The organism is Paraburkholderia sp. FW306-02-B, assembly GCF_058782725.1.
Genome location: NZ_JBYSXZ010000001.1, coordinates 3,839,517 through 3,895,677, shown reverse-complemented (window position 1 = coordinate 3,895,677; position 56,161 = coordinate 3,839,517). Strand labels below are relative to the sequence as shown.

Here is a 56,161-nt window from a genome sequence, read left to right as displayed (position 1 = left end):
GACGCCGCTTCTGCCGACCATCGTGCAGCAGCAAGGGATTAACGTCACCAAGTCGAGCAGCAGCTTCCTGCTCGTGCTGGCGTTCAATTCCGAAGACGGCAGCATGAACAAGATCGACCTCGCGAACTACGTCGCGTCGAACGTCAAGGACCCGATCAGCCGTCTCGACGGCGTGGGTACCGTGACGCTGTTCGGCACGCAGTACGCGATGCGGATCTGGCTCGATGCGTCGAAGCTGACTAAGTTCAATCTGACGCCGGTCGATGTCCAGACTGCGTTGCAGGCGCAGAACGTTCAGGTGGCAGGCGGTTCGCTCGGCGGCACGCCTTCGGTGCCGGGCCAGATGCTGCAGGCAACGATTACCGAGGCGACCCTGCTGAATACGCCTGAGCAGTTCGGCAACGTGCTGCTTAAGGTGAACACGGACGGCTCGCAGGTGCGCATCAAGGACGTCGCGCACATCGAGCTGGGCGGCGAAAATTACAACTTCGACACGAAATACAACGGCAAGCCGACCGCCGGTCTTGGCATCCAGCTCGCGACGGGCGCCAACGCGCTGCAGACCGCGAAGAACGTGAAGACGAAGATCGACGATCTGTCGAAGTACTTCCCGCACGGCCTCGTCGTGAAGTACCCGTATGACACGACGCCGTTCGTGCGCCTGTCGATCGAAGACGTGGTGAAGACGCTGCTCGAAGGTATCGTGCTCGTGTTCCTCGTGATGTACCTGTTCCTGCAGAACCTCCGGGCAACGTTGATTCCGACGATCGCGGTGCCGGTGGTGCTGCTGGGTACGTTCGCGATCATGAGCGCGGTGGGCTTCTCGATCAACGTGCTGTCGATGTTCGGGCTCGTGCTCGCGATCGGTCTGCTGGTGGACGATGCGATCGTGGTGGTGGAAAACGTCGAGCGGGTGATGGCCGAGGAGGGATTGTCGCCACGCGACGCCACCCGCAAGGCGATGGAGCAGATCACCGGCGCACTGGTCGGCGTGGCGCTCGTGCTGTCGGCGGTGTTCGTGCCGGTCGCGTTCTCAAGCGGTTCAGTGGGCGCGATCTACCGGCAGTTCTCGCTGACGATCGTGGCGGCGATGGTGTTGTCGGTGCTGGTGGCGTTGATTCTCACGCCGGCGCTGTGCGCGACGATTCTCAAGCCGATCCCGAAGGGCCATCACGAAGTGAAGAAGGGCTTCTTCGGCTGGTTCAACCGGACCTTCGAATCGAGCCGCGACAAGTATCACAGCGGCGTGCACCACGTGATCAAGCGCTCGGGCCGCTGGCTCATCATCTACCTGGTGGTGATCGTCGCGGTCGGTCTGCTGTTCGTCCGTCTGCCGAAGTCGTTCCTGCCGGATGAAGACCAGGGGATCATGTTCGTGCTGGTGCAAACGCCGGCCGGCTCGACCCAGGAGCGTACGGCGCGTGCCCTCAAGGACGTGTCGGACTACGTGCTGAACCAGGAAAAGGACATCGTCGAATCGGCGTTTACGGTGAACGGTTTCAGCTTCGCGGGCCGCGGCCAGAATGCCGGTCTCGTATTCGTGAAGCTGAAGGGCTACGCTGAGCGCCAGCACGCGAACCAGAAGGTGCAGGCTTTGATCGGCCGGATGTTCATGCACTTCTCGTCGTACAAGGATGCGCTGGTGTATCCGGTGAATCCGCCGTCCATTCCGGAACTGGGTACGGCATCGGGTTTCGACTTCGAGTTGCAGGATCGTAGCGGTCTGGGCCACGCGAAGCTGATGGAAGCGCGCAACATGCTGCTCGGCATGGCCGCGAAGGATCCGACGCTTGCCCAGGTGCGTCCGAACGGCCTGAACGATACGCCGCAATTCAAGATCTCGATCGATCATGAAAAGGCGTCGGCGCTGGGCGTGTCGCTGTCGGCGATCGACCAGACGTTCTCGATCGCGTGGGCCTCGGTCTACGTGAACAACTTCCTCGATACCGATGGCCGGATCAAGAAGGTGTACGTGCAGGGCGACGCGCCGTTCCGGATGAATCCAGAAGATCTGAACTACTGGTACGTGCGTAACACGGCGGGCGGGATGACACCGCTCAACTCGTTCGCGTCGGGCAACTGGACCTACGGTTCGCCGAAACTCGAACGCTACAACGGTATTTCCGCTGTCGAAATCCAGGGTGCAGCGGCGCCAGGCAAGAGTACCGGCCAGGCGATGGGGGCCATGGAAGCGATTGCGGCGAAACTGCCGGCGGGTATCGGCTATGAATGGACGGGCCTGTCGTTGCAGGAACGCCAGTCGGGTTCGCAGGCGCCGATCCTGTACGGCATCTCGATCCTCGTCGTGTTTCTGTGTCTCGCGGCGCTGTATGAAAGCTGGTCGATCCCGTTCTCGGTGATCATGGTGGTGCCGCTCGGCGTGCTGGGCGCACTGCTTGCCGCTACGCTGCGCGGGCTCGAGAACGACGTGTTCTTCCAGGTGGGGCTGTTGACCACGGTGGGTCTGTCGGCGAAGAACGCGATTCTGATCGTGGAATTTGCCCGCGAGCTGCAGCAGAGTGAAGGCATGGGGCCGATCGAGGCCGCGCTGGAAGCAGCGCGTCTGCGGTTGCGCCCGATTCTGATGACCTCGCTCGCGTTCATTCTCGGCGTGATGCCGCTCGCGATCAGTAACGGTGCGGGCTCGGCCAGCCAGCACGCGATCGGTACCGGCGTGATCGGCGGGATGTTGACGGCGACCTTCCTCGCGATTTTCATGATCCCGATGTTCTTCGTCGTGATTCGCGCGAAGTTCGGCGGCGAGAAGGAAGACCCGGATGCAGCGCTCGAACACTACAACCAGCACCATCCGCACGATCCGCAAGGTGGCGCGTCGGACGGTAACGGCTCGGGCAAGGACGGACATTGAGATGCAAAAACACTCTTTGATTGCAGTGGCGGTCGCGTTCCTCGCCGCGGGTTGCACGATGGCGCCGAAGTACGAGCGCCCGGCCGCACCCGTGTCGGGCGCCTTCCCGGCCGGCGGCGTGTACGAAACGCAGCCGGGTGCGACCCAGCCTGGCACGACGGGGCAACCGGGTGCATCGAGCGCCGCGCGCAGCGCGAATGGTCAGGCCGCCGCCGATATCGGCTGGCGCGATTTCTTCGTCGACGCGCGTTTGCAGCGGCTGATCGAAATCGCGCTGAAGAACAACCGCGATCTGCGCGTGTCGGTGCTGAATATTCAGGCGTCGCAGGCGCAGTATCAGATCGCCCGCGCGGCGCTATTCCCGACGCTCAACGCTGCGGCGTCGCAAACCAAACAGCGCACGCCGAAAGATCTGACCGCGACTGGCCTGACGATCTCCAACACCTACTCGGTCGGTCTGAACGCCTCGTGGGAAATCGACTTCTTCGGGCGGATTCAGAGCCTGAAGGACCAGGCGTTGGCTCAGTACCTGGCTACCGCCCAGGCGCGCAAGGCAGCGGAAATCTCGCTGGTGTCGCAGGTGGCGAATCAGTACCTGACGGTGCTCGAACTCGACGATCTGCTGAAAGTCACACAGGGCACGCTGAAGACCGCGCAGGAGTCGTACCGGATCACCAAGCTGCAATTCGAGACCGGCACCGGTTCGGAACTCGATCTGCGGCAGGCGCAAACGGTGGTCGAGCAGGCTAACGCGAACCTGCAGTCGCAGGCGCGTCTGCGGGCTCAAGCTGAGAACGCGCTGGTGCTGCTGATCGGTGAGCCGCTGCCGGCCGATCTGCCGCCGGGTACGACGCTGGACAACCAGAATCTCCTCACGGATATTCCGGCGGGCTTGCCGTCCGATCTGCTGACGCGTCGGCCGGACATCGCCGAGGCCGAGGAGAATCTGCTCGCGGCCAACGCGAACATCGGCGCGGCACGTGCGGCGTTCTTCCCGAAGGTCTCGCTGACCGGCAGTTTCGGCACGCTGAGCCCCACGCTCGGCGGTCTGTTCAAGCCGGGGTCGGCGGCGTGGAGCTTCGCGCCGTCGATCACGCTGCCGATTTTCGAGGGCGGTCAGAACAAGGCCAATCTCGATCTCGCCCACGTGCAGAAGAACATCCAGATCGCGACGTACGAAAAGGCGATCCAGACGGCCTTCCGCGAAGTGGCGGACGGACTGGCGGCACGCGGCACGTACGATCAGCAGATTCAGGCGCTCGAGCGCAATACCTTTGCCGAACAGCGCCGGCTGGATCTGTCGAATCTGCGCTACACGAACGGCGTCGACAGCTATCTGTCGGTGCTGACCGCGCAGACCGATCTGTATTCGTCGCAGCAGTTGCTGGTTACCGCGCGGATGCAGCGTCTGCAGAACCTGGTCACGCTGTATCAGGCTCTGGGCGGCGGCTGGATCGAGCGGAACGGCGAGCAGCCGCGTCCGGCCGATGCGCCGGTCGATTACGGCGCGGCAAGTGCGCCGGTGGCGGCTTCGGCAGCGACGGCGGGCTAAGGCTCGTAGCAGCGAGCGCGTGCGGCGGGTTCCTGTTTCAGGGAGCCCGTCTCACGCAGCCGGCAATGAAAAAACGCCACGGCATGCCGTGGCGTTTTTTTATCCGCAGCGCCTGCGCGGCGCTCGCTAGCGTGTGACGCTCAATGCACGTCCGCTGCCCGCGCCATCTCGTCACGTTGCGGTTCATTGCCGCCGCGCCCGTCGAAATCGTGCCCTGCCCTGCGAATTTCACACTGCGCTTTCTTCTCGCTTTTGACGCCGTTGAAGATCAGGTTCAGCACTACCGCCGACACCGACGCCAGCAAGATCCCGCTATGCAGGAGCGGCGACAGGGTAGGCGGCAGCTTCGAGAAGAATTGCGGCGACACCACCGGCACCAGACCCAGACCGATACTCACCGCGACGATGAACAGGTTGTGGTGGTTCTTCACGAAGTCGACCTTCGACAGTACCTTGATGCCGTTCGCCGCGACCATCCCGAACATCACGATGCCCGCACCGCCGAGCACGAAGGCCGGCACCGACGCCACCACTTGCGCCATCTTCGGAAACAGGCCCAGCAGCACCAGGATCACGCCGCCCATCGCGCAAACGAAGCGGCTCTTTACGCCCGTCACGCCGATCAGGCCGACGTTCTGCGAGAACGAGGTATGCGGGAACGAGTTGAAGATGCCGCCGATCAGCGTGCCCAGACCGTCGACGCGCAGGCCGCGCACCAGCGTCTTCTGATCGACCGGACGATCGACCATGTCGCCGACCGCGAGGAACATGCCGGTCGATTCGATGAAGGTGACGAACATCACGGTGACCATCGTCGCGATCGAGAGCGGATCGAAATGCGGCAGGCCGAAGTGGAACGGCATCACGAAGCCGACCCACGGTGCATGCGTAACACCTTCCATGTTGACGTGGCCGAGCGCCAGCGCGATCACGAAGCCCGCCACGATGCCGAGCAGCACGGAAATGTTGGCGATAAAGCCTTTGGCGAACTTGTTGATGAGCAGAATCAGCATCAGCACGAGCAGTGACAGGCCCAGATACACCGGATTGCCGTAGTCAGGATTGCCGACGCCGCCGGCTGCCCAGTTGATGCCCACCTCCATCAACGACAGACCGATCACCGAGATCACCACGCCGACCACGACCGGCGGGAAGAAGCGCAACAACTTGCCGATCGCCGGTGCGAGGATGATGCCCACCACCCCGGCCGCGATCGTCGAGCCGAAGATGTCGAGAATGCCGAGTGACGGATTGGTGCCGATCGCGACCATCGGACCGACGGCGGCGAACGTGCAACCCATGATGACCGGCAGACGGATGCCGAAGATCCACAGACCGAGCGTCTGAATCAGCGTGGCGATGCCGCAGGAAAACAGATCGGCGCTGATCAGGAACGCGATCTGGTCTTTCGGCAGCTTGAGCGCCGCGCCGATGATCAGCGGCACCGCAACTGCGCCTGCGTACATCACCAAAACGTGCTGAATGCCGAGCGTGAGCAACTGGCCCGCGGGCAGCCGCTCGTCGCACGGGTGAACCGTGTTCGATTGCATTTTGTCTCTCTCCACCATCTCGTTTTGGGATGGCTCCAAGGTATGCGGAACGAAAAAGTGCAACAAGACCACTGGGGCCTATTCCGGCATTCCCGGTGATGATATGCGCGAGGGTCGGTTGAAAGCCAAAAGAAATGCGCGCACCGCGCAAAACGGCGGCAAGCCCTATGCAGCGGCGACGCATGGCGCCGCGCGGCGCGGCCCGACTTCAGGTGATATGTGTGAGAATCAATGAGGTGTATCTCGCTGGGCGCATAGTGCTGTTTTCGTGTGGCTCGCGGCGTGGCGGGGTTAACCCGCGAATTACGGTTTTCCGCGTGAGTTTGAACGCGTTTCCGAAGCGGGCACGCGATGATGGACAATGCACCGTTCCCGGCACCTTCTGCGTGCTTATTCCCATGCCTGACCTGACGTTTTTTCGCCCATGAGTTTTCTTGGCATCGACCTCGGCACCGGCTCTCTCAAAGTAGCAATCGTCGACGAAAACGGCCGCGAGCAAGCGGCGGCGAGCGTCGCTTATGCGCTCGATACACCGCATCCCGGTTGGGCGGAAACGTCGGTGCAAACCTGGTGGCGCGCGCTCTGCGAAGCGGCGGCGCGTTTGCCCGCCGATTTGCGTCGCGACGTTCAGGCGATCGGCTTCTCCGGACAGATGCACGGCGTCGTGTTAATCGACGCCGATGGCGAAGCGGTGCGCCCCGCGATGCTCTGGCCCGACACGCGTGCCTTGACGTTGCTCGATCTATGGCCTGAGCCGCAAGCCAATCCTGTTGCGCCCGGCATGGCCGGTCCGTTGCTGCGCTGGATCGTGCAGCATGAGCCGCAGTCCGCGCAAAAGACGCGTTGGGCGCTGCAACCTAAGGACTGGTTGCGCGTCGCCTTGGGCGGCGTGGTCGCGACCGATCCGTCCGATGCCTGCGCGACCGCGCTTGCCGATCCCGCAGGCGTATGGGATCGCGCGTTGCTCGACCGGCTCGAGCTGCCGCATGAATGGTTTGCGCCGTTGGCGCCCGCGTATGCGGCGGGCGGCATGTTGTCGGAGCAGGCCGCGCAAACGCTCGGTCTGCGCGCCGGCATCGTGCTCGCGACCGGCGCCGCCGATACGCCATGCGCGGCGCTCGGCAGCGGCCTCGCTCGCGACGGCGACGCGCTGCTCACCACCGGCACCGGCGGACAGATCGTCGTGCTTGCCGAACACACGCCGGCCGCGGTGCGAGGCCTGCATCGTTATCGCGCGGCGAGCGATCACTGGTATCAGATGGCGGCGATGCAAAACGTTGGCGTCGCGCTTGAACGTGTGCGGGGCTGGCTGTCGTATGAGTGGGCCGATGCTTATCGGGAAGCATTCGGTGATGCGTCCGGTGATGCATTCGGCGGCACCGAAGCCGCCGCAGCGGGCCTTACGTTTCTCCCGTACCTCACCGGCGAGCGCACGCCCTGGCTCAATCCGGCCGCGCGTGGAGGCTGGCTCGGCCTCGCACTCGATCACACGCGCGGCACGATGATGCGCGCGGCTTTCGAAGGCGTGGCGTTCTCGTTGCGCGCCGGGCTCGATGCGATTCGCCAGAGTGGCGCGACGGTCGCCACATTGAAGCTCGCCGGCGGCGGTTCCGTGGATGCGCGCTGGCGGCAGTTGCTTGCAGACGCGCTCGACGTCGAGCTGCATGCGGTCGATTGTCCCAACGCGGCGCCGCGTGGCGCGGCGATCCTCGGCGGCCTCGCGAGCGGCCACTGGCATGCGGGCGATCTGGCGGCGTTGGCGCCGGGCGCAACGCGTGTCGCCGGTCCGCAAGGCGATGCAGCGCTCGCCGGGCGTTACGCGCGCTTTCTCGATCTCTATGGCCGCGTCGAAACCTGGTTTGGCGAAGACAAGGCCCAGTAACCGGGCCGATGTCACGTTCAGACAATGCCGCGACGCACTTTGCAATACCATGACGACTTTCGCGCGCTAAGTTATTCGTGGGGACGCGCTGCCGCGCGCCAGCCACACCATCGGTGCGTCGCGCGGTACACGAGATAACTGCCGCAGCCGAACCGCGACACCGGCGCGCCGCGAGAAATTTCGCCGCGACGCGCCACGCATTCACAGACTCATAGGAGCATTCACGATGAAGACCAAAGCAGCAATCGCATGGAAAGCCGGCGCCCCGTTGACGATCGAGGAAGTGGATCTGGAAGGGCCGCGCGCCGGTGAAGTGCTGATTGAAGTGAAGGCGACGGGCATCTGCCACACCGACTACTACACGCTGTCGGGCGCGGACCCGGAGGGCATCTTCCCGGCGATTCTCGGCCACGAAGGTGCCGGCGTGATCGTCGATGTCGGCCCGGGTGTCGGCACGCTGAAGAAGGGCGATCACGTGATTCCACTCTACACGCCGGAATGCCGCCAGTGCAAGTTCTGCCTGTCGCGCAAGACCAATCTCTGCCAGGCGATCCGCTCGACGCAGGGCAAGGGTCTGATGCCCGATGCCACGTCGCGTTTCTCGCTCGACGGCAAGCCGCTGTTTCACTACATGGGCACGTCCACGTTTTCGAACTACATCGTCGTGCCGGAAATCGCGGTGGCGAAGGTGCGTGAAGACGCACCGTTCGACAAGATCTGCTACATCGGCTGCGGCGTGACGACGGGCGTCGGCGCGGTCGTGTATTCGGCGAAAGTGGAAGCGGGCGCGAACGTGGTGGTGTTCGGTCTCGGCGGCATCGGCCTGAACGTGATCCAGGGCGCCAAAATGGTAGGGGCTGACAGGATCATCGGCGTCGATCTCAACCCGGGCCGGGTTGAGCTGGCGAAGAAGTTCGGCATGACGCACTTCATCAACCCGAACGAAGTCGAAAACGTGGTCGATCACATCGTGCAACTCACCGATGGCGGCGCCGACTATTCGTTCGAATGCATCGGCAACACGAAGGTGATGCGCCAGGCGCTGGAATGCACGCACAAGGGTTGGGGGCAGTCGTTCATCATCGGCGTGGCGGCAGCGGGCGAAGAAATCAGCACGCGTCCGTTCCAGCTGGTGACCGGTCGCGAGTGGAAGGGCTCCGCGTTCGGCGGCGCGCGTGGCCGCACCGACGTGCCGAAGATCGTCGACTGGTACATGGAAGGCAAGATCAACATCGACGACCTGATCACGCACCGTCTGCCGCTCGAACGGATCAACGAAGGCTTCGATCTGATGAAGAAGGGCGAGTCGATCCGCTCGGTCGTGCTGTACTAATAATTCTGAACTGAGCGAGGAGCATCGCGATGCTTGAGCTATTGTCGTCGCACGCCTGCCACGGCGGCGAGCAGCGCATCTACCGGCACGACTCGCAGACCATTGGTCTGTCGATGCGCTTCTCGGTGTATCTGCCGCCGCAGGCATTGCAGGCCAACGCGAACGTGCCCGCGCTGTTCTATCTCGCAGGCCTGACTTGCACCGAAGAGACCTTTCCGATCAAGGCCGGCGCGCAGCGCTTTGCCGCGCAATACGGCATTGCTCTGATCGCGCCGGACACGAGTCCGCGCGGTGCGGGCGTGCCGGGCGAAAGCGCGGCGTGGGACTTCGGCGTGGGCGCGGGTTTCTACGTCGATGCGACGCGAGAGCCGTGGTCGAAGCACTATCGGATGTACTCGTACGTGCGCGACGAGCTGCGCGAAACGGTGCTCGCCAATCTGCCGGTGGACGGCGCGCGCCTCGGCATTTTCGGGCATTCGATGGGTGGTCATGGCGCGCTGGTGCTGGCGCTGCGCAACCCGGAGATTTACCGCTCGGTGTCGGCGTTCGCGCCGATTGCCGCGCCTTCACGGTGCCCTTGGGGCAAGAAGGCGTTCGGCGGTTATCTGGGTGAAGACCGTGAGATGTGGAAGCAGTACGACGCGAGCGAGCTGGTCGCGCAGGCGTCGCATAAGTTCGCGGCAGGGATTCTGGTCGATCAGGGACTGGCGGATCAGTTTCTCGCCGAGCAGTTGAACCCGGACGTGTTCGAAGCTGCTTGCAAGGCCGCAGGACAGGCGCTGACGCTACGCCGCCACGCGGGCTACGACCACGGGTACTACTTCATCTCGACTTTCATCGAAGCTCACATCGCGCATCACGCGAAGGTGCTGCTCGATTGAAATAGCGCGGAGTGATGCGACGGCATGCAAGCGTGCCGTCGCCACCGCAGCGAGCGCGGCTCAGTGCCGCTCAATGCCGCCTCAGCAAACTCCCGCCATACACCAGCGCCGACAGCACGGTGATCCAGAAGCTCGTCGGCCAGTCGGTATAGAACGCCAGCGTCAGACCCAGCCACGCCTGCAACAGCGCGAACACGGCTGCGAGCACGAGACCGGTCGAGAGCCGTGTCGTCATGTTCTGCGCAGCGGCGGCCGGGCCGACCATCAGCGTGAACACCAGCAACACGCCGACGATCTGCGTACATGCCGCTACCGCCAGCGCCGCGATCGCCAGAAACAGCACGGACACCAGACGCAGCGACACACCCTTGGCTTCGGCCAATTCCGGCTGCAACGAAGCGAACAGCAACGGCCGCATGATCGCCGCGAGCGCCAGCAAACTGACGACGCCCAGACCCGCGAGCACGCCGAGCGTCGACGCATTCACGCCGAGCACATTACCGAACAGCAGCGCGGTGACTTGCGTCGCGTACGCGGTGAAGAAGTGCAGGAACAGCAAACCGAAGCCGAGCGACAGCGACAGGATCACGCCGATCGCCACGTCGCGTCCGGCAAGCCGCTCGCCGAGCGCGCCCATGCCGACACCCGCGGCCAGCGTGAAGCCGATCATTCCCCAGATCGGCGAGATGCCGATCAGCACCGCACCGGTCGCGCCCGTGAAGCCGACATGCGATAGCGCGTGACCCGCGAAGGTCTGTCCACGCATCACCAGAAAATAGCCGACCACTCCCGACAGCACCGCGACGATCCCCGACGCCGCGAACGCGTTCACCATGAAATCGTATTCAAACATCGTGCGTGTGTCCGTCGCGTGAGTCGTGCGTGTGTGAGTGGTTGTGCGCGTGGCTATGGCCACCGTTTTCGTCGTGTTCGTGCTCGTGATCGTGCTTTTCGACTTCGACGTCGCCCGACATCACGAAGATGCGGCCGTTCACGCGCATCACGTCGATCGGCGAACCGTACAGACGCGACAGCACGGGTTTGGTAATCACTTCATCGACGGTGCCGAGCGCGGCGACACCGCTGCCCAGATACAGCACGCGATCGAGCGAATTCAGCAGCGGATTCAGTTCATGCGCCGAGAACAGCACGGCGATGCCGAGTTCGTGCTGCACGCGCCGCACCAGTTCGACCACGCTCTTCTGATGATGCGGATCGAGACTGATCAACGGTTCGTCGAGCAGCAGCAGCTTGGGATTGCCGAGCAGGCATTGCGCCAGCAGCAGACGCTGACGCTCGCCCCCCGACAGTTCCGACAATGGCCGCGCGGCCAGCGCACGGCCGCCGACCAGCTCCAGCACCCGCTCGACATCCGCGCGGGTTTTGCTGTCCGCGTGCGGCACGCCCCAGCGGTGGCCGTCGGCGGCCATCGCGACGAAATCGCGGCCGCGCACGCGCCGGCCTGCCAGTGCGCTACGCGTCTGCGGCATATAGCCGATCGACGCATTGCCGCGCTCGACCGGCTGCCCCAGCACGCGAATCGCGCCGCTGACCGCCGGTACGAGACCGAGCACGGCGCGCATCAGCGTCGTTTTGCCCGCGCCGTTCGGCCCGAGCACGCCGATGAATTCGCCCTGGTTGACCACGAAGCCCGTGTCGCGCAGGATCGTGCGGCCACCGAGTTCCAGCGTCACGTGCTCGAGTTCGAGCACGGGCGCGTTGCCTCGCGCGTTGGCGGGCGCGCTTGTGGGTGCATTCGCTGGCGCGCTGCGGCCAGTCACATTCATGGCGTTTTTCCTTTGCTGGCTGAGGCGCCCTGGCTGGCTCCGCTTGCATCGCCCGCGGCCAGCGCCGTGGAGAGCGCGTCGAGCTGCGTCAGCATCCACGTCTGATAGGTCTTGCCGGCCGGTTCGGTTTCGGTGACGCTCATGGTCGGCACCTTCGATTGCTGCGCGAGCTTCAACATGCGTTTGGTCAGGGCCTCGGTTGCCTGGCTGTTATAGATCAGAACGCGCACGCGCTTTTCGCGCAGATCGCGTTCGAACGCGGCGATATCGGCCGCGCTTGCTTCGGTGTTGTTCATCGTCGCCAGCTGGAAGCGCAGGTTGCGCATCGTCAGGCCCACCGCGTCCGACATGTAGCCGAACACCGGCTCGGTCGCCGTCACCGGCACGCCCGCGTAGCGGCCATGCAGTTCGGCGACCTTGGCGTCGATCGGTTTGAGCGAATCGAGAAACTTCGCGAGGTTCGCATCGTACGCCGACTTGTGCGCCGGGTCAGCCGCGACGAGCGCTGCGCTCACCGCGCGGGCCACCGCGGGCATGGTCGACGGTTCGTACCACAGGTGCGGATTATCGCCGCTCTTCTTGCCGACGAGTTCGGCGGCGACGATCGTAGTGCGCTTCGCGTTCTTCGCGGCGGCGAGCAGCCTGGCCATCCACGGATCGTAATCGGCGCCGTTGTAGACCACAAGGCTCGCGCGCTGCAACGCGCGCGCCGTCTTCGGGCTGGCTTCGAACAGATGCGGGTCCTGATCGGGGTTGCTGAGGATGCTCGTCACGTCGACCCGGTCGCCGCCCAGTTGCTGCACCACGTCGCCGTAGAAGTTTTCCGCCGCGACCACCGGGATTTTCGCGTCGGCGGCAAACGCGCCATGGCCGAGCGCGAACGCCGCGGCGCCCACGGCCACGTACTTCGACAGCTTCAGCGCACGGCGCGCCGCGTTCCACATCGAGTCGATTTTTTTCATCGTTGTTCTCTGTTGCGTGAGAGTTGAATGAACCACAAACGTTAGGAATGGCGGGCGCCCGCGTTCATCGCGACGCGCTGGCGGGCTTGGCGGCGTGGGCGCATACCGCGCACAGGCCGCTCAGTTCGACCACCTGGCGGTGCACTTCAAAGCCGTGCGCCGGCGCGCTATGCGACAGCTGTTCGGCGAGTTCGCCGCCGGGAATCTCGACGGTCGCACCGCACCGGTCGCAGATCAGAAACTGGCTGCGATGCGGTACGCCGACTTCGCAGCAGGCAAAAAACGCATTCTTCGATTCGATCCGATGAACGAAGCCGTGCTCCAGCAGGAAGTCCAGCGCGCGGTAGACGGTGGTGGGCGGCACGCGACCGCGCTGCGGTTCGAGCGCATCCAGCAGTTCATAGGCGCCGACCGGCCGGTCGCTGGCGATGATCGCGGCGTACACCTGGCGGCGCAGCGGCGTGAGCGCGAGGCCGTGCAGGGCGGCGTGCGCTTCGGCATGCGCAAGCCGCACGGCGGAGTGTTCTGCAATCGTGGTAGCCATCAGCGCGGACCTCCTGACGAACGGACAAGGCTTCGAAGTGAAGCAAGATCGAAATGATATAACATATCTTGAGTTTTTGTCAGCGCGTCGAGCAGAAAGCGGATCGGCCGTTCGCGGTTTCCCGTACGAGTGCGAATCGTGCCGGAGACGAGGCGCTGAACGCCTGCCGCGCTGCACCATCGAAATCTGCTCGCGCGGCTTGACATGACCCGGTGCGTATCCGATCATTCGATCACAAGCAGAGCAATTGTTCGCGCAATGAGCGTTCGCTCGCTGCGCCTCAAGAAGCAAAACGAACCGGAGACAAGCGGTGGCGGCACGATTGCAAGACAAGGTGGCCATTCTTACGGGCGCGGCAAGCGGAATCGGTGAAGCCGTGGCCCGGCGATATCTGGATGAAGGCGCGCGCGTCGTGCTGGTCGACGTGAAGCCGGCCGACAGTTTTGGCGAAGCGCTGCTCGCCGGCCACGCCGACCGGGTCCTCACCGTCAGCGCTGATGTGACGCGTCGCGACGATATCGAACGCATTGTCGCGAGTACGCTCGCGCGCTTCGGCCAGATCGACATCCTGTTCAACAATGCGGCGCTGTTCGATATGCGCCCGATCCTCGACGAATCCTGGGACGTGTTCGACCGCCTCTTCGCGGTCAACGTGAAGGGCATGTTCTTCCTGATGCAAGCCGTCGCCCGGAAGATGGTCGAGCAGGGCCGTGGCGGCAAGATCATCAATATGTCGTCGCAAGCCGGACGGCGCGGCGAGGCGCTGGTGTCGCACTACTGCGCGACCAAAGCAGCCGTGCTCAGCTATACGCAATCTGCGGCGCTGGCGCTCGCGCCGCACAAGATCAATGTGAACGGCATCGCGCCGGGTGTCGTCGATACGCCGATGTGGAATGAGGTCGACGCGCTCTTCGCCCGCTATGAAAACCGGCCGCTCGGCGAGAAGAAGCGCCTTGTCGGTGAAGCGGTGCCGCTCGGCCGCATGGGCGTGCCGGACGATCTGACCGGCGCCGCGCTGTTTCTCGCGTCGGCGGACGCCGACTACATCACCGCGCAAACGCTGAATGTCGACGGCGGCAACTGGATGAGTTGAACGCGGCTCATCATCGAACCAACCTGGAACAAATCCCGGAACAAACCGCAGGACACACCGCAGAACACACGCAGCATCACATAACGTACGAGAAAGGAGACAAGACATGAAACCAGCTCTCAAATCCGCCCTGAAGGCGGTTAGTGCCGGCGCTGTCGCATGCGCCGCGTTGAACGCCTCGGCGGGCACGGTGACGATCGCGACGTTGAACAATCCGGACATGATCGAACTGAAGAAGCTGTCGCCCGCTTTCGAGCAGGCGAATCCGGACATCAAGCTGAACTGGGTGATTCTCGAAGAGAACGTGCTGCGTCAGCGCGCCACCACCGACATCACCACCGGCAGCGGCCAGTTCGACGTGATGACGATCGGCGCGTACGAAACGCCGCAATGGGGCAAGCGCGGCTGGCTCGCGCCGCTCACCGGCCTGCCCGCCGATTACGATCTGAACGACGTCGTGAAGACGGCCCGCGACGGCCTCTCCACCGGTGGCCAGTTGTACGCGCTGCCGTTCTACGTCGAAAGCTCGATGACGTACTACCGCAAAGACCTGTTCGCGGCGAAGGGCCTGAAGATGCCCGATCAGCCGACCTATGAGCAGATCGCGCAATTCGCCGACAAACTCACCGACAAAGCCAACGGCATGTACGGCATCTGCCTGCGCGGCAAGGCGGGCTGGGGCGAAAACATGGCGTATGGCACGACGGTGGTGAACACCTTCGGCGGGCGCTGGTTCGACGAGAAATGGAATGCGCAGCTCACGTCGCCGGAATGGAAGAAGGCGATCACGTTCTACGTCGATCTGCTGAAAAGAGACGGCCCTCCAGGAGCGAGCTCGAACGGCTTCAACGAGAACCTCACGCTGATGTCGTCGGGCAAATGCGCGATGTGGATCGACGCGACGGTGGCGGCCGGCATGCTCTATAACAAGCAGCAATCGCAGATCGCGGACAAGGTCGGTTTCGCCGCCGCGCCGATTGCGGTCACGCCGAAGGGTTCGCACTGGTTGTGGGCGTGGGCGCTGGCGATTCCGAAGTCGTCGAAGCAGCCGGACGCGGCGAAGAAGTTCATCACGTGGGCGACCTCGAAGCAGTACATCGAACTGGTGGCGAAGGACGAGGGCTGGGCTTCAGTGCCGCCGGGAACGCGTCAATCGACGTACGCGCGTCCTGAGTACAAGCAGGCTGCACCGTTCGGCGATTTCGTGCTGAAGGCGATCGAAACGGCCGACCCGGATCATCCGACGCTGAAGCCCGTGCCGTACACCGGTGTGCAGTTCGTCGGCATTCCTGAGTTCCAGTCGTTCGGCACGGTGGTCGGTCAGAGCATCTCCGGCGCGATTGCCGGACAGATGACGGTCGATCAGGCGCTGGCAGCCGGTCAGGCAACCGCCGACCGCGCGGTAAAACAGGCCGGGTATCAGAAGTAAGCCGCGCTGTAGGCAACCCAGTAACGTGAAACGCGCCGGCTGACGCCCGTCAGCCGGCTCACGCAGCACAGCGAGCCGTCCCGCTGGCCCGCGCATTACCGAACAGGTGGTCAATCATGCGTCCTCTGCGCCTGCCTCTCATGCATGCCCATCCCCAGACAGAAAAAGAACGCGAAGTCAGCAAGGCCAATTCCGCCCGCTGGCTAGTTTCGCCGTCCGTCGGCGTACTGGTGCTGTGGATGGCGATTCCGCTCGCGATGACGATCTGGTTTTCGTTCTCGCGCTACAACCTGTTGAATCCGGATCTCAAAGGCTTCGCCGGTTTCGACAATTACATATATCTCGCCAGCGACCCGTCGTTCGGGCCGTCGATCGGGCACACGCTCGAACTGATTATCTCGGTGCTGGTGATCACGGTGGTCGGCGGCGTGCTGATGGCGATCCTGTTCGACCGCAAGTTCTACGGTCAAGGCGTCGCGCGGTTGCTCGCGATCGCGCCGTTCTTCGTGATGCCGACTGTGAGCGCGCTGATCTGGAAGAACATGATCCTGCATCCGGTGTACGGCCTGGTAGCGAGCGGCATGCGCGCGATGGGCATGCAGCCGATCGACTGGTTCGCCGACTATCCGCTTACCGCTGTGATCATGATCGTCGCGTGGCAGTGGCTGCCGTTCGCGTTCCTGATTCTGTTCACCGCGATCCAGTCGCTCGATCAGGAGCAGAAGGAAGCGGCGCGCATCGACGGCGCGGGTCCGTTCTCGATGTTCTTCTACATCACGCTGCCGCACCTGAGACGGGCGATCGCGGTGGTGGTGATGATGGAAACGATTTTCCTGCTGTCGATCTTCGCCGAAATCTATACGACCACGGGCGGCGGTCCGGGCACCGCGACCACCAATCTGTCGTACCTGATCTATTCGTTGGGCCTGCAACAGTTCGACGTCGGTCTGGCGTCCGCGGGCGGCATTCTTGCTGTCGTGCTGGCCAACATCGTGTCGTTCTTCCTCGTGCGGATGCTCGCGAAGAACCTGAAAGGGGAGTACGAAAAATGAGCCACGTTGCCTCTACACCGGCGTCGAGCGCGGCGCCCGCTACTGCCATTACCGTGCCGGCCAAGTCGCCGTTCGACGCGATTCGCCGCGGCATTCCGGGCGTGATCGCCTGGCTGGTCGCGCTGCTCCTGTTCTTCCCGATCTTCTGGATGACGATCACCGCGTTCAAGACCGAGCAGCAGGCCTATTCGTCTTCACTGTTCTTCATCCCGACGCTCGATAGTTTTCGCGAGGTGTTCGCGCGCAGCAATTACTTTTCGTTCGCGTGGAATTCGGTGCTGATCTCGGCGGGCGTCACGGTGTTGTGCCTGATTCTCGCCGTGCCGGCCGCGTACGCGATGGCGTTCTTTCCGACGCGCCGCACGCAGAAAGTGCTGCTGTGGATGCTGTCGACCAAGATGATGCCGTCGGTCGGCGTGCTGGTGCCGATCTATCTGCTGTGGAAAAACAGCGGGCTGCTCGATACGGTGTCGGGTCTCGTGATCGTCTACACGCTGATCAATTTGCCGATTGCGGTGTGGATGTCGTTCACGTACTTCGCCGAAATTCCGCGCGACATTCTCGAAGCGGGGCGTATCGACGGCGCCGCGACCTGGCAGGAAATCGTCTATCTGCTGATGCCGATGTCGCTGCCGGGGCTCGCATCCACTGCGCTCCTGCTGGTGATCCTGTCGTGGAACGAAGCGTTCTGGAGCATCAACCTGTCGAGTTCGCACGCCGCGCCGCTGACCGTGTTCATCGCGTCGTATTCGAGTCCTGAGGGTCTGTTCTGGGCCAAGCTGTCCGCGGCTTCGCTGCTGGCGGTCGCGCCGATCCTGATCGTCGGCTGGTTGTCGCAGAAGCAACTGGTGCGTGGCCTCACCTTCGGGGCGGTCAAATGACGGCAGGCACGAGTGCAAGCACGAATGTAGGTCAGTTCGCGCTGATCTGCGATTGCGACGGCGTGCTGATCGACAGCGAAGCCGTGGCGGCGCACATGCTGGTGCACGAACTGGAAGCGCGCTGGCCCGATACCGACGTCGAGCCGGTGGTGCTGCCGCTGCTCGGTTTGCGCATCGAGAAGGTGCTGCAAGGCACGGCGACGCAACTCGGCAAAAGCCTGTCCGCCGACGATATCGATGCGATCCGGCGGGCCGTGGAAGCGGCGGCGATGCAGGCGCACACGGTCGAGGGCATCGAGGCCGCTCTGGCGCAGGTGCCGTTGACCAAAGGGTGCGCGAGCAACAGCTTCCGGCCGTATGTGGAGTCGGTGCTGGCGCGCACCGGCCTTGTCAGGTTTTTCGGCAATCGCATTTTTTGCGCCGACGCGGTGCCGAATCCGAAACCCGCGCCCGACGTTTATCTGGCCGCGGCGCGAGGTCTCGGTTTGGCGCCCTCGGCATGCCTCGTGGTCGAAGACAGCGTCACAGGTGTGACGGCCGCGACCGCTGCGGGCATGACGGTGCTGGGCTTCATCGGCGGCGGTCATGCGAGCGATGCGCAGATCGACGCGTTGCACGCGGCCGGCGCGCGCCATGTATTCGACGACATGCAGCAGTTGCCGGAACTGGTCGCGCAATGGACGCTGAGCGTGGCAGCGGCCACGCCCTGAGCGCGGTCAAAACCGCAGCATATCCAACGAATCCAAGCAGCTAGAGCAACGGAAACGCAACACACAGCATTACACGGAGACACATCATGGCAAGCCTGACTCTGCGCAATATCGCGAAGCGCTACGACGACAACGAAGTGATGCGCGACATTAACCTCGACATCGCTGACGGCGAGTTCGTCGTGTTCGTGGGCCCGAGCGGTTGCGGTAAATCGACGCTGATGCGGATGATCGCCGGCCTCGAAGACATCAGCGGCGGCGATCTGACCATCGACGGCGTGCGTGTGAACGACATTCCGCCCGCCAAGCGTGGCATCGCGATGGTGTTCCAGTCGTACGCGCTGTATCCGCACATGACGCTGTACGACAACATGGCGTTCGGCCTGAAACTCGCGGGCACCAGGAAGCCCGAGATCGACGTGGCGGTGCGCAACGCGGCGAAGATTCTGCACATCGACCATCTGCTCGATCGCAAACCGAAGCAGCTTTCGGGCGGTCAGCGTCAGCGCGTCGCGATCGGCCGCGCGATTACCCGCAAGCCGAAGGTGTTCCTGTTCGACGAACCGCTGTCGAACCTCGACGCCGCGCTGCGCGTGAAGATGCGCCTCGAATTCGCGCGTCTGCACGACGAATTGAAGACGACCATGATCTACGTGACGCACGATCAGGTCGAGGCGATGACGCTGGCCGACAAGATCGTCGTGCTGTCGGCGGGGAACGTCGAGCAGGTCGGCAGCCCGACGATGCTCTATCACGCGCCGGCCAACCGTTTCGTCGCGGGCTTCATCGGCTCGCCGAAAATGAACTTCATGGAAGGTGTGGTGCAGTCGGTGTCGCGCGACGGCGTCACGGTGCTCTATGACACCGGCGAGACGCAGCGCGTCGCGGTGGAACCGTCCACCGTCAAGCAGGGCGACAAGGTGACGGTGGGGATTCGTCCGGAGCATCTGCATGTCGGCACGACTGAAGACGGCGTCTCGGCCCGCACGATGGCAGTCGAGTCGCTCGGCGACGCCGCCTATCTGTACGCGGAATCGAGCGTCGCGCCGGATGGGTTGATTGCGCGGATTCCGCCGCTCGATCGCCAGTCGAAAGGCGCGACGCAGAAACTCGGCGCGACGCCGGAGCACTGCCATCTGTTCGACAGCGAAGGCAAAGCATTCCAGCGCAAGATTGTCGAAGTACTGGCCGCGTGACGATCAGGAAAGCGGCGGACGCGCCGCTTTCTTTTTATTCACGCACGAGGATCGTGGAAGTCCGGCTCGGCACCGCGTTCAGGCGTCGAGCGCCGCCCGTGCGCACAGTTCGTCCGTCACGAGTCCCGACAGCCAGCCGCCTTTCAGTACCGCGATCACCGCTTCGCGCTTGCGCGCACCGCCGGCAAAGCCGATGGTCGGGCGCTTGGGCGGCGTGTCGAGCGCGATGCTGGTGACGCGCCGGCCGGTCGGCGATTCGACGTGCGCGCCGGCGGCGTCGATCGGCAGGCCGAGCATTTCGGCGACCGCGCCGTTCTGCATCAACTCCTTCACTTCCGCCGACGTAATGAAGCCGTCTTCGTGCAGCGGACACTTCGGCCCGATATTGCCGATGCCGACAAACGCGACATCCGCCTGAGCCGACAGCGATTCGACGATCCGGTACAGCCGGTGATTGCACCACTGCGCGCGCTCGGCTTCGCTATCGGCGAGTAGCGGCGCGGGCAGCAGAAAATGCTTGCCGCCGGTCTTCTCGGAAATGTGCAGCGCGACGTCGTAGCGGTTCGAGGAGCCGTCCGAGGCGATCGCCCCGACCATCGATACCAACCGGTGCTGCGGACGCTCCAGCTGCGCGATCTGATCGACCGCGGCCTTCAGCGTGCGGCCGCTGCTGACCGCGACCACCATCGGCTTTTCTTCGCCGAGATAGCGCTCCATCACCTGAGCGCCGGCCACCGCCAGCTTGCGGTCGACTTCCTCCGTCGTGTCGCTGTCGATCGGCACGACTTCGCACATGCTCAGGCCGTAGCGTTTCGACAGCTGATCGGCGAGCGCGAGGCAATCGGCCAGTTGATGATCGACCCGCACGCGGATCAGATTCTTCTCCACCGCGAAGGCGACCAGCCGTTGCGCGACCGGGCGCGACACCTGCAGTTTCTCGGCGATTTCGCTCTGGGTATTGCCGGCGACGTAGTAAAGCCACGCGGCGCGCGTGGCGAGGTCGAGTTTTTCGGTGGACTTGGGCACGGTGACGTTTCGCTTTTAGTGCGCCGATGATAGCAGCCGATGCTCGCCTCGCAACGTATCGCAACGTGAGCAGCGGCTGCGGTTTTCCGGGTTAGGCGAGCGGCTGCCGCGCCGGGTCGAACAGCGGCCGCACATGGCGGTAGAGCGCGCGATACGCTTCTAGGCGCGTGCGTAGCTCGGCATGCCGTTGCGGGTTCGGCGTGAACTCCTTTTCGATCGGCGGTTTGGTCAGCACCTTGGCGGGGTCGCCGCCGGCCGCCAGCCAGCCGAGGCGAGCCGCGCCCAGCGCCGCGCCGGTTTCGCCACCGCCGTGCTTGCGGGTGGCAGTGGCGAGCGCATCGGCGAGCAGTTGGGCCCAGTAGTCGCTGCGTGCGCCGCCGCCCAGCAGCGAGAGCGCCTTCGCCTCGGTGCCGGCCGCGCGCAACGCGTCGAGGCCATCGGTCAAGGCGAGCGTGACGCCTTCGAGCACCGCATAGCCGAGCGACGCGCGATCGGTCGCGTGGTTCATGCCGAAGAACACGCCTTGCGCATACGGATCGTTATGCGGCGTGCGTTCGCCCGAGAGATACGGCAGGAATAGCGGCGCGGTGTTCAACGCGGCGGGTGCGAGCGCCTCGATTTCGGCGAGCAGCGTCGGTTCGTCGGTGGAGGTGAGCTTGCAGACCCAGCGCAGACAACTCGCAGCCGACAGCACCACGCTCATCTGATGCCAGCGATCCGGAATTGCGTGGCAGAACGCATGCACCGCGGAGGCCGGATTCGGTCTGAAACTATCGCCGACCACGCACAGCACGCCCGACGTGCCGAGCGACACGAAGCCGTCGCCGGGTTGCGTCGCGCCGATGCCGATCGCGCTGGTCGCATTGTCGCCGCCGCCGGCCGCGACGATCACGCCGTCGCTCAGGCCGAATTCACGTGCCACTTCGGGCCGCAGGGTGCCGGATGGCTCGCTGCCTTCGCACAACCGCGGCATCTGCGCGCGCGTCATGTCGCAGGCGGCGAGCAGCGAATCGGACCAGTCGCGTTTGGCGACGTCGAGCCACAGCGTGCCGGCCGCATCCGATGGATCGGAGACCTTGCCGCCGGTCAGTTGCAGACGCAGGTAATCCTTCGGCAGCAGCACGCAGGCGGTCTGCGCGAAGATTTCCGGTTCATGACGCGCGACCCATAGCAGCTTCGGCGCGGTGAACCCCGGCATCGCCAGATTGCCCGCGACGCGGTGCAGTTCCGGTGCGCGCTCGGTCAGTTCCGCGCACTCCTTGTCGCTGCGCATGTCGTTCCACAGGATCGCGGGCCGCAGCACGCGATCTCGCGCGTCGAGCAGCACGGCGCCGTGCATCTGCCCCGACAGGCCGATGCCGCGAATCTGAGCGAATTCGTCGGGATGTCTGGCGCGCAAGGCCGCCAATGCCGTGCGCGTGCCGGCCCACCAGTCGGCGGGATTCTGTTCGGCCCAACGCTGATGCGGACGCGAAACGGTAAAGGGTGAGCCCGCGGTGCCGATCACGCGTCCATCGGAGGCGAGCAGCAGGACTTTCACTTCGGACGTGCCGAGGTCGATGCCAAGATACATGGGCGCGGAACCTTCGTCGTTAGAGATGCGCTACTTTAGCCGCACATGGCGGGCGGTGCCATGCGCATTAAGCCTGGCACCGTGGTGAGTTGATGCGGCGCCAGCCACGGCGCGGGTCGCCGCACTAGACGCCGCATTAGACGTCACATTAGCCGCGCTGAATCAAGCCGCGCCGCGTTTGCCGAGCCACACGTCGACGCGCGCCAATGCGCCCGCCAACGCCGATTCCAGTTCGGGCGTCTGCGCCATGCTGCCCCACAGCAGCCGGTCCGCGGCGAACGCCTGCAACGGATCGGGCGCCGCAAAAAAGCCCCGCGCGACGCGCTCGTCCATCACGCCATCCTGATACGCATACGGCAGCTTGCCGGCTTGCCAGCGGTCGAGGAAGCGGAAGAACAACGCCGGCAGCATCGCAGTCGCCGCCGGTGTGGCGCCGCGCTCGAAGCATTCGGCGAGCGTCGGCGCGATAAAGCCGGGGAGCTTCGAAAAGCCATCGGCCGCGACGCGTTGATTAGTGTCCTGGATATACGGATTGCTGAAGCGTTCGAGCACCACGTCGCGATAGCGTTCGAGATCGAGCGGACTCGGCGTGAGACAGGCAATCACGTCTTCGGTCACGTAATCGAAGGCGAACTGGCGAATGTCCCGGTCCAGCGTGCCTTCGTGGATGTAGTTCAGGCCGGCCAGGGTCCCCGCCCACGCGATGCAGCTATGCGTCGCGTTGAGAATACGGATCTTGGCTTCCTCGTATGGCATCACGGAGTCGACCAGTTCCGCGCCAACCTTTTCCCAGGCCGGACGTCCAGCAATAAACCGGTCTTCGATCACCCATTGGATGAACGCCTCGCCCATCACCGGGCACGCGTCGTCCACACCAGTGGCGGCTTTGACGCGCTCGCGCACGTCCGGGGTGGGGCGCGGCGTAATGCGATCGACCATCGAGCTGGGGCACAGGGTGTTGTCGTCGAACCATTGCGCGAGTTCTTCCGCGCCGCGCCGTTCGAGAAACTCGCTCATCCCCGCGTGAAACCGCTCGCCGTTGCTGCGCAGGTTGTCGCAGGTCTGCAGCGTGACCGGACCGGCGCCGCGCTTCATGCGCGCGTCGAGAATCGCCGCGAGCGCGCCGTAGATCGTGGTGTGGCCGCCTTTCAGATCGGCGGCGAGATCGGCGTTGGCAGTGTCGAGTTGGTCCCGTTCGTCGAGGTAATAGCCGCCCTCGGTGACGGTGAACGCGATGATCTTGCAGGCCGGATCGGCGCCGGCTTCGATCAGCGCATCGAGACTCTCGGACCACGGCACCACGCGCTCGATCGAACGAATCGTCTCGTACGCGCGTTCGCCCTGCGGCGTGACGGTCTCGAGCGTATAGACACCTTTTTGCGCGGCAAGCGCATCGAGTACCGCGTTCATGTCGCTGCGAATATTGCCGACCGTTAGCGACCAATGCGGCTCGCCGGCCGGCCGCGCCTCGTTCAATCGATGGAGGTACCACGCCTGATGCGCGCGATGGAACGATCCCGCGCCGATGTGCAGGATCACCTGTGCGGCCGCGCCGCTGCCTTGCCCGCTGTTCATGTGCGTCTCCTGAATGTCCTTGATCGCACGGCTTGGAGCGTGCGTTTTTCTTGGGTGGAGCATTTGCTCTGTATGTGAGCGAATGATCGTACCCGCCGAAACGAAAGTCAAGCCGACGTGAACGGCTTTTCGTGGCGCGGCGCGGCGTGACGGGGTCGCTGGCGGCATGGGCTGTCAGGCAACGCGTTATGGGTCGCGTCTGAGCGAGCCTGTTGCATCGCATCAAATTTGACTTGAAGCGCGCCAGGACTAACCCGAATGCAAAAAAGTATCGGTCCGCGGTTTCATTTTTAGTGGTGGATGACGCGATAGAAGTCTACTTTTCGCTATACAAGACAAGAGGAGAACGCGATGCAGCCCGATCTCGAAATCGTTGCCGTCCGCCGCGACGAATCGTTCAAAGTGTGGTCGCATGGCTATCCGTATCGCACGGTGCGCTGGCACTTTCATCCCGAATACGAAATCCATCTGATCGTGGCGACGACCGGCAAGATGTTCGTCGGCGACCATATCAGCGGCTTTGCGCCCGGCAACCTGGTGTTGATGGGCCCGAACCTGCCGCATAACTGGGTCAGCGACGTGCCGGAAGGCGAGACTATCGCGCAGCGCAATCTGGTTGTGCAATTCAGCCAGGAATTCGTGTCGGGCTGTCTCGAGAGTTTTCCGGAATGGCGTCAGGTCGAAGCACTGCTCGCCGATTCGCGCCGCGGCGTGTCGTTCGGCGCGCAAACGAGCGCGGCGATCCAGCCGTTGTTTCTCGAATTGCTGGCGGCGCGCGGGCTGCGCCGTCTCGTGCTGTTCATGTCGATGCTGGAAATACTGATGAACGCGGAGGATCGCGAGACGCTCGCGAGCCCTGCATACCAGGCCGATCCAACGGGCTTCGCGTCGACCCGCATCAATCACGCGTTGTCGTATATCGGCAAGAACCTCTCGGGCGAGTTGCGCGAATCGGATCTGGCGCAGCTCGCCGGGCAGAGTATCAGTGCGTTTTCACGTTACTTTCGCCGTCATACCGGGCTGCCGTTCGTGCAGTACGTGAACCGGATGCGCATCAATCTCGCGTGCCAGTTGCTCACGGACGATGACCTGAGCGTGACCGATATCTGCTTCAAGGCGGGCTTTAACAATCTGTCGAATTTCAATCGACAGTTCCTCGCGGTCAAGGGCATGGCGCCTTCGAAGTTTCGCCGCTATCAGCAACTGAACGACGCGAGCCGCGACGCTTCCGAAGAAGCGGCGGCGCGCGGCGCGGGCATCGACGATGCCCCGGCGATCGTGCCGGCGCCTGGTTTGCCTCGCACCGTAGCCGCCGCTTATCCACCGACGTAGCCATACGTCGCCCCGCCTAAGCGATAAGCCGAAGCGTTTCATTTCACCCGCGTTTCAACCCGCATCGCGCTGTTCAGGACAGTGTGAGGGGCGTGCTCACTTTTAAATAACGGAGACAACCATGACGCAATTCCAGTTCACTTCGAAGCAGACGTCGTTGAAGGCATTCGCGGCGCTCGCGCTCGGCCTGTCGTTCATCGCCGCGCCTGCTGCACAAGCCACGCCGTTGAAAATCGGCATGACGTTCCAGGAGCTGAACAACCCGTACTTCGTGACGATGCAAAAGGCGTTGAACGACGCGGCGGGGACGATGGGCGCAACGGTGGTCGTCACCGACGCGCATCACGACGTCAGCAAACAGGTTAGCGACGTCGAAGACATGCTGCAAAAGAAGATCGACATCCTGCTCGTGAATCCGACCGATTCGACCGGCATTCAGTCGGCGGTGAGCTCGGCGAAGAAGGCGGGCGTCGTCGTGGTCGCCGTCGATGCAAACGCGAACGGTCCGGTCGATTCGTTCGTCGGGTCGAAGAACTTCGACGCGGGGCAGATGGCGTGCGAGTACCTGGCGAAGTCGATCGGTGGCAGCGGTGAAGTGGCGATTCTCGACGGCATTCCGGTCGTGCCGATTCTCGAACGCGTGCGCGGCTGCAAGGCGGCGCTCGCGAAAGTGCCGGGCGTGAAACTCGTCGATACGCAGAACGGCAAGCAGGAACGCGCGACGGCGCTGTCCGTCACCGAGAACATGATCCAGGCGCATCCGAATCTGAAGGGCGTGTTCAGCGTGAACGACGGTGGCTCGATGGGTGCGCTCTCGGCGATCGAAGCGTCGGGCAAGGATATTAAGCTCACCAGTGTCGACGGTGCGCCGGAAGCGATTGCCGCGATCCAGAAACCGAATTCGAAGTTCATCGAAACCTCCGCACAGTTCCCGGCTGACCAGGTGCGCATCGCGCTCGGCGTCGCGTTGGCGAAGAAGTGGGGCGCCAATGTGCCGAAAGCGATTCCGGTCGACGTGAAGATGGTCGACAAGAGCAATGCGAAGGGCTTCAGCTGGTAAGTCGAGTGCGAGTTGCCGCGCTCTTCCGGAGTGCAGCAGCTCGCCGCAGAGGAGGACCCGATGGACACGATTCTCAAACTCGATCAGATCACCAAAAGCTTTCCCGGCGTGAAGGCGCTGCAAGCTATTCACCTGGACATTGCGCGCGGCGAGATTCACGCATTGCTCGGCGAAAACGGCGCGGGCAAATCGACACTGATGAAGATCCTGTGCGGCATCTATCAGCCGGACGAAGGCACCATCACGATTGACGGCCAGGTGCGCCACTTCACGAACTATCACGATGCGGTCGCCGCGGGCGTCGGCATCGTGTTTCAGGAGTTCAGCCTGATTCCGTATCTGAACGCGGTGGAGAATATGTTTCTCGGCCGCGAGTTGAAAAACGGTTTGGGTCTGCTCGAACGCGGCAAGATGCGGCGCGCGGCAGCGGCGATTTTCGAGCGGCTCGGTGTCGCGATCGATCTGTCGGTGCCGATTCGCGAGTTGTCGGTCGCGCAGCAGCAGTTCGTCGAAATCGGCAAGGCGTTGTCGCTGGAAGCGCGCATTCTGATTCTGGATGAGCCGACCGCAACGCTCACGCCCGCGGAAGCCGAGCATCTGTTCGCGATCATGCGCGAGCTGAAACAGCAGGGCGTCGCGATGATTTTCATCTCGCATCACCTCGAAGAGATTTTCGAGGTGTGCGACCGCATTACGGTGCTGCGCGACGGCCAGTATGTAGGCATGACCGAGGTCGCGCAATCCGATGTGGGCCGCCTGGTCGAGATGATGGTGGGGCGCCGCATCGAAAGCAGTTTTCCGCCTAAGCCGCCGTTGCGCGCCGACGCGAAGACCGTGCTCGAAGTCGACAAGCTGCAATTGCTTGAAGACAGTCCGGTGCTGAGTTTTTCGTTGCGCGAGGGAGAGATTCTCGGCTTCGCCGGACTGGTCGGTTCGGGCCGCACGGAAACCGCGCTGGCCGTGATCGGCGCGGACCCGGCATACGTGAAGGAAATCCGCATCAATGGCACGGCCGCGAAGCTATCCGATCCCGCCGACGCGTTGCGAGCCGGCGTCGGCATCCTGCCCGAAAGCCGCAAGACCGAAGGCCTGATCACCGATTTCTCGATCAAGCAGAACATCTCGATCAACAACCTCGGCAAGTACCGCTCGCTGCGTTTCTTCATCGACCAGCGCAGCGAAGCGCGCGCGACCGCCGACATCATGAAGCGCGTGGGCGTCAAGGCGCCGACGATGCATACCGAGGTCGCCACGCTCTCAGGCGGCAATCAGCAGAAGGTGGTGATCGCGCGCTGGCTGAATCACCACACCAACATCCTGATCTTCGACGAACCGACCCGAGGCATCGACGTCGGCGCCAAAGCCGAAATCTATCTGCTGATGCGCGAACTCACCGCGCGCGGCTACTCGATCATCATGATCTCGTCCGAACTGCCGGAGATCGTCGGCATGTGCGACCGCGTCGCCGTGTTCCGGCAGGGCCGCATCGAGGCGCTGCTCGAAGGCGACGGGATCGACTCGAACGCCGTGATGACCTATGCAACAGCCGGCACCCGTGGAGCAACACATGAACACGCCTAATCCTTCTTCTTCGCCGAAAACGTCGACCGTCAACGGCGACACGCTGGACGCTCCACTGCGTCTTACATGGACCGCTTTGAAACGCTCGACGCTGTTCTATCCGTTCATCGGCTTGGCTGTGGTTTGCATCGTGATGGTGTTCGCAAGCAACAGTTTTCTCTCCGGCGCGAACCTGGAGAACGTGCTGCGCCAGGTGTCGATCAACGCGATCATCGCCGTCGGTATGACGTGCGTGATTCTGACCGGCGGGATCGATCTGTCGGTTGGGTCGGTGATGGCGCTGGCGGGCACGCTCGCCGCTGGTTTGATGGTAGCGGGGATGAATGCGGTGGCTGCTTTGGCGATCGGCATGGCAGTCGGTCTGGGCTTCGGCGCTGCCAACGGTTTCTTCGTTGCGTTCGCCGGCATGCCGCCGATCATCGTCACGCTCGCGACGATGGGTATCGCGCGCGGTCTCGCGCTGATCTACACCGGCGGCTACCCGATCGACGGTTTGCCTGACTGGGTCAGCTTCTTCGGCAGCGGCAAGATCCTCGGCATTCAGGCGCCGGTCGTGATCATGCTGGTGATCTATGCGATCGCGTGGGTGTTGCTCGAACGCATGCCGTTCGGACGCTACGTGTACGCGATCGGCGGCAACGAGCAGGCGACGCGTCTGTCCGGTGTGCGCGTGGCGCGCGTGAAGCTGATTGTCTACACGCTTGCCGGGTTGACTTCCGCTTTCGCCGCCATCGTGTTGACCGCGCGCTTGATGAGCGGCCAGCCGAACGCGGGCGTCGGCTTCGAACTCGACGCCATCGCCGCGGTGGTAATGGGCGGTACCTCGATCTCCGGCGGACGTGGCTCGATCATCGGCACGTTGATTGGTGCGCTGCTGCTCGGCGTGCTGAACAACGGCCTGAACATGGTCGGCGTGAACCCTTATGTGCAGAACGTGATCAAGGGCGGAATCATTTTGCTCGCGATTTACATCAGCCGCGACCGCAGAAAGTAACGCTTCTCCGACTTCCTCTTTTTAGCAGGATCATGCAATGACAAACCACGACGACTCGCAAACCGACCAGCAGAACATGACAGCCATCGTCTGCCACGCGCCGAAAGACTACCGCGTTGAGCGAGTAACGAAGCCTCATGCTCGCGCTCATGAACTGGTGATTCGCATCGCCGCATGCGGCATCTGCGCGAGCGATTGCAAATGCCACTCGGGCGCGAAGATGTTTTGGGGCGGGCCGAGCCCGTGGGTTAAAGCGCCGGTGATTCCGGGCCACGAGTTCTTCGGGTTCGTCGAGGAAATCGGCGAAGGCGCGGCCGACCATTTCGGCGTGAAAATCGGCGACCGCGTGATCGCCGAACAGATCGTGCCGTGCGGCAAGTGCCGCTATTGCATATCCGGTCAGTACTGGATGTGCGAGGTGCACAACATCTTCGGCTTCCAGCGCGAAGTCGCGGACGGCGGTATGGCCGAGTACATGCGCATTCCGCCGACCGCGATCGTCCACCCGATCCCCGACGGCATCTCGCTCGAAGACGCCGCGATCATCGAGCCGTTGGCGTGCGCCATTCATACGGTGAATCGCGGCGACCTGCAACTCGACGACGTGGTGGTGATCGCGGGCGCCGGGCCGCTTGGTCTGATGATGACGCAAATCGCGCATCTGAAGACGCCGAAGAAGCTGGTCGTAATCGATCTGGTGGAAGAGCGCCTTGCGCTCGCGCGCGAATACGGCGCTGACGTGACGATCAATCCGAAACAGGACGACGCGTTGGCCATCATCCATTCGCTGACGGACGGCTACGGTTGCGACGTGTACATCGAAACGACCGGCGCGCCGATCGGCGTCAACCAGGGCATGGACATGATTCGCAAGCTCGGGCGTTTCGTCGAGTTTTCGGTGTTCGGCGCGGAGACTACGCTGGACTGGTCGGTGATCGGCGACCGCAAGGAACTCGACGTGCGCGGCGCGCATCTCGGGCCATACTGTTATCCGATTGCGATCGATCTGCTGGCGCGTGGGCTTGTGACGTCGAAGGGCATTGTCACGCACGGCTTTTCGCTGGAAGAATGGGACGAGGCGATCAAGGTCGCGAACTCGCTCGACTCGATCAAGGTATTGATGAAGCCGCGTGCCTGAGCGTTCAAAGCATAAGCGGCACATAAACGGAGACTGTATGGACTACGTCATCGGCGTCGATATCGGCACGCAGAGCACCAAGGCGCTACTGGTCGATCAGCACGGCGCGATCGTCGCGCAGCATGCGTCGGGCTACCAGCCCGATACGCCCAAGCCGCTATGGGCTGAACAGTGGCCGGCGGTGTGGTTGAAGGCGGTGGTCGAGTGCATCGCCGCGTGCGTGGAGAAAGCGAAAACGGCGGGTGTCACGGCGAAGTCGATCAAGGCGGTGTGCGTGAGCAGCCTGTACGGCGGCTCCGGCATTCCAGTCGATAGCGACATGCGGCCGCTCTATCCGTGTCTGATCTGGATGGACCGGCGTGCCACCGACCAGGTCGAATGGGTGCGCAACAACGTCGATCTCGAACGCCTCCATACGATTACCGGCAATGGCGTGGACAGCTATTACGGCTACACGAAGATGCTGTGGCTGCGCGATCACGCGCCGGACGTGTGGGCGCATACGCGTTATTTCCTGCCACCCAATGCGTATGTGATCTACATGCTGACCGGCGAGGTTGCGGTCGATCATAGTTCGGCGGGCAACATCGGCGGCATCTACGACATCGCGAAGCGCGACTGGTCGGATGAAGCGCTCGACATGCTCGGCATTCCCGCGACGATGATGCCGGAGCGGCTGGTGGAATCGTCTGACGTGGTGGGCAGATTGCTGTCGCAGTGGACCGAACAGCTGGGACTGGCGGCGGGCACGGCAATCGTCGCGGGCGGCGTCGACGCGGCGGTGGCGACGTTCGCCGCGGGCGTCACGCGCGCAGGGCAGCACGTCGCGATGATCGGCACGAGTATGTGCTGGGGCTATATCAATCAGAGCGTCGATGCGCGGCATGGCTTGATCAGCATGCCGCATGTGTTCAACGGGCAGCGCGACATCTACATTTTCGGCGGCGCGATTACGGCGGGTGCGTCGGTGACGTGGTATCGCGAGCAGTTCTGCCACGCGGAGACTGAGGCGGCGCGCGCGACGCCGCATGGTGATCCGCATCGTTTGCTCGAAGAAGCTGCTTCTGGGATTCCAGCGGGTGCCGACGGCGTGGTGTTTTTGCCGTATCTGATGGGCGAGCGCAGTCCTGTGTGGGATGCCAAGGCGAGCGGGGCGTTTGTCGGCTTGAGCCTGTTTCACACGCGGGCGCATCTGTATCGAGCGGTTCTCGAGGGCGTGTCCTTCGCGCTGAAACACAACATCGAAGCGGGACGTAAAGGCGCGCAATCGCTGGATGACAAGTTGATCGTGGTGGGCGGCGCCGCGCATTCGGATTTGTGGATGCAGATCATTGCGGACATTACCGGCTATCCGGTGTACACGATCGAGCAGGAGGTGGAAGCGGCGATGGGCGCGGCATTGCTGGCTGGCGTCGGTGTCGGTCTGGTGTCGCGTGAAAAGGCGCAGGGCGGGTGGGTGACGCTGATCGAGCGCGCGCAACCTGACGCGGCGCGGATGGCTTTGTACGAGCGGCGGTTCGGCGTTTATACGGATTTGTATCCGGCGTTGAAGCCGGTCATGCATCGGCTGCAGACATCATGAATGCTACTTTTGATTTTTCTGGTCGATCGATCCTGGTCACGGGTGCGTCGAGCGGAATTGGACGGGCTACTGTTGAAGCGTTGTGCGCGTCCGGCGCGAACGTGGTCGCTGCGGCACGGAATGTGAATGAGCTCGCGCGATTAGCTGAGGAAACGGGCTGCGAACCTTTGATGCTCGATGTAAGCGATGAGTCCGCTATCGACGATGCCTTGGGTTCGCTCGAGGCGTTTGACGGGCTCGTGAACTGTGCGGGGATTGCTTTGCTTGAGCGCGCGGTTGATACGACCGGCGCGAGTTTCGATCGCGTGATGGGGGTGAACGCGCGTGGGGCGGTGTTGGTTGCCAGGCATGTAGCTCGCGGGATGATCGAAGCAAAACGCGCTGGCAGCATAGTGAATGTTTCAAGTCAGGCTGCGCTCGTGGCGCTCGATGATCATTTGAGTTATTCCGCTTCCAAGGCGGCGCTCGACGCTGTGACGCGTGCTTTGTGTATCGAACTGGGGCCTTTCGGCATTCGGGTGAATAGCGTCAATCCTACGGTGACTTTGACGCCGATGGCCGTGCAGGCATGGAGTGATCCGGCTAAGCGGGAGCCCGCTTTGATGGCTATTCCTATAAGGCGCTTCGCTGAACCTGTTGAGGTGGCAATGCCCATTGCGTTTTTGTTGAGTGAGGCGGCTTCCATGATTAGCGGGGTTTGTTTGCCGGTTGACGGGGGGTATACCGCTAGGTGATGTTTTTTTGCCTTCGCGGCGCTAGGGTTGTTCGCCTGCGGCGTTGGCCTTTCCTTGTTTTGTTATTGGTTTATTAGCGTTCCCCCTGTGCGGGGGAGCACCTACTTTTCTTTGCCGGCCGCAAAGAAAAGTAGGCAAAAGAAAGCGGCTCAAACCGCTAGCTCTTAAGCGGGTCCCCTGGCTTGGAGGAGGCAGTGGAGCATCTGGAATCGGTGTTCTCGCGCACTCCGCGCCGGTGACAAGGCAGTCATTCTTCCCGCGGCGCTGCGCGCGCCGTGGCGGTGCTTCTCAAAACCGATTGGGTGTACGCGCTTCCCGCATCATTCTTCCCGCCTCGCACTGCGTGCTTGCCGGAAGGGGCTGCCAGGCAAACCAGTGGCTTCGCCTCGCTTTGGTTTGGTGGGATCCCTCGGCTTCACCTTGGCGATGTCCGGGTGGGAAATGAGGTGAGGCTGGCTTCGTGAGCTTGCGAATGTCGTGCTGCACGCAATGTGAAAATGCATAAACTCACGGCCTGCAGGTCACGGCATAGATAAAACCGCGCAAGCCAGAATCGTCCGCCGGGTCTGTGAAGTACCGCAGCGGCGCGCGCAGCGCCGCCGGAAGTATGACTGCCTTGTCACTGACGCTGAATGTGCGAGAACACAGATTCCAGATGCTCCACTGTCCTCTCCAAGCCAGGGGACCCGCTTAAGAATTGGCGGTGTGAGCCGCTTTCTTTTGCCTACTTTTCTTTGCGGCCGGCAAAGAAAAGTAGGTGCCCCCCGCACAGGGGGAACGCTAATAAACCAAAAAGAAAGCAAGGAAAGGCCAACGCCGTAGGCAAACAGCCAGATAGCGCCGCGAAGGCAAAAAAGCAAGGAAAGGCCACTGCCGTAGGCGAACACCCCAACCAGGCGCTACGCGCAAAACCCCCCCTATAACATTGTCCTCACATGCCAAAGCTCAGGAAACAAAACCACATCCAGCATCTTGCGCAGATAAGGCGCGCCACTAGTCCCGCCTGTGCCCTGCTTAAACCCAATAATCCTCTCAACAGTAGTCACATGCCGGAACCGCCATTGGCGAAACGCATCCTCGAGATCGACGAGCTCCTCGGCCATCTCATACAACTCCCAATGCTGCGAAGGATTCCGATAAACCTCCAGCCAGGCCGCTTCGACAGAAGCATCATGAGTGGTAGGCTGAGTCCAATCCCGCTCCAACCTGGAAGGTGAAATAGCAAACCCACGACGAGCCAGTAGCCGAACTACCTCGTCATAAAACGAGGGCGCCTCAAGCGAAGCCTTAACCTCGGCAAAAACATCGGCCCGATGCGCATGCGGCTTGAGCATCTGCTCATTCTTGTTGCCCAGCAAAAACTCAATCTGCCGATACTGATAAGACTGAAACCCAGATGAGCTGCCGAGATAAGGCCGCATCGCCGTGTACTCGGACGGCGTCATCGTCGCGAGAACACTCCATGCCTGGACTAGCTGCTCCATAATCCGCGATACGCGAGCGAGCATCTTGAACGCCGGCGGCAACTCATCGCGATGCACCGCCTTCAGCGCAGCGCGCAACTCATACAACGCGAGCTTCATCCACAACTCACTTGTCTGATGCTGAATGATGAACAGCATCTCGTTGTGATCCGGCGACAACGGGTGCTGCGCATCCAGCACCGTCCCCAGCGACAGATAATCGCCGTAACTCATCGATTCCGAGAAATCGAGTTGCGCGTCGTGCCAGCCATCGTCTGAAGCGGTGCCAGCAGCACCGGCAGCAGCACTACCATGCCCAAACGGGCAACCCTGTACGGGTTTCTCTTCCGGCAGTCCCGGCGTTTGCATGTGATCGGTCATCGCGTGCTCCTCAGGTCACAGCGCCGCGTGCGGCAAATTCCGGTGCCCGCCAGGTCTCTTGCGTCAGCACATTACGTAGCGTTTCCACTGCGTCCCATACATCGACAAAGCGCGTATACAGCGGCGTAAATCCAAACCGCAACACATGCGGCTCGCGATAGTCGCCGATCACGCCACGCGCGATCAGCGCCTGCATCACTTCATAACCGTGCGGATGCTCGAAGCTCGCATGCGAGCCGCGTTGCGCGTGCGCACGCGGCGTCACGAGCTGCAAAGGAAACTCGCCGCAACGCGCTTCAACGAGTTCGATGAACAGATCGGTCAGCGCGAGCGACTTCGCGCGGATCGTCTGCATATCCGTCTGCAGGAACACGTCGAGCCCGCATTCGACCAGCGCCATCGACACCATCGGCTGCGTGCCGCACAAGAAGCGGCCAATACCGTCATCGGGTTGATACGCCGGGTCCATTTTGAACGGCGCGCGATGCCCCCACCAGCCGGACAGCGGTTGCGCAAACTCGTTCTGATGACGCTGCGGCACCCATACGAACGCCGGCGAACCCGGGCCGCCATTCAGATACTTATACGTGCAGCCCACCGCGTAGTCCGCGCCAACACCATTCAGGTCGACCGGCACCGCGCCCGCCGAATGCGCGAGGTCCCACAACGCGAGGGTGCCCTTGTCGTGGATGAGTTTGGTCAGCGCCGCCATGTCGTGCATGTAGCCGGTGCGATAGTTCACGTGCGTGATCATCGCGATCGCGGTGTCGTCGCCGATCGCGGCGGGCAGCTCGGACGGATCGTCGACGAGACGCAATTCATAACCGCGGTCGAGCTGTTCGATCAAGCCCTGCGCGATGTACAGGTCAGTTGGGAAATTCGAACGCTCGGAGACGATCACGCGACGCTTCGGATCGCGCGCGTTCGCCACGCGCACGGCCGCCGAGAGCAGCTTGAACAGGTTGATCGAAATCGTATCGGTGACGACCACTTCGTTGTCGGCAGCACCAATCAGCGGCGCGAGCTTGTTGCCAAGGCGGCGCGGCAATTCGAACCAGCCGGCGGTGTTCCAGCTACGGATCAGGCCTTCGCCCCATTCTGCGGCGATCACGGTCTGCGCGCGTCGAGCGGCGGCGGACGGCGGCACGCCGAGCGAGTTGCCGTCGAGGTAGATGGTGGTCGGCGACAGCGCGAACTGGTCGCGCAGCGCGGCGAGCGGGTCGGCGCGGTCGAGCGCCAGTGCTTCGTCACGGTGGTTCATGGTGGTCCAGTCAGAGAGATAAGAGAAATCAGAGCGATTCGGGCAGCGATTTGGGCAGCGTCCGCAATACAGCGCGCACGGGGCTCGCATCGAGTGTGGTCAGCTTGAGCGGCAGCGCGATCAGTTCGTAGTCGCCGGGCGCAACGGCATCCAGCACGATGCCTTCGAGAATCGCCATGCGATGCGCACGGATCCGGTGGTGCGCATCCATCGTCTTCGATTCCTGCGGATCGAGCGACGGCGTGTCGATGCCGATCAGCTTGACGCCACAGGCCGCCAGCAGGTCGATGGTTTCCGGCGCGACCGCGCAGAAAGCGCTGTCCCAGGCAGCAGTCGGTGCGTTTTTGTAAGTGCGTAGTAAGACGCGCGGCGGCAGATCGTCGAGCGAGCCGGCCAGGTGTTGTGGCGTCACAACAGGCGAGGCGCCGATGCAGTGAATCACGCGGCAGCGGCCAAGGTAAGCATCGAGCGGCACCTGGCCGATCGCGGCGCCTTCGGCGTCGTAGTGCAACGGCGCGTCGGTGTGGGCGCCGGTGTGCGGCGACAGTGTCAGCCGCGCGACGTTGACGGGCGAGCCCGCCTCCATGCGCCACACGCGTTCGATACCGACTGGCGTATCGCCAGGCCAGACGGGCGTCGCGGTATCGACGGCGGGGGTGATGTCCCAGAGTGTGTCCATGTCTCCATCGGCTAGGTGTGTCTATTGGGGAATGATAGGCGGCTTGTCGCGAAATGTGATTGCGAAAAAATCTCCTTCTTAGCCTTGTCTTGGAACATAATTTGAGTCAAATGGGAAAGGGAGACCGAATATGAACGCGATCTCGCTCGACGCCACCGATTGCCGTATCTTGACGGTGCTTCAGCAAGAAGGACGGATCAGCAATCTCGACCTGGCGGAGCGCATCTCGCTCTCGCCGTCGGCCTGTCTACGGCGTCTGCGCCTGCTGGAGGAGCAGGGCGTCATCGAGCATTACCGCGCATGTCTGAACCGCGAAGTGCTGGGTTTCGAACTGGAAGCGTTTGTGCAGGTGTCGATGCGCAACGACCAGGAGAACTGGCACGAACGTTTTGCGGAGGCGGTGCGGGATTGGCCGGAAGTGGTCGGCGCGTTTGTCGTGACCGGCGAGACCCATTATCTGCTGCGGGTGCTCGCGCACAATCTCAAACACTATTCGGATTTCGTGCTGCAGCGCCTGTATAAGGCGCCGGGCGTGATGGATATTCGCTCGAATATCGTGCTGCAGACGCTGAAGGAAGATTCGGGTGTGCCGGTGTCGCTAGTGAAAAAAACCACTGGCCACAGCGCGCCGCATAACTGAGCGTGGCCGCCGTCGCCTGTCGTCGCTTGCTTGTAAAGCGCGGCGGCGCCGCGTTCAGATCGATTTGAGTCCGTGGAACTGGCCGTTCTGGAAGATCAGCGGCGCTATTTCCGCGGCACTCTCGTGCACGCCGCAGCGCTCCACCTCGCCGACGAAAATCACGTGGTCGCCTTCTTCATAGCGGCTGCGGTTATGGCATTCGAACCACGCAAGCGCACCGTCGAGCACCGGCATGCCGGTGTCGCCCTGCGCGTGCGACACGCCTTCGAAGCGGTCACCCTTCACGGTGGCGAAGCGTTTGCACAGATCGAGTTGCGACGCGGCCAGCACGTTGACGACATAATGACTGTTCGCCTGGAACACTGGCATCGACGCCGAGCGCGTCGCGAGGCTCCACAACACCAGCGGCGGATCGAGCGAAACCGAATTGAACGAGCTGGCCGTGATGCCGATCAACTGGCCGGATGCCGCGCGCGTTGTAATAACGGTGACGCCTGTAGCGAATTGGCCGAGCGCCTGTTTGAAGGCGGGTTGGTCGAAGTTAGGCGGGCTGGCGCGCTTCATTGGACGAAAGCCTTCCGCGCAAGCCGGGTGAACCCCGGGGTGAACCCATCGCGCGCGTGGCCGGAAACAAATGATTCGAAAGTCATAGTGAAAATCGTCGATTTGTCCCAATTTTAACTGCAATCGCGGCAGACCGGCCGCGGCCCCTGCCGTTAAGTGGAAAAACCGCTAAGCTGGAAAGTCGCGATAGCGGCACGAGCGTTGCGGGTAAGCGGGTATTGAGCAAACGTCAGCGGCAAGCCTCAGGCGAACAACCGGCCCCGGCCGACTACGAGTATCAAGGAGCGAGCAGCATGAGTCAGACAGGCGAAGTCGCCACCCTCGGTGGCGGGTGTTTCTGGTGCCTCGAAGCGGTGTATCTGGGCGTCGAAGGCGTGAACTCGGTGGAATCGGGCTATGCGGGCGGAAAGACGCGGCAGCCGACCTATGAACAGGTCTGCGACGGCGAGACTGGCCATGCGGAAGTCGTGAACGTCGATTTCGATCCCGCGAAGATCGGCTATCGCGAGATTCTCGACATCTTCTTTGCGATTCACGATCCGACCCAGTTGAACCGGCAAGGCAATGACGTCGGCACGCAATACCGCTCGGTGATTTTCACGAACTCCGACGCGCAGCGCGAGACGGCGCTGCAAGCGATTCGTGAGATCGGCGCCGAAGGGATTTACGACGGCCAGATCGTCACCCAGGTGCTGCCGCTCGACGGTAACTACTGGCCGGCCGAGGCGTATCACCAGAACTACTTTGCGCAGCATCCGAACCAGGGGTACTGCTCGTTCGTGGTGGCGCCGAAGGTCGCGAAGTTTCGTCAGAAGTTCGCGCATCGGATCAGGGCTAACTGAGCGGTGCGAGTGGCGGCTCAAGTCGACGGACGGCCTGGGCAGTGGCCCAGTGAGCCGCTTGTTGCTGGGCTGTCAGCCGCACGCGGGCAGGGTGTTGCTTAGCCGTGCTCGCCTTGCTCGCCGGGCTGGCCGCCTTCGCCTTGGTCGCGCTCGTCCGGTTGCTGATCAAGTTCACGCTCGTGCTCGTGAGCAAGGCGCGCGTACGCTTCGATGATCGCGCGCGCAAGTTCCACGCAGCTTAACGGCGCCGAACCCTCCGCCTTGTTGTTGACCGCGATCACCACCGGCTGGCCGGCCAGTGCGTAGCGCGCGGCCAGTTCGGCGAGCGCGGCGCGGGTGGTCGGGTCCTGGTCGACGAGCTGGTTGAACGGCTCGTACTTGGCCTTTGCCTGCTCGTATTTGAAGCCGCCGTGCAGACTCCAGCGCACGATCAGCGGCCCGGCCGGCTCGCCGTCGAGCAGTGCGAGTGCTGCCGCCTGGCGCAGCGGGTCCGGCATCCGCGCATGAATCCCCACGCAATACCGTACGCCTGCCGTTTTCAGCGTGCGGATGAAGCGCGGCGTCAGCAAGCTCGCGTCGCGGATTTCGATGGCGTAGCAGGTGCCCTCGGGCAGTGTCGGCAACGCCGTCAGGAACTCGGCCAGGCGTTCGATGAACACCGCCGGCTGCGCGAGCATCTGATCCGGCAGCGGCGAGAGCTGGAACACCAGCGCGCCGGCCTTCGCGCCGAGGCCTTCGAGGCAAGGCGCCACGAACTCGTCGATCGCCATTTGCGCATTCAGAAAGCACGGATTCAGCGAGACCGGCTCGCCGCGTTCGGCGCGCACGGTGGCGTCGGTGATCGTCATCGGCGCTTTGACGATGAAGCGGAAGTGCTCGGGCACTTGCTGCGCATAGCGCAAGTATTCGGTGATGGTGAGCGCCTGATAAAACGACCGGTCGATGCTGACGGTGCGTAGCAGCGGATGCGCGCCGTAGGCGGTGAGGCCGTCGCGCGAGAGTTTGCTGTTGCTGTATTCGTCGCCGTAGACGATGCCGTTCCAGCCTGGAAACGACCATGTCGATGTGCCGAGATGGATCTGCGGCGGCAGTTCGGCGGCAAGGGCGAGCAGTTCTGAGGAGGGCGGGGCGGCCACGACGTCGCGGGCGCGGCGTTTTCTCGGGGCGTCGGCAGGGGCTGGTGTGGCAGTGGCGGTTTCAGCGGAAGGGGACTCCGGCTTGCCGCCCGCAGCTGGTTCCACTGGTGCCGCAGGTAGCGCCACCGGCATCCCGAACAGATCGAACTGCACGGCTTCCTCGCCGTGCCCGGCGTTCAATGCTTGTTCAACTTCGCTCGTCCCGCTCTGGTCCATCGGTGTTCGACCTGCTGTTTAAAGTTTGTGCCGCGGCGGCCGTTCATGGTCCTGGACCCGGCACGTCGCCGCGGCGCAACCGTATCACAGCTGTTTGTCATACATATAGCGGCGCGACCACGGCAAGGTTGTCGCGCTGCGGCCGGCTTTGCGGCACACCACCTGGTAGATCGAGACGTCGTCGTTTTCGAACGCGTATGCGCAGCCGGCGAGATACACGCGCCAGATGCGGAATTTTTCGTCGTCGACCAGCTTGCGGGCTTCTTCCGCATGCGTTTCGAAGTTTTCCGCCCAGATGTTCAACGTGTGCGCATAGTGACGGCGCAGGCTTTCGACGTCAACCGCTTCGAGGCCGCCGCGCTGCATCGCTTCGAGCGCGAGGCTGATATGCGGCAGCTCGCCGTCCGGGAACACGTAGCGGTCGATGAATTCGCCGCCGCCGAGCGCGGTTTCGCCGCTTTCCGCATCGCTCGACGTGATGCCGTGATTCATCGCGATGCCGTCGTCCACCAGCAGATCGCGGATCTTCTCGAAGTAGCCCGGCAGGTTTTTGCGGCCGACGTGCTCGAACATTCCGACGCTGGTGATGCGGTCGAATTGCCCTTCGACGTCGCGATAATCCTGCAGACGAATCTCGATCCTGTCTTCGAGGTCCGCGGCTTTCACGCGCGCAGTGGCGAGGTCGAACTGGTTCTGCGACAGCGTCACGCCGACGCACTTCGCGCCGAACTTCGTTGCCGCGCGCAGCACGAGCGCGCCCCAGCCGCAGCCGATATCGAGCAGGCGCTGTCCGGGCTGCAACTGGATCTTGGTGAGGATGTGGTCGATTTTCTTGATCTGCGCGGTGGCGAGATCTTCGTCGCCGTTCTCGAAGTACGCACACGAGTACACCATGTTCTCGTCGAGCCACAGCTTGTAGAACTCGTTCGAGACGTCGTAGTGATACTGGATCGCCTTCTTATCCGACGACTTCGAGTGATTGAAGTAGCGCCGCACGCGCGCCAGCTTGCTTGCGCTGGTGACCGTGTTGCGTGCGAGCTGATAGCTGATGTTGATGATGTCCGACAGCTTGCCTTCGATGTCGATCTTGCCCTTCACGTACGCCTCGCCCAGATTGTCGAGGCTCGGTTCGAGCAGGTAAGGCAGCGCTGTAGCGCTCTTCACGTGCAGCGTGACCTGAGGCGCGGCAAACTGCCCGAAGTCATGTTGCTGGCCGTCCCACAGCACAAGGCGCGCCGGCAGGTTCGCCCTGGTTTTGACGTCTTCCACCCACTGCGCCAGCTTTTTCTCCCAGAACATGCGATTTCTCCGTGTCCGTTGAATTAAAGCAAAGCCTGTGTGGACCGCCGCTCACCGCAGCGTGACTCCTATGCCGTGAGGTGGCGCAATCCGCGCCTTCGAGCACGCGGCTTCGGTGGCGGCGTGCGCGAAGACATTTATGTTCAGATTCAAGGCGATAGGCGTGCGATGTGCCAGTCGCTGCTTTCGCTTGAACGCGTATAGAGCAGGCGGTCGTGCAAACGCGACGGACGGCCTTGCCAGAATTCGATCGCTTCGGGTACCAAACGATAGCCGCCCCAATGCGGCGGGCGCGGCGGTTGGTCGCCGTATTGCAGGCTGATTTCGCGTTCGCGTGTTTCGAGTTGCGAGCGGCTTTCAATTACCTGACTTTGATTCGAGGCCCACGCACCGATGCGTGAGCCGAGCGGGCGCGACGCGAAGTACGCGTCGCTTTCTTCCGTGCTGGTCTTGACGACGCGGCCCTCGATCCGCACCTGGCGTTCGAGTTCGATCCAGTAGAACAGCAGGCTCGCGTACGGATTGGCGGCGAGTTCGCGGCCTTTGCGGCTTTCATAGTTGGTGAAGAACACAAAGCCGCGCTCGTCGACGCCCTTGATCAGGACGATGCGTGCCGACGGCCGGCCACGCGAGTCGACCGTGGCCAGGGTCATCGTATTCGGCTCGGGGAGCTGGGCTTCGACCGCTTGCGCAAACCACGCGTCGAATTGACGGAATGGATTGCGGTCGATATCGGCAATGTCCAACGACCCAAGCGAATAATTTTTTCGAAGTTCGGCGAGTGTGGTCATGTTCTTATGCGAACGCTACAGTCCACCCAGTATAGCTAAGGAGCGAATTTTTTGCGCGCGACCTGGTCAAGGCGGCGCGCCGCTCGTTCATGCATGCCGCCATGCATATTGATGCGATCAGGCAAAATACGGGCTGCGAGCGCCCGAGCGCGCCCACCTTCCGCGCTTTCTGCACCTTCTGTTTTGCCTGCTTTCAACGAGCCTGCCACCATGTCCAGCACCACCGCGCAATCTGATCTTACTACCAGCCTCAACGGGCGTGAAACCGCCGATCGCGCGCGGCGCTTCGGCGGCATCGCCCGGCTGTACGGCGCGCCGGCGCTCGCTGCGTTCGAGCAGGCACATGTTGCGGTGATCGGCATCGGCGGGGTCGGCTCGTGGGTGGCTGAGGCCCTGGCGCGCAGTGCGGTCGGCACGTTGACGCTGATCGATCTCGACAATGTCGCCGAGAGCAACACTAACCGCCAGATCCACGCGCTCGACGGCAACTACGGAAAACCGAAGGTCGAAGCGATGGCTGAACGCATCGCGGCGATCAATCCGTTTTGCGACGTGCGGCTAGTTGAAGACTTCGTCGAACCGGATAATTTCGCGTCGACGCTTGGCGGCGGCTTCGATTACGTGATCGATGCGATCGACAGCGTGCGCACGAAAACCGCGTTGATCGCGTGGTGCGTCGAGAAGACGCAGCCGTTGATTACGGTGGGCGGCGCGGGTGGCCAGCTGGACCCTACGCGCATTCGTATCGACGATCTCGCATTGACGATTCAGGACCCGTTGCTGTCGAAAGTGCGCGGACAGTTGCGCAAACAGCACGGCTTTCCGCGTGGTCCGAAAGCGAAGTTCAAGGTGAGCGCGGTGTATTCGGACGAGCCGTTGATCTATCCGGAAGCAGCCGTCTGCGATATCGACGAGGAAGCCGAGCACGTGATCACTTCACCGGGTCATACGGGGCCGGTCGGTCTGAACTGTGCGGGGTTTGGTTCGAGCGTATGTGTGACCGCGAGCTTCGGTTTTGCGGCGGCCGCGCATGTGTTGCGGGCGTTGGCGAAGCAGGCGGGTTGAAGCAGGCAGTTTGAAGCGGATTAGGGCGGCGGTTTAAGCGGCAGCAGGTTCAGGCGCGGCGCATCGGCCACACGGGCCGCACCTGAACACGGTGCAAAATTAAAACAGCCACGCGCTTAGCTTGCGCCGCCACTGCGACACCAGCTCCGGCTGGTGCGCGGCGAGATCGAACACCGACAGCATTGTCTTACGGCCGATGTCGTCGCGGAACGTGCGGTCGCGTTGCACGATCGCCAGCAGATGCTCGAGTGCGCCCGCGTAATTGCGGCGGGCGATCAGCGCGCTAGCCAGGTCGAAGCGTGCTTCGAGATCGGCTGGGTCCGCTGCCACACGGGCTTCGAGTGCGTCGGTGGGCGGCAGATCCGAGGCGGCATCCACGGCGTCGAGGCGGGTCTTGATCGCGTTAAAGCGCGCGTCGATGCCTTGCGTGATTTTCGGCGACAGCAAATCGACTTCACTGCGGGCTTCGTCGACCCGGTTGTCTTCCAGCAGCAGTTCGATCAGGTCCATGCGCGCTTCGTCGAAGCCTGGGTCGTAGGCGAGCGCGGCTTGCAGCGCTTCGTACGCGTCTTCGCGACGACCTTCGGCGAGTGCGGCCTGCGCTTCCATGCGCGCCCCATCCGCACCTTGCGGCACGAGGCGGTCGAGAAACTCGCGCAGCTGACCTTCCGGCAGCACGCCGACGAACTGATCGACCGGCCGGCCATCGGCAAACGCCATCACGTGCGGAATGCTGCGCACCTGAAAGTGGGCCGCCAGTTCCTGATTCTCGTCGACGTTCACTTTCACCAGCTTCCATTTGCCGGCAGCTTCGGCTTCGAGCTTTTCCAGCATCGGGCCGAGCGTCTTGCAAGGGCCGCACCACGGCGCCCAGAAATCGACCAGCACGGGGGCCAGCGTCGACGCGGTAATGACGTCTTGTTCGAAAGTGGCCAGAGTGGTGTCCATTGCGTCCTCGTCGATAAAACGGATTGTTGAACTAGATGGGGCCGACGACGGGAATTTCAATGCGCGTTGCGCTCATTTGCGCACCGGCAAAGGAATCCACTCAGTTTCGCCCGGCACCTCGCCCATTTCCTGATTCGTCCAGGCGGTCTTGGCGGCCTCGATCTTTTCCCGCGAACTGGCGACGAAATTCCACTCGATAAAGCGCTCGCCGTCGAGTTTCTCGCCGCCGAGCAGCATGACGCGCGCGCCGTGGGTGCTGGCGAGCGTGACAGTTTCGTCGAGCGCCAGCACGGCCATCTGGCCGACTTCGAGCGGCGTGCCGTCGATCTCCAGATCGCCGTCCACCAGGTAGACGCCGCGTTCCTCGTGTTCCGGCTCGAGCGCGAAGGCGCCGCCCGGCGCGAACTGCGCGGCGACATAGAGCGTGCCGGAAAATGTCGCGACCGGCGAGGTTTCGCCGAACGCCGTGCCGGCGATCACGCGCAGCGTGACGCCGTTGCGCTCGACTACCGGCAGCGTATCCGCCGCGTGATGGGCGAAGGACGGTTCAGTGTCTTCGTCGGCGAGCGGCAGCGCGACCCACGTCTGGATGCCGTGCATCGTCAGACCGCTCGCGCGGTCTTCGGCCGGCGTGCGCTCGGAATGGACGATGCCGCGGCCGGCGGTCATCCAGTTGACGTCGCCGGGGACGATCTTCTGCTCCGAGCCGAGGCTGTCACGATGCATGATCGCGCCTTCGAACAGATACGTGACCGTCGCGAGGCCGATGTGCGGGTGCGGCCGCACGTCGAGGCCGATACCGGGTTCGAGCGTGGCGGGGCCCATGTGGTCGAAGAAGATGAACGGGCCAATCAGGCGCGCCGCCATCGCCGGCAACACGCGGCGCACGGTGAGATTGCCAACGTCGCGCAGATGCGGCTTGAGGACTGCTTTGATCGAGGAGGTCATGGACAGGCTCGGCTGGGAATGATGGCTTGGGGTTTTGCTCAATGAACGATTCTACTGCGGTGCGCCAAATGCTGACGGTTGGCGACGATCCGGCGGCCCGGCGTTCCGGGAATCCGTAATGCGCGCGATCGCTCGACGCTTCTGGCTCCGCTAAACTGCCGGATTCAACAGTCAAATGGAGACTGGGATGTCGCCCAGGGATCTACTGCTCGCGCTGGTCGTCGTCGTCGCATGGGGCGTCAATTTCGTCGTGGTCAAGGTGGGTCTGCATGGCGTGCCGCCCATGCTGCTAGGCGCGCTGCGCTTTACGCTCGCCGCGGTGCCGGCGGTGTTTTTCGTCAAGCGGCCGCAGATGCCGTGGCGCTGGCTGCTCGCGTACGGCGTGACCATCTCGTTCGGCCAGTTCGCTTTTCTGTTCTCGGCGATGTACGTCGGTATGCCGGCCGGGCTTGCTTCGCTCGTATTGCAGGCGCAGGCGTTTTTCACGCTGATTTTCGCGGCGCTGTTCCTGCACGAGCGCTTTCGCGTACCGAACATCGTCGGTTTGCTGATCGCGGCCGGCGGTCTTGCGGTGATCGGCCTGCAAGGCGGCCATGCGATGACGCTCGCCGGCTTCGTCCTCACGCTGTGCGCCGCGTGCTCATGGGCGCTCGGCAACACCGTCACCAAGAAGGTCGGCAAGGTCGATCTGGTCGGGCTGGTGGTGTGGGGCAGTCTGATTCCGCCGTTGCCGTTTTTCGCGCTGTCGTATGCATTCGAGGGGCCGCAGCGCATCGTCGCAGCGTTGTCCGGCATTGGCGCGATGTCGATCTTCGCGGTGGTGTACCTCGCGTTCGTGGCGACGCTGCTCGGCTACGGCCTGTGGAGCAGGCTGATGTCGCGCTATCCGGCGAGCCAGGTCGCACCGTTTTCGCTTCTGGTGCCGATCGTCGGGCTGGCGTCCGCGGCGCTGATTCTCGACGAGCAGTTGTCCGAGGCGCAGGTCGTCGGCGCGCTGCTGGTGATGGCGGGGCTGGCGGTGAACGTGTTCGGCGGCTGGGTCGTGCAGCGGTTTGCGCCGGCGCGATGATCGCCGACGCATCGGGATGTAGTAAAAAAAACGGCCGCATCGAGCGGCCGTTTTTTTATCGCGTGCATACCGTGACGTGATGCGGTGACATCAAGTCATGCGGTTTTTCGCCAACGGCGGATTCGCCGCGAAATAACGCTTGATGCCGGTCATGATCGCATCGGCCATCTTCTCGCGATAGGCGTCGTCGTTCAGGCGCCGCTCTTCGTCCGGGTTGCTGATGAAGGCGGTTTCGACGAGGATCGACGGAATGTCCGGCGCCTTCAGCACCGCAAATCCCGCCTGTTCGACCGAGCCCTTGTGCAGCTTGTTAATGCCGCCGATTTCCTTCAGCACGAAGTTGCCGTAGCGCATCGAATCGCGAATCTGCGCGGTGGTCGACATATCGAACAGCGCACGGTTGACGGTCGCATCGGCCGATTTGATGTTGATGCCGCCGATCTGATCCGACGCGTTCTCCTTGTTCGCCATCCAGCGCGCAGCCGCACTCGAGGCGCCGTGCTCGGACAACGCGAACACCGACGAACCCTTCGCATCGGGCGTGGTGAACGCATCGGCGTGAATCGACACGAACAGGTCCGCGCCGACGCGCCGCGCTTTCTGCACGCGCACGTTGAGCGGCACGAAGAAGTCGGCGTCACGCGTCATCATCGCGCGCATGTTCGGCTGTGCGTCGATCTTCGCGCGCAGCTTCTTGGCGATGTCGAGTGCGACGTGTTTCTCATACGTACCCGAGCCGCCGATCGCGCCCGGGTCCTCGCCGCCGTGACCAGGGTCGATCGCGACCGTTAGCAGACGCACGGTGTTGCTCTTGCCGGATTTGGGCGCGGTGAATGCGTAGGTATCGTCGCCGTCGCTGTCGTCGCCACCGCTGTTGCTGCTGTTGTTGCCACCTTTGTTGCGGGCGATCGCGGTGGGCGGCGTCACTGGCGCTGCCGGCTTGCCCAGGATGGGCGGAGCGGGCACCGGTGTCGGCGTAATGCGCACCGGCGGACGCGGTACGTTGGGCGCGGGCCCGCCGCTGCCGTTCTGCGCGTAGCGCTCGAAGAATGCCTCGCTGTTGTCGGCGGTCGGCGGCGTGGTGCCGGGGCCGCTCAGCGTGGCGGGCGGCGCGTTGTTTTCATTCAGGCTCTGTTCCTTGCGCTCGGTCTGCGCGAGCAGATCCATCAGCGGATCGGGCGCGACGGCGGGGTACAGGTCGAACACCAGCCGGTACTTGTACGCGCCGACCGGCGGCAACGTGAACACCTGCGGTTTCACTGAACCCTTCAGATCGAACACCATCCGCACGACGTGCGGTTGATATTGCCCGACGCGTACCGACTGAATCTGCGGATCGTTCGGCGTGATCTTCGACACCAGATCCTTGAGCGCCTGATCGAGATCGAGGCCGTTCAGATCGACCACCAGCCGGTCAGGGCCTTGCAGCAACTGCTGTGCGTTCTGCAAAGGCTGATCCGATTCGATCGTCACGCGGGTGTAATCCCGCGCCGGCCAGACGCGCACGCCGAGTACCGAACTGGCCCACGCGAGACGCGGGGCGACGAGGCCGAGCACGAGCGTGGACGCGCCCGCGCGCAGAATCTGCCGGCGCCGCCAGTTATGCGTTGCGGTGGCCGCCGATTCGATCGAGCGGAACGGTTTGATCAACATCTTTCGAGACATGCCTTTCCTGATTCGCTGTATGCCCGTGCGACGAGCACCCGGCCGTCGCCCTCGCTGTCCAGCTCGAGCGAGAAGACGAGATCCGGCACGCCCAACAGACGCCCCGCGCGCTGCGGCCATTCGACGAGGCAGATTGCGCCGCTGTCGAAGTACTCGCGAAAGCCGGCGTCGGCCCATTCGGCCGGATCGGTGAATCTATACAGATCGAAGTGATAGAGCGCGAGTTCCCCGGCGGGCCGTTCGAGCACGTAGGGTTCGACGAGTGTGTAAGTGGGACTGCGCACGCGGCCGGTGTGGCCGAGGCCGCGCAAGGTCGCGCGTACGAGCGTGGTTTTGCCGGCGCCGAGATCGCCGCTGAGTTGTACTTGCAGTCCGTGGAATGCCCCATCGCTCTTGGCGTCCCGCGTTTGCCGCGCTTTTTGCTGCATTCCGCGCACGCTTTCGATCGCCTGCGCGAAACGCGCGCCGAATGCGTTGGTGGCGGCTTCGTCCGCGAGCGCGAAAGAGCGTTCGAGCAGGACGTCGGCGGGCGGTTGGATCGCGAGATCAGTGTTGACGGGCATTCTCGTAAAATGGCGTGATGAACCGAAGTCCGGAGTCCCCTGTTTCCCGCACGCCTGCGTCCGCTGACGATGCGCGTGCCGTGCGTCATTTCGATGAAGCGGCGCTGGAAGCGCTCGCGCTGCGCATCAAAACGTGGGGCCGTGAACTGGGTTTCGGGGCGATCGGCATCAGCGATACCGACCTCTCCGCTGCCGAAGCGCCGCTTGCAGCATGGCTGGAGGCGGGGTGCCACGGCGAGATGGATTATATGGCGAAACACGGCATGAAACGCGCGCGGCCCGCCGAGCTTGTGGCCGGCACGCGACGTGTGATTACCGCCCGCATCGCCTATTTGCCCGCGCAGACGCTGGACGCAAAAGTGGACGAAAGCGCGTCGCCGGATGCCCCGCCTGCGCGGCAAGACTGGCGCGCAGCCGAGCATGCGCGGCTCGCGGACCCGTCGGCGGCGGTGGTGTCGATCTATGCGCGGGGCCGCGATTACCACAAGGTGATGCGTAACCGTTTGCAACATCTGGCCGAAAAAATTGAAGCGGAGATCGGCGCGTTTGGCTATCGCGTGTTCACCGATTCCGCGCCGGTGCTGGAAGTTGAACTGGCGCAGAAGGCGGGGATTGGCTGGCGTGGCAAACATACACTGCTGCTGCAACGCGACGCCGGTTCGCTGTTTTTCCTCGGCGAAATCTATGTCGACGTGCCGCTGCCCACCGATGCCGAGACCTCGCCTGAACAGGCGCCCGAAACCCCTGGTTCGCACTGCGGCAGTTGCACGCGCTGCATTGGCGCGTGTCCGACCGGCGCGATCGTCGCACCTTATAAAGTCGATGCACGGCTGTGCATCTCGTATCTGACGATCGAATTGAAGGGCAGTATTCCCCTGGAATTGCGGCCGCTGATCGGTAATCGTGTGTATGGCTGCGACGATTGCCAGCTCGTGTGTCCATGGAACAAGTTCGCGCAGGCCGCGCCGGTCGCCGATTTCGATGTGCGGCACGGACTCGATCGCGCGACGCTGGTCGAACTGTTCTCATGGTCCGCGGACGAGTTCGACACGCGGATGCAGGGCAGCGCGATTCGCCGCATCGGCTATGAGAGCTGGCTGCGCAATCTGGCGGTGGGGATGGGCAATGCGCTGCGCGCGTCGCCTGAGAGCTTAAGCGTTGATGCGCGCGAGGCGATTGTGGCTGCGTTGCGCTTGCGCGCCGCCGACCCTTCCGCCGTGGTGCGCGAGCATGTGGAATGGGCGTTGGAAGCGGCGTAAAGTAGCGGCATTCTGGTGGTGCGTTTTTTCTGCGTAGCGCGCCTGTACCCCCCGCAGGTACGTTACCGCGAAACCTGAAATGCGCCGCCGTTCACGGAGCAGGCAACCATGTTCAACGCAGTGATCGACGCGCCGTTCGGCAAGGTTGGCATCCGTCTCGAAGGCGGCGCCGTGCGCGAGATCGTCTATCTGCCGGAGTCGATGCAGAGCGTCGCGCCGGACACGCCGTTGGCGAAGCAAGCCGTCGAGCAGATCGAGCGTTATTTCGAGCGGGCGTCCGCGAAGTTCGAATTGCCGCTGGCGCCGGTCGGTACCGCGTTTCAGAAACGCGTCTGGCAGGCGATCAGCGACATCCCGCCAGGCGTCGTGCTGACCTATGGGCAATTGGCGAAGAAAGTGGGCAGTGCGCCGCGAGCGGTGGGGCAGGCGTGCGGCGCCAACTATTTCCCGATTGTGATTCCATGTCATCGAGTGGTGAGCTCGAGCGGCATCGGCGGCTTTGCGAATCACGCCGAAGATGGCTTCTTTCGCAACGTCAAGCGCTGGCTATTGGCGCATGAAGGCATTCCCTACGCATGAGCGACACACCGATTGACGACGCGCCCGCCGCGTCACCTCTGTTTCTGGCGAGCTCGGCGTCGATCGACGCTTTCTGCGACGCGTTGTGGCTCGAACACGGCCTGTCGCGCAACACGCTCGATGCATACCGCCGCGATCTACGGCTCTTTTGCGAGTGGCTCGCGCAAACCCGCAACACGTCGCTCGACACGGCCAGCGAAGCCGATCTGAACGCCTATAGCGCGGCGCGTCAGAAAGACAAATCGACGTCGGCGAACCGGCGGCTCTCCGTGTTTCGCCGCTACTATGGCTGGGCGGTGCGGGAGCATCGCGCGAATGTCGATCCGACGCTGCGCATCCGTTCGGCCAAACAGCCGCCGCGTTTTCCTTCGACACTCACCGAAGCACAAGTCGAAGCGCTGCTCGGCGCGCCCGATATCGACACCCCGTTAGGCCTGCGCGACCGCACGATGCTGGAATTGATGTACGCGAGCGGGTTACGCGTGACCGAACTGGTCACGTTGAAGACGGTGGAAGTAGGGCTGAACGAAGGCGTGGTGCGCGTGATGGGCAAGGGCTCGAAAGAGCGCCTGATTCCGTTTGGCGAGGAAGCGCATGGCTGGATCGAACGTTATCTGCGCGAGGCTCGGCCGGCCTTGCTGGGTGCGCGGGCAACCGATGCGCTGTTCGTGACCACCCGTGCCGAAGGCATGACGCGCCAGCAGTTCTGGAACATCATCAAGCGTCATGCTGCCGCTGGCGAAGTACATGCCCCGCTATCGCCGCACACGTTGCGACATGCATTCGCGACGCACCTGCTGAATCACGGTGCCGACTTGCGTGTGGTGCAGTTGCTGCTCGGGCATACGGATATTTCGACTACACAGATCTACACCCACGTCGCGCGGGAGCGGCTCAAGTCGCTGCACGCGGCGCATCATCCGCGCGGTTGAGCGAAGGCCGAACGACGCTCTGGCGGCCGCCGCGTTCGTCTCATATAGCGGCGGTATCCGATCCCGGCTATAGCGACCCCGTCAAACGTGAGGCGTTCATCGCATCGACGCGGTGGTTCGGGGAGCGATTACAGGCCGCCAATATCCAACGCCGATGTTTGGCTCGGACGTTGACCTGACAGCCTATGTGGGCGAACTGCGTACCCAGGCGGAAGCCGTCAAGAATGGCGACCTGTTCGGCGTCGAAACGATGCTCGCGGCCGAGGCGAACACGCTAGAGTATGTCATATTATATTTTGACTGGATTTCCAACTATTTAAGGATTTGTTGTGAAAGAAGATTCCTTGTATCCCGGGATTAATCAATTGTTTGGCGTTTGCCTGAATCAGGATTGCCATTATTGGGGAGAGGCAGTTTCCATGGTAATGCAAGCCAATGCATCAAAGATTAAAGCATGGGCTCAATCATCACCTGGTCATTTTTTAGTCATTGACAAAAATGTCGGAAGAAGTGTGGGCTATGGAATTGCTAGGGAAACAGGAAAATTAACCCCAATGAGCAATGTGAGGGTTGTATTGAAGTACCAGAGATATAATTGAATGGACTATTATGTTTTGACGTCTTATATAAATCCATGAGAATATTTAACGTGGAAGAAAATTCAGTTTATCCAAATCTTGATCTGCTTTTTGGCGGTTATTTGAATCGGGATTACGAATATATTGGGAGCACAATTCAAGAGGTTGTGCTTGTTTTTAAAAATGGAATTACCCCTGCCATGAATCAAGCCTCTCTCTTGGAAATTGATCGATTCAAGCATGATCATCCCAATGACTTAGACGAGGCATTTAAGGCTGCATACGGTTATGATTTTTCTCCCGAATTATGGGGTTACACGACCGCCTCATTTCTTGACGAGCTAAAACGATTGCTGCAACAGTAGGGATTTCCGCGATACGTTGCGGCGGGGCGGCTAGCAAGGCCGGAATGTCGATCGTGCGCGCAGGCGAGTCGAGGGCCAACGCTTTCTCCTTGAAACGGTAGCTTGCCCGGTACGTCTTGCGTCGGGCGATGCTCGAACGATCGCGCCACAGCCGCCTGAGGCGCACAATTGGCGATTCGGCAAATAGCCGTTGCACGCCGCCGCCATTACAATGCGCCGATGAGCAAATCCAGACATGTCTCCGAAACGCCCGCGACGCAGTTCCTGCGCCGTCGCGGCGTCGCGTTCGGTGAGCATCCTTACGATTATGTGGAGCATGGCGGCACCGCAGAATCGGCGCGCCAGCTTGGCGTCGACGAGCACTGGGTCGTCAAGACGCTCGTCATGGAAGACGAGCACGCGAAACCCCTGATCGTGCTGATGCACGGCGACCGCACCGTCTCCACCAAGAACCTCGCGCGGCAGATCGGCGCGAAGCGCGTCGAGCCGTGCAAGCCCGAAGTGGCGAACCGGCACTCGGGCTATCTGATTGGTGGCACGTCGCCCTTCGGCACCCGTAAGGCGATGCCCGTGTATGTCGAGTCGAGCATTCTCGAACTCGACAAGATCTGGCTGAACGGCGGCCGGCGCGGTTTTCTCGTCAGCATTGCGCCATCCGTGCTGACTGCGCTGCTGGAGGCAAAGCCGGTGCAATGCGCGAGCGTGGAGTGAGTGCCCCCAGCCTGTCGCTTCGCGCCCGGCCCCCGAGACTGCAACACAACTTGGGGTGGTCCAGCGTTTTGTTGCGAGTGCCCCCAATCTGTTGCTTCGCGCGAGGCATCCCGAAGGGGCAATCCCCGAGGGGGACTTCCTGCGGGGCGGAAAATTTTGGCGGCCCGGCGTTTTCCTGGAAGGCTGCTGAGAAAGTGCCTGGCCGCGCCGGTGCGGTTCGGTAAAATGTTCGCCGTTCCGTTCGTAACGTGCGGTGCGGGTTGCACCCGTTGCGCTTTCCGATACCTATAAGAGTCCCCAGATGGAAAACCTGCTCGTCGCCGTCGTCGCCTATCTGATCGGTTCGGTGTCGTTTGCCGTGATCGTCAGTTCTGTGATGGGGCTCGCCGACCCGCGCTCGTACGGCTCGAAAAATCCCGGCGCCACCAACGTGTTGAGGAGCGGCAACAAGACGGCCGCGATCCTGACGCTGATCGGCGATGCGTTCAAGGGCTGGCTCGCGGTCTGGCTCGTGAGCCATTTCGGCGCCCGTTACGGGCTTGACGATACGGCGATTGCGCTGGCCGCGATCGCCGTGTTTCTAGGCCACCTGTACCCGGTGTTCTTCCGCTTCAAGGGCGGCAAGGGTGTCGCGACTGCGGCGGGCGTGCTGCTTGCGATCAACCCCGTGCTAGGTCTCGCGACCCTGCTGACGTGGCTGATCATTGCGTTCTTCTTCCGTTATTCTTCGCTGGCGGCGCTGGTGGCCGCGGTGTTTGCGCCGCTCTTCGACGGCTTCCTGTTTGGCGCGAACATCATCGCGCTGGCAATTGTCGCGATGAGTTCGCTCCTGATCTGGCGCCATCGCGGCAATATCGCGAAGCTGCTGGCGGGGCAGGAAAGCCGCATCGGCGACAAGAAGAAGGCGCAAGCGCAGCCTGCTGCCAAACGGCATTGAATGGAATGCACGGCGTTGGCTGGCGGCAAGCGGCGGCTAGGTGGCGCCGCTGTGTGGCGATCCTCTTAAGGGCGCTGCCTAAGTCGTGCCGAAGGGGTGGCTAAGGAGCCAGGGAGCTAAGGAACTAATGGGGCGGCGCCTCACGGTGCCGCTTAACGGGCCCGCCCACGCCTGACGGGCCGCCGGCCTGAGCGCCTTAATCGCGGAAGTTGTTGAAGTCGAGCGGCGTGTCCGTCACATCTTTGCGCAGCAACGCAATTACGCTCTGCAGGTCGTCACGTTTGGTGCCCGAGACGCGCACCGCGTCGCCCTGAATGCTCGCCTGGACCTTGATCTTGCTGTCCTTCACGAGGCGCACGATTTTCTTCGACAGATCGCCGGACACGCCTTTCTTGATCTTGATGACCTGCTTGACCTTGTCGCCGCCGATCTTCTCGATCTTGCCGTAGTCGAGGAAGCGCACGTCCACGTTGCGCTTGGCCATTTTCGACAACAGCACGTCTTTCACCTGACCGAGTTTGAAGTCGTCGTCCGCGTAGGCCGTGATTTCGTTTTCCTTGTGCTCGACGCGCGCGTCCGACCCTTTGAAGTCGAAGCGGGTTGAAATTTCCTTGTTGGACTGCTCGATCGCGTTCTTGACTTCGATCATGTTCGCTTCGCAGACGACGTCGAACGATGGCATTGCTTTCTCCCAATAGTGCTGCGGTGCGTGACGCGGCCGGTCGGTCGCTCACGAGGCACTCGCTATAATCACGGACCGGACGTCATTTTACCGACGCCTTTCCCTTTTGCCCAAGACTGCCGCGCATTGTTGTGCGGCCGGGGCCAGACCAAGCCTCATTCCGCTCATTCCGATGCTCCAGTTCGACTCCCCCGCGTTCATTGCCGGCTATCCGCTGAAGGCGCATAACACCTTCGGCTTCGATGTCCGGGCGCGGTTTGCGTGCCGGATCGAGCGCGAAGCGCAACTGATGGCGGCGGTGCGCGATCCGCGTGCTGACGGCTTGCCGCGGCTGGTGCTGGGCGGCGGCAGCAACGTTGTGCTGACGGGTGACTTCGGCGGTCTGGTGCTGCTGGTTGCATTGCGAGGCCGCCAAATCGTACGTGAGGACGCCGCCGCATGGTACGTCGAGGCGGCGGCGGGTGAGCCGTGGCATGACTTTGTCGCGTGGACTTTGGCGCAGGGTCTGCCTGGCCTGGAGAATCTCGCGCTGATTCCGGGCACGGTGGGGGCGGCGCCGATCCAGAACATCGGCGCGTATGGGCTGGAGATGGCCGAGCGCTTTGCGTCGCTGCGAGCGGTGGAGTTGGCGACGGGCGAGATCGTCGAACTCGATGCTGACGCGTGCCGGTTCGGCTATCGCGACAGTTTTTTCAAGCGGGACGGGCGCGACCGTTTCGTGATTACGTCGGTGACGTTCCGTTTGCCGAAGGTTTGGACGCCGCGCGCCGGGTATGCGGATCTTGCGCGTGAGCTGGCTGCGGACGTGCCGCCCACTGCACAGGCGATCTTCGATGCGGTGGTCGCGGTGCGGCGCGCCAAGCTGCCCGATCCGCTTCAACTCGGCAACGCGGGAAGCTTCTTCAAGAATCCGATGGTCGAGGCGGCGCAGTTTGAAGCACTGAAGGTTCAGGCGCCGGACCTCGTGTCCTACCTTCAGCCGGATGGCCGGGTGAAGCTTGCGGCGGGCTGGTTGATCGATCGATGTGGCTGGAAAGGCCGCGCGATAGGCGCAGCCGCCGTGCATGAGCGGCAGGCGCTGGTGCTGGTGAATCGAGGTGGGGCGAGCGGCGCGGAAGTGTTGGCGCTGGCGCGGGCAATTCAGGAGGATGTGCTGGCGCGGTTTGGCGTTGAGCTGGAAGCCGAGCCGGTTTGTTTGTGACGGCGTGATTTGCTTGCCGCGATGAAAAAAAAGCGCCGGGAGAAAACGCCCGGCGCCCTTTTAATGTTAGCTGCCGTGTTGCTCAGCTACGCTGACGACGCGCGTTTTCTGCGATCCGCATGCGCAGCGCGTTCAGTTTGATGAACCCGCCAGCGTCGGCTTGATTGTATGCGCCGCCGTCGTCGTCGAACGTGGCGATGGTCTTGTCGAACAGCGTTTCCTTCGAATCGCGCGCGACAACCGACACGCTGCCCTTGTACAGCTTCACACGCACCCAGCCGTTGACCTTCTCCTGGGTATGGTCGATCAGTACCTGGATCGCGCGGCGCTCCGGGCTCCACCAGTAACCGTTGTAAATCAGCGCAGCGTAGCGCGCCATCAGGTCGTCCTTCAGGTGGGCCACTTCACGGTCGAGCGTGATCGACTCGATGCCGCGGTGCGCCTTCAGCATGATCGTGCCGCCCGGCGTTTCATAGCAGCCGCGCGACTTCATGCCGACGTAACGGTTTTCCACCAGATCCAGACGGCCGATGCCGTGCTTGCCGCCCAAGCGGTTCAGTTCGGTCAGCATGTCAGCCGCCGACAGACGCTTGCCGTTGATCGCAACCGGATCGCCGTGCTCGTATTCGATGTCGAGGTACTCAGCCTGGTCGGGCGCCTGTTCCGGCGACACCGTCCAACGCCACATATCGGCTTCGGCTTCTGCCTTCGGATCTTCCAGGTGACGACCTTCGAACGAGATGTGCAGCAGGTTCGCGTCCATCGAATACGGCGCGCCACCTTGCTTGTGCTTCATTTCGATCGGAATGCCGGCCTTTTCGGCGTACGCGAGCAGCTTTTCGCGCGACAGCAGGTCCCATTCGCGCCACGGTGCGATCACCTTGATGCCGGGTTCCAGCGCGTAGTAGCCGAGTTCGAAGCGAACCTGGTCGTTACCCTTGCCGGTCGCGCCGTGCGACACCGCTTGCGCACCCGTGGCGCGCGCGATCTCGATCTGGCGCTTGGCGATCAGCGGACGCGCGATCGACGTGCCCAGCAGGTACTCGCCTTCATAGATCGTGTTGGCGCGGA

The 56,161-nt window shown here is 62.7% G+C and carries 53 protein-coding genes (2 of these 53 only partly in view); 31 read left to right on the top strand and 22 right to left on the bottom strand.

Features of this window, described 5'->3' with window-relative positions:
• On the top strand, positions 1–2,869 hold the 3' portion of the coding sequence (locus tag AC3WOG_RS17325; RefSeq protein WP_492579119.1) for an efflux RND transporter permease subunit. The gene continues 341 nt to the left of window position 1, outside the view; 2,869 of the gene's 3,210 nt are visible here — the last part of the coding sequence; its start codon lies beyond the left edge, outside the window; it ends in the stop codon at positions 2,867–2,869.
• Between the two features lies 1 nt (position 2,870).
• Entirely contained in the window at positions 2,871–4,421 is a 1,551-nt protein-coding gene (locus AC3WOG_RS17320; protein WP_492579118.1) for an efflux transporter outer membrane subunit, read from the top strand.
• Positions 4,422–4,561: 140 nt separating this feature from the next.
• Here AC3WOG_RS17320 and AC3WOG_RS17315 read toward each other — a convergent pair whose 3' ends face one another.
• On the bottom strand, positions 4,562–5,971 hold the full coding sequence (locus AC3WOG_RS17315) for a nucleobase:cation symporter-2 family protein (protein WP_492579117.1): 1,410 nt from the start codon (positions 5,969–5,971) through the stop codon (positions 4,562–4,564).
• A 1-nt stretch (position 5,972) separates the two neighbouring features.
• Here AC3WOG_RS17315 and AC3WOG_RS17310 point away from each other — a divergent pair, with 1 nt between their 5' ends.
• The 4 genes from AC3WOG_RS17310 (at position 5,973) to fghA (ending at position 10,067) form a co-directional block, all read left to right on the top strand.
• The gene (locus tag AC3WOG_RS17310; RefSeq protein WP_492579116.1) at positions 5,973–6,206 is read left to right on the top strand and encodes a prephenate dehydrogenase; all 234 of its coding nucleotides are present in this window, start codon (positions 5,973–5,975) and stop codon (positions 6,204–6,206) included.
• A 189-nt stretch (positions 6,207–6,395) separates the two neighbouring features.
• Positions 6,396–7,853, top strand: a complete 1,458-nt coding sequence (locus AC3WOG_RS17305; RefSeq protein ID WP_492579115.1) for a xylulokinase — start codon at positions 6,396–6,398, stop codon at positions 7,851–7,853.
• A gap of 226 nt (positions 7,854–8,079) precedes the next feature.
• Positions 8,080–9,186 carry an S-(hydroxymethyl)glutathione dehydrogenase/class III alcohol dehydrogenase gene (locus AC3WOG_RS17300; RefSeq protein WP_287200425.1) on the top strand — a complete coding sequence of 369 codons (1,107 nt, stop codon included), beginning with the start codon at positions 8,080–8,082 and terminating at the stop codon, positions 9,184–9,186.
• Between the two features lie 29 nt (positions 9,187–9,215).
• The gene (gene fghA, locus AC3WOG_RS17295) at positions 9,216–10,067 is read left to right on the top strand and encodes an S-formylglutathione hydrolase (RefSeq protein ID WP_492579114.1); all 852 of its coding nucleotides are present in this window, start codon (positions 9,216–9,218) and stop codon (positions 10,065–10,067) included.
• Positions 10,068–10,137: 70 nt separating this feature from the next.
• Here fghA and AC3WOG_RS17290 read toward each other — a convergent pair whose 3' ends face one another.
• The 4 genes from AC3WOG_RS17290 to AC3WOG_RS17275 all read right to left on the bottom strand — a co-directional run bounded on the left by AC3WOG_RS17290 (position 10,138) and on the right by AC3WOG_RS17275 (position 13,360).
• Complete coding sequence (locus tag AC3WOG_RS17290) at positions 10,138–10,920, bottom strand: metal ABC transporter permease (RefSeq protein WP_492579113.1); 783 nt, start codon at positions 10,918–10,920, stop codon at positions 10,138–10,140.
• On the bottom strand, positions 10,913–11,854 hold the full coding sequence (locus AC3WOG_RS17285) for an ABC transporter ATP-binding protein (RefSeq protein ID WP_492579112.1): 942 nt from the start codon (positions 11,852–11,854) through the stop codon (positions 10,913–10,915). The genes AC3WOG_RS17290 and AC3WOG_RS17285 overlap by 8 nt, the downstream gene beginning before the upstream one ends.
• Positions 11,851–12,816, bottom strand: a complete 966-nt coding sequence (locus tag AC3WOG_RS17280) for a metal ABC transporter solute-binding protein (protein WP_492579111.1) — start codon at positions 12,814–12,816, stop codon at positions 11,851–11,853. The genes AC3WOG_RS17285 and AC3WOG_RS17280 overlap by 4 nt, the downstream gene beginning before the upstream one ends.
• Positions 12,817–12,880: 64 nt before the next feature.
• Positions 12,881–13,360 carry a Fur family transcriptional regulator gene (locus AC3WOG_RS17275; RefSeq protein WP_492579110.1) on the bottom strand — a complete coding sequence of 160 codons (480 nt, stop codon included), beginning with the start codon at positions 13,358–13,360 and terminating at the stop codon, positions 12,881–12,883.
• Between the two features lie 310 nt (positions 13,361–13,670).
• Here AC3WOG_RS17275 and AC3WOG_RS17270 point away from each other — a divergent pair, with 310 nt between their 5' ends.
• From AC3WOG_RS17270 to AC3WOG_RS17245, 6 genes are all read left to right on the top strand, one after another.
• Positions 13,671–14,453, top strand: a complete 783-nt coding sequence (locus AC3WOG_RS17270) for an L-iditol 2-dehydrogenase (RefSeq protein ID WP_492579109.1) — start codon at positions 13,671–13,673, stop codon at positions 14,451–14,453.
• A gap of 106 nt (positions 14,454–14,559) precedes the next feature.
• Complete coding sequence (locus tag AC3WOG_RS17265; RefSeq protein WP_492579108.1) at positions 14,560–15,882, top strand: ABC transporter substrate-binding protein; 1,323 nt, start codon at positions 14,560–14,562, stop codon at positions 15,880–15,882.
• Between the two features lie 116 nt (positions 15,883–15,998).
• On the top strand, positions 15,999–16,934 hold the full coding sequence (locus tag AC3WOG_RS17260; RefSeq protein ID WP_492579107.1) for a carbohydrate ABC transporter permease: 936 nt from the start codon (positions 15,999–16,001) through the stop codon (positions 16,932–16,934).
• Entirely contained in the window at positions 16,931–17,815 is an 885-nt protein-coding gene (locus tag AC3WOG_RS17255) for a carbohydrate ABC transporter permease (RefSeq protein WP_492579106.1), read from the top strand. Before AC3WOG_RS17260 ends, AC3WOG_RS17255 begins: the two co-directional genes overlap by 4 nt.
• Positions 17,812–18,525: an HAD family hydrolase gene (locus AC3WOG_RS17250; protein WP_492579105.1), complete on the top strand. Its 714-nt coding sequence runs from the start codon at positions 17,812–17,814 to the stop codon at positions 18,523–18,525. Before AC3WOG_RS17255 ends, AC3WOG_RS17250 begins: the two co-directional genes overlap by 4 nt.
• A gap of 86 nt (positions 18,526–18,611) precedes the next feature.
• Entirely contained in the window at positions 18,612–19,721 is a 1,110-nt protein-coding gene (locus AC3WOG_RS17245; RefSeq protein WP_492579104.1) for an ABC transporter ATP-binding protein, read from the top strand.
• Between the two features lie 78 nt (positions 19,722–19,799).
• Here AC3WOG_RS17245 and AC3WOG_RS17240 read toward each other — a convergent pair whose 3' ends face one another.
• The 3 genes from AC3WOG_RS17240 to dalD all read right to left on the bottom strand — a co-directional run bounded on the left by AC3WOG_RS17240 (position 19,800) and on the right by dalD (position 23,895).
• Positions 19,800–20,747, bottom strand: coding sequence for a sugar-binding transcriptional regulator (locus AC3WOG_RS17240; RefSeq protein WP_492579103.1), 948 nt, complete (start codon positions 20,745–20,747; stop codon positions 19,800–19,802).
• A 91-nt stretch (positions 20,748–20,838) separates the two neighbouring features.
• A complete protein-coding gene (gene xylB / locus AC3WOG_RS17235) occupies positions 20,839–22,320 on the bottom strand; it encodes a xylulokinase (protein WP_492579102.1) in 1,482 nt (493 codons plus the stop codon).
• Positions 22,321–22,482: 162 nt separating this feature from the next.
• On the bottom strand, positions 22,483–23,895 hold the full coding sequence (gene dalD, locus AC3WOG_RS17230) for a D-arabinitol 4-dehydrogenase (protein ID WP_492579101.1): 1,413 nt from the start codon (positions 23,893–23,895) through the stop codon (positions 22,483–22,485).
• A gap of 351 nt (positions 23,896–24,246) precedes the next feature.
• Here dalD and AC3WOG_RS17225 point away from each other — a divergent pair, with 351 nt between their 5' ends.
• From AC3WOG_RS17225 to AC3WOG_RS17195, 7 genes are all read left to right on the top strand, one after another.
• Positions 24,247–25,227, top strand: a complete 981-nt coding sequence (locus AC3WOG_RS17225; protein ID WP_492579100.1) for an AraC family transcriptional regulator — start codon at positions 24,247–24,249, stop codon at positions 25,225–25,227.
• Between the two features lie 121 nt (positions 25,228–25,348).
• Complete coding sequence (locus AC3WOG_RS17220; RefSeq protein WP_492579099.1) at positions 25,349–26,287, top strand: substrate-binding domain-containing protein; 939 nt, start codon at positions 25,349–25,351, stop codon at positions 26,285–26,287.
• A 60-nt stretch (positions 26,288–26,347) separates the two neighbouring features.
• A complete protein-coding gene (locus tag AC3WOG_RS17215; protein WP_492579098.1) occupies positions 26,348–27,868 on the top strand; it encodes a sugar ABC transporter ATP-binding protein in 1,521 nt (506 codons plus the stop codon).
• The gene (locus AC3WOG_RS17210; RefSeq protein ID WP_492579097.1) at positions 27,855–28,862 is read left to right on the top strand and encodes an ABC transporter permease; all 1,008 of its coding nucleotides are present in this window, start codon (positions 27,855–27,857) and stop codon (positions 28,860–28,862) included. The genes AC3WOG_RS17215 and AC3WOG_RS17210 overlap by 14 nt, the downstream gene beginning before the upstream one ends.
• A gap of 37 nt (positions 28,863–28,899) precedes the next feature.
• Positions 28,900–30,000, top strand: coding sequence for an alcohol dehydrogenase catalytic domain-containing protein (locus AC3WOG_RS17205; protein WP_492579096.1), 1,101 nt, complete (start codon positions 28,900–28,902; stop codon positions 29,998–30,000).
• Positions 30,001–30,037: 37 nt separating this feature from the next.
• Positions 30,038–31,582: an FGGY-family carbohydrate kinase gene (locus AC3WOG_RS17200; RefSeq protein WP_492579095.1), complete on the top strand. Its 1,545-nt coding sequence runs from the start codon at positions 30,038–30,040 to the stop codon at positions 31,580–31,582.
• A complete protein-coding gene (locus AC3WOG_RS17195; RefSeq protein WP_492579094.1) occupies positions 31,579–32,316 on the top strand; it encodes an SDR family oxidoreductase in 738 nt (245 codons plus the stop codon). Before AC3WOG_RS17200 ends, AC3WOG_RS17195 begins: the two co-directional genes overlap by 4 nt.
• Positions 32,317–33,233: 917 nt before the next feature.
• Here AC3WOG_RS17195 and kynA read toward each other — a convergent pair.
• From kynA to kynB, 3 genes are read right to left on the bottom strand one after another with little or no spacing between them, the layout of a single operon-like run.
• The gene (gene kynA, locus AC3WOG_RS17190; protein WP_492579093.1) at positions 33,234–34,160 is read right to left on the bottom strand and encodes a tryptophan 2,3-dioxygenase; all 927 of its coding nucleotides are present in this window, start codon (positions 34,158–34,160) and stop codon (positions 33,234–33,236) included.
• A 10-nt stretch (positions 34,161–34,170) separates the two neighbouring features.
• The gene (kynU, locus tag AC3WOG_RS17185) at positions 34,171–35,421 is read right to left on the bottom strand and encodes a kynureninase (protein ID WP_492579092.1); all 1,251 of its coding nucleotides are present in this window, start codon (positions 35,419–35,421) and stop codon (positions 34,171–34,173) included.
• A gap of 28 nt (positions 35,422–35,449) precedes the next feature.
• Entirely contained in the window at positions 35,450–36,100 is a 651-nt protein-coding gene (gene kynB, locus AC3WOG_RS17180) for an arylformamidase (protein WP_492579091.1), read from the bottom strand.
• Between the two features lie 130 nt (positions 36,101–36,230).
• Between kynB and AC3WOG_RS17175 the strand changes: the two genes are divergently transcribed.
• Complete coding sequence (locus AC3WOG_RS17175) at positions 36,231–36,740, top strand: Lrp/AsnC family transcriptional regulator (RefSeq protein WP_492579090.1); 510 nt, start codon at positions 36,231–36,233, stop codon at positions 36,738–36,740.
• Between the two features lie 54 nt (positions 36,741–36,794).
• Here AC3WOG_RS17175 and AC3WOG_RS17170 read toward each other — a convergent pair whose 3' ends face one another.
• Positions 36,795–37,304, bottom strand: coding sequence for a flavin reductase family protein (locus AC3WOG_RS17170; protein WP_492579089.1), 510 nt, complete (start codon positions 37,302–37,304; stop codon positions 36,795–36,797).
• Between the two features lie 293 nt (positions 37,305–37,597).
• On the opposite strand from AC3WOG_RS17170, the gene msrA reads away from it, so the two are divergent.
• Entirely contained in the window at positions 37,598–38,146 is a 549-nt protein-coding gene (msrA, locus tag AC3WOG_RS17165) for a peptide-methionine (S)-S-oxide reductase MsrA (protein WP_492579088.1), read from the top strand.
• Between the two features lie 98 nt (positions 38,147–38,244).
• Here msrA and AC3WOG_RS17160 read toward each other — a convergent pair whose 3' ends face one another.
• The 4 genes from AC3WOG_RS17160 to AC3WOG_RS17145 all read right to left on the bottom strand — a co-directional run bounded on the left by AC3WOG_RS17160 (position 38,245) and on the right by AC3WOG_RS17145 (position 41,800).
• Positions 38,245–39,498: a DUF72 domain-containing protein gene (locus AC3WOG_RS17160; RefSeq protein ID WP_492579087.1), complete on the bottom strand. Its 1,254-nt coding sequence runs from the start codon at positions 39,496–39,498 to the stop codon at positions 38,245–38,247.
• An 84-nt stretch (positions 39,499–39,582) separates the two neighbouring features.
• Positions 39,583–40,797, bottom strand: coding sequence for a class I SAM-dependent methyltransferase (locus AC3WOG_RS17155; RefSeq protein WP_492579086.1), 1,215 nt, complete (start codon positions 40,795–40,797; stop codon positions 39,583–39,585).
• 149 nt (positions 40,798–40,946) lie between these two features.
• Positions 40,947–41,588 (bottom strand): pyridoxamine 5'-phosphate oxidase, encoded by a 642-nt coding sequence (gene pdxH / locus AC3WOG_RS17150; protein ID WP_492579085.1) that lies wholly within the window; start codon positions 41,586–41,588, stop codon positions 40,947–40,949.
• Positions 41,589–41,623: 35 nt separating this feature from the next.
• Entirely contained in the window at positions 41,624–41,800 is a 177-nt protein-coding gene (locus AC3WOG_RS17145) for a hypothetical protein (protein WP_492579084.1), read from the bottom strand.
• Here AC3WOG_RS17145 and tcdA point away from each other — a divergent pair.
• Complete coding sequence (gene tcdA / locus AC3WOG_RS17140) at positions 41,799–42,653, top strand: tRNA cyclic N6-threonylcarbamoyladenosine(37) synthase TcdA (RefSeq protein ID WP_492579083.1); 855 nt, start codon at positions 41,799–41,801, stop codon at positions 42,651–42,653. The genes AC3WOG_RS17145 and tcdA overlap by 2 nt on opposite strands.
• Positions 42,654–42,752: 99 nt before the next feature.
• Here the strand turns inward: tcdA and trxA are convergent, their stop codons facing one another.
• Positions 42,753–43,601 (bottom strand): thioredoxin, encoded by an 849-nt coding sequence (trxA, locus tag AC3WOG_RS17135; protein WP_492579082.1) that lies wholly within the window; start codon positions 43,599–43,601, stop codon positions 42,753–42,755.
• Between the two features lie 72 nt (positions 43,602–43,673).
• Positions 43,674–44,549: a pirin family protein gene (locus AC3WOG_RS17130; protein ID WP_492579081.1), complete on the bottom strand. Its 876-nt coding sequence runs from the start codon at positions 44,547–44,549 to the stop codon at positions 43,674–43,676.
• Positions 44,550–44,736: 187 nt separating this feature from the next.
• On the opposite strand from AC3WOG_RS17130, the gene AC3WOG_RS17125 reads away from it, so the two are divergent.
• A complete protein-coding gene (locus tag AC3WOG_RS17125; protein WP_492579080.1) occupies positions 44,737–45,618 on the top strand; it encodes an EamA family transporter in 882 nt (293 codons plus the stop codon).
• A 90-nt stretch (positions 45,619–45,708) separates the two neighbouring features.
• Here the strand turns inward: AC3WOG_RS17125 and AC3WOG_RS17120 are convergent, their stop codons facing one another.
• Both AC3WOG_RS17120 and tsaE read right to left on the bottom strand, forming a co-directional pair.
• The gene (locus tag AC3WOG_RS17120) at positions 45,709–47,283 is read right to left on the bottom strand and encodes an N-acetylmuramoyl-L-alanine amidase (protein ID WP_492579079.1); all 1,575 of its coding nucleotides are present in this window, start codon (positions 47,281–47,283) and stop codon (positions 45,709–45,711) included.
• On the bottom strand, positions 47,265–47,846 hold the full coding sequence (tsaE, locus tag AC3WOG_RS17115) for a tRNA (adenosine(37)-N6)-threonylcarbamoyltransferase complex ATPase subunit type 1 TsaE (RefSeq protein WP_492579078.1): 582 nt from the start codon (positions 47,844–47,846) through the stop codon (positions 47,265–47,267). The genes AC3WOG_RS17120 and tsaE overlap by 19 nt, the downstream gene beginning before the upstream one ends.
• 17 nt (positions 47,847–47,863) lie before the next feature.
• Here tsaE and queG point away from each other — a divergent pair, with 17 nt between their 5' ends.
• From queG to plsY, 7 genes are all read left to right on the top strand, one after another.
• Positions 47,864–49,105 carry a tRNA epoxyqueuosine(34) reductase QueG gene (queG, locus tag AC3WOG_RS17110; RefSeq protein ID WP_492579077.1) on the top strand — a complete coding sequence of 414 codons (1,242 nt, stop codon included), beginning with the start codon at positions 47,864–47,866 and terminating at the stop codon, positions 49,103–49,105.
• Between the two features lie 108 nt (positions 49,106–49,213).
• Positions 49,214–49,684, top strand: a complete 471-nt coding sequence (locus tag AC3WOG_RS17105) for a methylated-DNA--[protein]-cysteine S-methyltransferase (RefSeq protein ID WP_492579076.1) — start codon at positions 49,214–49,216, stop codon at positions 49,682–49,684.
• Positions 49,681–50,616 (top strand): site-specific tyrosine recombinase XerD, encoded by a 936-nt coding sequence (gene xerD / locus AC3WOG_RS17100; protein ID WP_492579075.1) that lies wholly within the window; start codon positions 49,681–49,683, stop codon positions 50,614–50,616. Before AC3WOG_RS17105 ends, xerD begins: the two co-directional genes overlap by 4 nt.
• Before the next feature lie 329 nt (positions 50,617–50,945).
• On the top strand, positions 50,946–51,215 hold the full coding sequence (locus AC3WOG_RS17095) for an RNase A-like domain-containing protein (protein WP_492579074.1): 270 nt from the start codon (positions 50,946–50,948) through the stop codon (positions 51,213–51,215).
• A 50-nt stretch (positions 51,216–51,265) separates the two neighbouring features.
• On the top strand, positions 51,266–51,559 hold the full coding sequence (locus AC3WOG_RS17090) for a contact-dependent growth inhibition system immunity protein (protein WP_492579073.1): 294 nt from the start codon (positions 51,266–51,268) through the stop codon (positions 51,557–51,559).
• A gap of 219 nt (positions 51,560–51,778) precedes the next feature.
• Entirely contained in the window at positions 51,779–52,270 is a 492-nt protein-coding gene (ybaK, locus tag AC3WOG_RS17085) for a Cys-tRNA(Pro) deacylase (protein WP_492579072.1), read from the top strand.
• Between the two features lie 301 nt (positions 52,271–52,571).
• Positions 52,572–53,207 (top strand): glycerol-3-phosphate 1-O-acyltransferase PlsY, encoded by a 636-nt coding sequence (gene plsY / locus AC3WOG_RS17080; protein WP_492579071.1) that lies wholly within the window; start codon positions 52,572–52,574, stop codon positions 53,205–53,207.
• A 196-nt stretch (positions 53,208–53,403) separates the two neighbouring features.
• Here plsY and AC3WOG_RS17075 read toward each other — a convergent pair whose 3' ends face one another.
• On the bottom strand, positions 53,404–53,889 hold the full coding sequence (locus AC3WOG_RS17075) for a YajQ family cyclic di-GMP-binding protein (protein WP_492579070.1): 486 nt from the start codon (positions 53,887–53,889) through the stop codon (positions 53,404–53,406).
• A gap of 172 nt (positions 53,890–54,061) precedes the next feature.
• On the opposite strand from AC3WOG_RS17075, the gene murB reads away from it, so the two are divergent.
• Entirely contained in the window at positions 54,062–55,090 is a 1,029-nt protein-coding gene (gene murB / locus AC3WOG_RS17070; protein ID WP_492579069.1) for a UDP-N-acetylmuramate dehydrogenase, read from the top strand.
• 82 nt (positions 55,091–55,172) lie between these two features.
• On the opposite strand, the gene AC3WOG_RS17065 is transcribed toward murB, so the two are convergent.
• A protein-coding gene (locus AC3WOG_RS17065) for an argininosuccinate synthase (protein WP_492579068.1) crosses the window boundary here: on the bottom strand, positions 55,173–56,161 show its 3' portion. 238 nt of this gene lie beyond the right edge of the window; the window shows 989 of its 1,227 coding nt (coding positions 239–1,227); its start codon lies beyond the right edge, outside the window — the gene reads right to left on this strand; it ends in the stop codon at positions 55,173–55,175.

What these genes read in the sequence shown, in the direction of transcription:
- AC3WOG_RS17320 (WP_492579118.1), top strand. Translation starts at nt 2,871, where the DNA reads ATGCAAAAACACTCTTTGATTGCAGTGGCGGTCGCGTTCCTCGCCGCG.
- AC3WOG_RS17315 (WP_492579117.1), bottom strand. Translation starts at nt 5,971, where the DNA reads ATGCAATCGAACACGGTTCACCCGTGCGACGAGCGGCTGCCCGCGGGC.
- AC3WOG_RS17305 (WP_492579115.1), top strand. Translation starts at nt 6,396, where the DNA reads ATGAGTTTTCTTGGCATCGACCTCGGCACCGGCTCTCTCAAAGTAGCA.
- AC3WOG_RS17300 (WP_287200425.1), top strand. Translation starts at nt 8,080, where the DNA reads ATGAAGACCAAAGCAGCAATCGCATGGAAAGCCGGCGCCCCGTTGACG.
- fghA (WP_492579114.1), top strand. Translation starts at nt 9,216, where the DNA reads ATGCTTGAGCTATTGTCGTCGCACGCCTGCCACGGCGGCGAGCAGCGC.
- AC3WOG_RS17290 (WP_492579113.1), bottom strand. Translation starts at nt 10,920, where the DNA reads ATGTTTGAATACGATTTCATGGTGAACGCGTTCGCGGCGTCGGGGATC.
- AC3WOG_RS17285 (WP_492579112.1), bottom strand. Translation starts at nt 11,854, where the DNA reads ATGAATGTGACTGGCCGCAGCGCGCCAGCGAATGCACCCACAAGCGCG.
- AC3WOG_RS17280 (WP_492579111.1), bottom strand. Translation starts at nt 12,816, where the DNA reads ATGAAAAAAATCGACTCGATGTGGAACGCGGCGCGCCGTGCGCTGAAG.
- AC3WOG_RS17275 (WP_492579110.1), bottom strand. Translation starts at nt 13,360, where the DNA reads ATGGCTACCACGATTGCAGAACACTCCGCCGTGCGGCTTGCGCATGCC.
- AC3WOG_RS17265 (WP_492579108.1), top strand. Translation starts at nt 14,560, where the DNA reads ATGAAACCAGCTCTCAAATCCGCCCTGAAGGCGGTTAGTGCCGGCGCT.
- AC3WOG_RS17260 (WP_492579107.1), top strand. Translation starts at nt 15,999, where the DNA reads ATGCGTCCTCTGCGCCTGCCTCTCATGCATGCCCATCCCCAGACAGAA.
- AC3WOG_RS17255 (WP_492579106.1), top strand. Translation starts at nt 16,931, where the DNA reads ATGAGCCACGTTGCCTCTACACCGGCGTCGAGCGCGGCGCCCGCTACT.
- AC3WOG_RS17250 (WP_492579105.1), top strand. Translation starts at nt 17,812, where the DNA reads ATGACGGCAGGCACGAGTGCAAGCACGAATGTAGGTCAGTTCGCGCTG.
- AC3WOG_RS17245 (WP_492579104.1), top strand. Translation starts at nt 18,612, where the DNA reads ATGGCAAGCCTGACTCTGCGCAATATCGCGAAGCGCTACGACGACAAC.
- xylB (WP_492579102.1), bottom strand. Translation starts at nt 22,320, where the DNA reads ATGTATCTTGGCATCGACCTCGGCACGTCCGAAGTGAAAGTCCTGCTG.
- dalD (WP_492579101.1), bottom strand. Translation starts at nt 23,895, where the DNA reads ATGAACAGCGGGCAAGGCAGCGGCGCGGCCGCACAGGTGATCCTGCAC.
- AC3WOG_RS17225 (WP_492579100.1), top strand. Translation starts at nt 24,247, where the DNA reads ATGCAGCCCGATCTCGAAATCGTTGCCGTCCGCCGCGACGAATCGTTC.
- AC3WOG_RS17220 (WP_492579099.1), top strand. Translation starts at nt 25,349, where the DNA reads ATGACGCAATTCCAGTTCACTTCGAAGCAGACGTCGTTGAAGGCATTC.
- AC3WOG_RS17215 (WP_492579098.1), top strand. Translation starts at nt 26,348, where the DNA reads ATGGACACGATTCTCAAACTCGATCAGATCACCAAAAGCTTTCCCGGC.
- AC3WOG_RS17210 (WP_492579097.1), top strand. Translation starts at nt 27,855, where the DNA reads ATGAACACGCCTAATCCTTCTTCTTCGCCGAAAACGTCGACCGTCAAC.
- AC3WOG_RS17205 (WP_492579096.1), top strand. Translation starts at nt 28,900, where the DNA reads ATGACAAACCACGACGACTCGCAAACCGACCAGCAGAACATGACAGCC.
- AC3WOG_RS17200 (WP_492579095.1), top strand. Translation starts at nt 30,038, where the DNA reads ATGGACTACGTCATCGGCGTCGATATCGGCACGCAGAGCACCAAGGCG.
- AC3WOG_RS17195 (WP_492579094.1), top strand. Translation starts at nt 31,579, where the DNA reads ATGAATGCTACTTTTGATTTTTCTGGTCGATCGATCCTGGTCACGGGT.
- kynA (WP_492579093.1), bottom strand. Translation starts at nt 34,160, where the DNA reads ATGACCGATCACATGCAAACGCCGGGACTGCCGGAAGAGAAACCCGTA.
- kynU (WP_492579092.1), bottom strand. Translation starts at nt 35,421, where the DNA reads ATGAACCACCGTGACGAAGCACTGGCGCTCGACCGCGCCGACCCGCTC.
- kynB (WP_492579091.1), bottom strand. Translation starts at nt 36,100, where the DNA reads ATGGACACACTCTGGGACATCACCCCCGCCGTCGATACCGCGACGCCC.
- AC3WOG_RS17175 (WP_492579090.1), top strand. Translation starts at nt 36,231, where the DNA reads ATGAACGCGATCTCGCTCGACGCCACCGATTGCCGTATCTTGACGGTG.
- AC3WOG_RS17170 (WP_492579089.1), bottom strand. Translation starts at nt 37,304, where the DNA reads ATGAAGCGCGCCAGCCCGCCTAACTTCGACCAACCCGCCTTCAAACAG.
- msrA (WP_492579088.1), top strand. Translation starts at nt 37,598, where the DNA reads ATGAGTCAGACAGGCGAAGTCGCCACCCTCGGTGGCGGGTGTTTCTGG.
- AC3WOG_RS17160 (WP_492579087.1), bottom strand. Translation starts at nt 39,498, where the DNA reads ATGGACCAGAGCGGGACGAGCGAAGTTGAACAAGCATTGAACGCCGGG.
- AC3WOG_RS17155 (WP_492579086.1), bottom strand. Translation starts at nt 40,797, where the DNA reads ATGTTCTGGGAGAAAAAGCTGGCGCAGTGGGTGGAAGACGTCAAAACC.
- pdxH (WP_492579085.1), bottom strand. Translation starts at nt 41,588, where the DNA reads ATGACCACACTCGCCGAACTTCGAAAAAATTATTCGCTTGGGTCGTTG.
- tcdA (WP_492579083.1), top strand. Translation starts at nt 41,799, where the DNA reads ATGTCCAGCACCACCGCGCAATCTGATCTTACTACCAGCCTCAACGGG.
- AC3WOG_RS17145 (WP_492579084.1), bottom strand. Translation starts at nt 41,800, where the DNA reads ATGGTGGCAGGCTCGTTGAAAGCAGGCAAAACAGAAGGTGCAGAAAGC.
- trxA (WP_492579082.1), bottom strand. Translation starts at nt 43,601, where the DNA reads ATGGACACCACTCTGGCCACTTTCGAACAAGACGTCATTACCGCGTCG.
- AC3WOG_RS17130 (WP_492579081.1), bottom strand. Translation starts at nt 44,549, where the DNA reads ATGACCTCCTCGATCAAAGCAGTCCTCAAGCCGCATCTGCGCGACGTT.
- AC3WOG_RS17125 (WP_492579080.1), top strand. Translation starts at nt 44,737, where the DNA reads ATGTCGCCCAGGGATCTACTGCTCGCGCTGGTCGTCGTCGTCGCATGG.
- AC3WOG_RS17120 (WP_492579079.1), bottom strand. Translation starts at nt 47,283, where the DNA reads ATGTCTCGAAAGATGTTGATCAAACCGTTCCGCTCGATCGAATCGGCG.
- tsaE (WP_492579078.1), bottom strand. Translation starts at nt 47,846, where the DNA reads ATGCCCGTCAACACTGATCTCGCGATCCAACCGCCCGCCGACGTCCTG.
- queG (WP_492579077.1), top strand. Translation starts at nt 47,864, where the DNA reads ATGAACCGAAGTCCGGAGTCCCCTGTTTCCCGCACGCCTGCGTCCGCT.
- AC3WOG_RS17105 (WP_492579076.1), top strand. Translation starts at nt 49,214, where the DNA reads ATGTTCAACGCAGTGATCGACGCGCCGTTCGGCAAGGTTGGCATCCGT.
- xerD (WP_492579075.1), top strand. Translation starts at nt 49,681, where the DNA reads ATGAGCGACACACCGATTGACGACGCGCCCGCCGCGTCACCTCTGTTT.
- ybaK (WP_492579072.1), top strand. Translation starts at nt 51,779, where the DNA reads ATGAGCAAATCCAGACATGTCTCCGAAACGCCCGCGACGCAGTTCCTG.
- plsY (WP_492579071.1), top strand. Translation starts at nt 52,572, where the DNA reads ATGGAAAACCTGCTCGTCGCCGTCGTCGCCTATCTGATCGGTTCGGTG.
- AC3WOG_RS17075 (WP_492579070.1), bottom strand. Translation starts at nt 53,889, where the DNA reads ATGCCATCGTTCGACGTCGTCTGCGAAGCGAACATGATCGAAGTCAAG.
- murB (WP_492579069.1), top strand. Translation starts at nt 54,062, where the DNA reads ATGCTCCAGTTCGACTCCCCCGCGTTCATTGCCGGCTATCCGCTGAAG.